We start from the raw sequence: 56640 nt of genomic DNA, 5'->3' as shown, positions 1-56640 counted from the left end.
TCGGCCCGGACCTCCTGGGCGAAGTCCGCGAAGGCGAGCTCGGGACGCGGGTCGGTGAAGAGGGGTAGTTCGTTGACATGCAGGCCGACCTGCCGGGGTGCGCCGGGCACGCGGGTGGAGAGTTCGATCGCGGTGGCGGGGGCGGTGTTGCCGTACCGCAGCAGCAGGGCGTGCCAGGCCGCCGTGAGGAGTTCGAACCGGGTGACGCCGAGCGTCGCGGCGGCGGTGACCAGGCGGGCGTGCCACTCCCCGCCGCGCCGGAAACCGCAGGCGCTGCCGGGGGCCGGGGCGACGGGGTCCACGTGGTGGGCGGTGAGACCGGGGAGGGCGGGTGCGGGGCTGTCGCGCCAGCGGTCGGCCCAGAAGCGTGCCGCGTCCTGGACGGCCGTCTCGGAGACGGGCTGCGGGAGTGCAGGCGCCTCGGCAGCCGAGGGCGGTCGGCTCTCCCCCGTCACCGCCCGGTACGCCCGGGCCACTCCGGTGACCAGGAGGTCCTTGGACTCGCCGTCGAAGACGAGGTGGTGGGCGACCACGAACAGCAGATGACGGTCCGGGGCGGTGGTGAACAGCGTGGCGCGTGCCAGGGCCTCGCCCGGTGCGAAGCGGGCGGCGGTCTCCTCCTCGCGGAGCTTGCCGAGGTCGCCGGGTGCGGCCGTGACCAGGCGCAGGGGCGGTGCCTCGCCCGGGAGCAGGCCCGGCCCGGCGGGATCGGTCCGGGAGGCGAGCACGGGGGTGGCCCGTACGTAGTCGCCCCACGCCGTCGCCAGGGCCGCGGGGTCCAGGGGCCCTTGGATGCGCAGGGCGAGGCTGAGGTGGTACGCCGAGCCGGTGTCGAGGGTCTGCTCGGTGATCCAGAGCCCGTGCTGGGCCGGGTCGAGCGGGGCCGGTGTGTCGAAGGTGGGGGTCATGAGGTCGCCTCGTCGTCCAGAAGCCGGTGGAGTTCACGTTTGAGGACCTTGCCGCCCTCGTTGCGGGGCAGGGTGGCGCGGAAGAGGATGCGGGCCGGGAGTTCGTGCGCGGCGAGCCGGTCGAGCAGGAAGGCCCGCAGCCGGGTGGTGTCCGGCTCGCCCTGCCGGGCCACGACGACGGCGGCGACGACGCTGCCCAGCACGGGGTGCGGGATGCCGAAGGCGGCGGCGTCGGCGATGTCGGGGTGGGCGTGCAGCGCGTTCTCGACCTGGATGGTGGACACCTTGTGGGCGCCGGACTTGATGACGTCGCGCTCCCGGTCGAGCAGGTGGAGGTAGCCGTCCGCGTCGAGCCGCCCGATGTCACCCATGCCCACCCAGCGGCCCCGGAAGACCTCGGCGTCGGCGTCGGGGGCGCCGAGGTAGGCGCGGGGGACGGTGGGTGAGCGCAGCCAGATTTCGCCGGGTTCGCCGGTGGCCGCCGGGTGCCCTTCGGGGTCGGTGATGCGCAGGTGGTCGAGTGAGGCGGGCCTGCCGGGTGAGTCGGGGTGGTCGGGGTCGAAGAGCAGGGTGATCTGGGCGGGCGCGGCCTCGGTCGAGGTGTAGTAGTTGACGATCTGCGCTCCGGGGAACGCCTGCGCCAGCCGTAGTGCGACGGGTTGCGGGAGTGCCGCGGCCGTCGAGCCGACCAGCTTGACCGTGCTGAGGTCGCGGCGGGTGAGGGCGGTGGACGCGAGGAGTTCGATGGCGGTGGCGGGCACCAGGAAGACGCTGCCGACCGCGTGTTCCTCGATGAGCCGGGCGAACCGCAGCGGGGTGAACTGCGGGGCGGCAACACCGGTGGCGGCGGTGTCCAGGCAGTTCACGAGCATCGTCTGTCCGGCGTTGGTGCCGATCGGGAAGCTGTGCAGGAAGGTGCGCGAGTGGCGCAGGGGTCTGCGGCGTTCGTCCAGGGTGCAGCCGTGGGCGAGGTTGGCGTGGGTGGCCCGGACGCCCTTGGGGAGGCCGGTGGTGCCGGAGGTGTAGAGGTACTGGGCGGGTGCGGACGGGTCGGGGAACGGCAGCCCGTCCCCGGCCCCGGTCTCGAAGTCGTCGCCGGTCGCCCGCCATACCCCTGCGGGCAGCCGGGGCGGTGGTCCGCCCTCGCCGTGCAGGACGCCCGCGCACCGGCTGTCCCCGACGATGTGCGCGGCGGCGGCCGGGGCCAGCCGGTCGGACAGGGGTACGGCGATGCCGCCCGCCCACTGCACCCCGCAGTAGGCGACCGCGTAATCGGTCCACTCCGTACTTCCGTAGCGCAGCCCGACCGGGTCGCCGGGGCGCAGGCCACGGGCGAGCAGGCCGTGGGCGAGGGCGGCGGCCCGGTCGCGCCAGGTGCCGAAGTCCAGGGCGCGCGGGCCGTTGCGGAGGGCGACGCGGTCCGGGTGGACGGCGGCGCGGTGGACCAGCAGCTCGATCAGGGAGCGCGGGGGCGCGGCGGGGCTCACCGGTCGTCCCCCGCAGCAGCGAGCGCGGCCGCGCGTTCCCGGAGCCCGATGAGGTCGTCGGGTTCGGCGTCCGGCACGTCGCGGTCGAAGCGGGCGAGGACCGGCAGCCGCAGGGCCAGGGCCACCAGCGCCAGCATCACCAGGCAGCACAGCAGGTACATCAGCCCGATCCCGCGCCCCGGACCCGTGCCCAGCACCCGTCCGACGCTGTCGGCCAGCACACCGTCGTCGGCGAGCAACGGGTCGAACAGCCGGGCGCCCAGGGGTGCGACGAGTCCGTGGCCGATGGGGAGGGTGGACCAGGCGACCATGGTGTTCAGGGCGAAGACGCGGCCGTGGAAGCGCTGCGGGACCTTCACCTGGACGATGGTCGAGTACACCCCGTTGACCAGGGCGATGGCGCAGGACATCCCGAAGGCACCGGCACCGATCACCCAGAGGTCGGCCCGCAGCCCGGTCACCGCCCCGGCCAGCGCGAACACGCCGGCCAGCGCGAGCATGCCGCGCACCCGGTGTCTGCGGGGCCCGCCCCACACCCCCATGATCAGCCCGCCCGCGACGGCCCCGGCCCCGCCCGCCGTGGCCACCGCCGCCGCCCCGTCCAGGGTGTCGAAGGACAGCACCAGGGGCGTCACCAGGAGGAACAGCGGTGACAGGAAGAGGTTGAGCGCGGCGAACCACAGGAGCATCGAGCGGAAGCCCCGGTGCCGCCAGGTGTAGGCGAAACCCTGTTTGATCTCCTCGACGACCGGTTCCCGGCGGGTCCAGGGCAGGGTGCGGGGAAACCTGACGCAGACGAGTACGGCGACCGCGACCACGTAACTCGCGATGTCGAGGATCAGGATGCCGCGCAGACCGATGCCCGCCATCAGCGCCACCGCAATGAGCGGCACCACGAACTGGGCCGCGCCGAAGGCGAGTTGGACGATGCCGTTGGCGTGGCCGAGATAGCGTTTGGGGACCAGTTGCGGGATCGCGGAGCTGTACGCGAGGCGCTGGAAGGTGAGCGCCACCGAGAGGCTGCCGAGCAGCACGTACAGATACCAGGTGTCCAGTGCGCCGCCGAGCAGCAGGCACAGCATGGCCACCTGGCTGAGACCTGCCGTGAGGTCGCCCGCGAGCATCACCTTGCGCCGGTCGAACCGGTCCACGACGGCACCGGCCAGCGGGCCGACGAGGATGCCGGGCAGCATCGCCACCACGGAGTACAGCGCGAACCGGGCCAGGGAGCCCGTCTCCAGCAGAATCCAGATCGGCAGGGCGAACTCCGTGAGCGCGGAACCCACGATCGACCCCAACTGCCCGAGCACAACGGCGAGGAAGCGTGCCGCGCCCGGGGCCGGGGCGCCCGGATCCTTCGCGTCGTCACCGTCCGCCGGGCCCGCCTCGCCGTCACCCGGCGGCCCGGTCTCCGCGTGGAACCACCAGGCCGTGTCCGGGGAGCGCGCGGGCAGGGTCGCGGTGGTCCCCGCGCGGATCGCCTCGTGGACGCTCGTCACCGCCTCGGCGACCTCGGCGGCCCGGTACTTCACGAAGAAGTGGCCGCCCTGGTCGATGACCGCGACCGCCGACCGCTCCGCGAGGAGCAGCCACTCCCGGTAGCGCTCCTGGTAGAAGTCGGCGGCCGGGTCGCGGTCGCCGACGAGCGACACCAGCGGGGCCCGCAGCCTCGGGGCGCCCGCCTCCACGTCCGCGATGGCCCCGGTGAAGTACTCCTCGGCGGCCTGGCTGTCGCGGCGCATGTTGCCCACGATGAACTCGGTCTGCTCCCGGTCGAGCTGGGAGGTGTCGACGCCCATGCCGGTGAGCCAGTTGACGTACACCCGGTTGCCGAGCAGCGACTCCAGCGAGGCCACCTTGGACAGCGCGCCGAGCACCCGTCCGCGCGGCTTGGCAAACGGGAACTGCGCACCCGCGTACACCGCTTCGAGCTCCCGGCCCGACGCTTCGAGCAGCCGTGCGGTCGCCACGGCCAGCGCGGTGCCGACACCGCAGTGCCCGTACACGATGAGCGGGCCCCTGACCCGTTCGCGTATCTCGGCTGCCAGGCTCTCCGCGAGTTCCCCGAACGGCAGATGCTCCTCCGTCACACCGACGTCATGGCCCGGAATGGCAACGGACCACAACTCGTATCCCTCGGGAAGGAGTTCGGCGACGGGCTGGTACACGACCGCGCTGCCACCGCCGTACGGAACACAGACCAGGGTGGCGCGCAGGTGTCCGGCCGGGACCTGCGGGGTGAGGCGGTGCAGCAGCCTGCGGGGGCCCCGGGCGTCCTCGGGGATGTCCGCCAGCGCCGCGAGGTCCCTGACGGTCCGGCAGGTGAACAGGTCCATCACGCTGACCGGCCGGGCGCCCTCCTCCGGGAGCAGTCTGCGGGCGCGGGCGACGACCTGGGTGGCGAGGAGCGAGTGGCCGCCGAGGTCGAAGAAGTCCTCGTCCACGCCGACCGCGTCCAGCCCGAGCACATCGGCCCAGATCGCGGCGAGCACCCGTTCCGCCGGGGTCCCGGGCGCACTGGCCGCGCCGGTCGTCCGGTGGATCTGCGGGGCGGGCAGTCCCCGGCGGTCCAGTTTGCCGTTGGGCGTGAGGGGAAGGGCGGGCAGGGCGGTGAAGGAGGCGGGCACCATGTAGTCCGGCAGCACCTGCTTGAGCGCGGTGCGCAGTTCCTGCGGGTCGGGCGCGGGCTCCTCGTCGGCGGTGACGAAGTAGGCGGCGAGCCGCTTGTCGCCCGGGGTGTCCTCGCGTACGACGACGGCCGCCTCGCTCACCGGGGGCAGGGCGCGCAGGGCCGCCTCGATCTCGCCGGGTTCGATGCGCAGACCGCGCAGCTTGACCTGCTGGTCGATGCGGCCGAGGTGTTCCAGGGCCCCGTCGGGGCGGCGCCTGCCCAGGTCGCCGGTGCGGTAGAGCCGCGAGCCCGGCGGGCCGTACGGGTCGGGGACGAACCGGGAGGCGGTGAGCCCCGGTCGCCGGTGGTAGCCGAGGGCGAGCCCGGTCCCGGCGATGTGGATCTCACCGGGTGCGCCCGGGGGCACCGGCCGCAGCGCCCGGTCCAGGACGTAGAGGCGGATGTTGTCGACCGGGAAGCCGATGGGGACCACGTCCAGCGGCCCCTCGCACTCCCAGGCCGACACGTCGACGGCCGCTTCGGTGGGCCCGTACAGGTTGGCCAGAGCGCAGCCGGGCAGCGCCTCGCGGAAGGCGCGCGCCGTATCGGGCGGCAGCGCCTCGCCGCTGCACACGACGCGGCGCAGGGCCGTACACTCCCCCGCGCCCTCCTCGGCGAGGAAGAGCGGCAGCATCGAGGGGACGAAGTGGGCGACGGTCACGGGTGCGGAGCGGATGAGTTCGCCGAGGTAGGCGGCGTCCTTCTGGCCCCCGGGACGGGCCAGCACGAGACGCGCGCCGGTCATCAGCGGCCAGAAGAACTCCCAGACGGAGACGTCGAATCCGGCCGGCGTCTTCTGGAGCACGGAGTCCTCGGGACCGATGGGGTAGCTCCGCTGCATCCACAGCAGCCGGTTGACGATGGCTCGGTGGGTGTTCGGCACACCCTTGGGGCGGCCGGTGGAGCCGGAGGTGTAGATGAGGTAGGCGGGGTCGTCGGGCGCCGGAGTGTTTCCCAATGCTGTGGGAGCGCTCCCGCGAGACAGGTCGTCGTCGTCTTCGAGGTGGAGGACAGTGGCCTTGCAGCCGTCGGGGACGGGGATGCCCCGCTGGGTCAGGAGCACCCGCGCCCCGCTGTCGTCCAGCATGAACGCGAGCCGTTCGGGCGGGTATTCGGTGTCGAGCGGGGTGTAGCAGGCTCCGGTCCGCAGGACGCCGAGGAGCGCGGCGACCAGTTCGAGGGAGCGTTCCGCGCCGACGGCGACGACGTCCCCGGGACCGGTGCCCGCCGCGACGAGCCGGGCGACGATGCGGTCGGCGGCGGCGTCCAGTCCGGCGTAGGTGAGACTGCCGTCGTCGGCCGTCACGGCCGTGGCGTCGGGAGTACGGGCAATCTGCTCGGCGATGAGGGAGACCAGGGTGGCATCGGCCGGGACCGGCATCTCCGTACGGTTGAAGTCCTCGGTCTCCAGCGCGCGTTCGTCGTCCGACAGCAGGTCGATGCCGGACAGCGGCACGTCCGGCCGGTCGGCCACCGTGTGCAGCAGCCGGTCGAGGTGGGCGGCGAGCCGGGCGATGTCCGCCTCGGCGAAGAGGTCGGTGTTGTAGTTGAAGGCGCCGCGCAGCCCGTCCGGCCATTCCATCAGGAACAGTTCGACGTCGAAGCGGGTGCCCGAGGCGCGCAGTCCGTAGGTCTCCGCGTCGAGCCCCGGACCGGCGGTGGCCTGGCGTCCGGTGGCGTAGTTCTGGACGGCGAGCACCGCCTGGAAGACCGGGGAGCGGGAGACATCGCGTTCCACGTTCAGCTCGGTGACCAGCTGTGCGAACGGCAACTCCTGATGGGCGTACGCCTCCAGGCAGGTCTCGCGGGTGCGTTCCAGTAGCTCGGCGAAGGTGGGGTCACCGTCGAGCCGGGCGCGCAGGGCCAGGACATTGACGAACATGCCGACCAGGCCCTCCAGTTCCGGTTCGGGGCGGCCCGCGACGGGTGACCCCACGGCGAAGTCGCGCTGGCCGCTGAACCGGGCCAGGAGTTCCTGGAAGGCTGCGAGCAGCACCATGTGGAGCGTCGCCCCGTGCGCCTTGCCGAGGGCGGCGAGCCGGTCGAGGAGTTCACGCTCCACCTGGAATCCGTAGCCTGCCCCGTCGAAGGTCTGCCGCGCCGGGCGGGGCCTGGCGGTGGGCAGGACGAGCGGTTCCACTCCGGCGAGCTCGTCCGCCCAGTAGGCGACTTCGGCGGTGAGCGCGTCCCCGGTCAGCCGGTCGCGCTGCCACTGGGCGAAGTCGCCGTACTGGACGGGCAGTCCGGGCAGGGGGTCGCCCTCCCCCGCCACGCGGGCCGCGTAGCAGCGCAGGATCTCGGAGATCAGGATCTCGCTGGACCAGCCGTCGCTGACGCTGTGGTGGACGACCAGCAGCAGGATGTGGTCGCGGTCGGCCACGCGTACGAGCAGGGTACGCAGCAGAGGACCGGCGGCCAGGTCGAAGGGCTCGGCCCCCGCCTCGTCCACCAGCCGTGCGGCGTGCCCCTCGTCCTGAGCATCCACGACGGGCAGCGGTGCGGGCGCGGGGTCCGCGATCTCCAGCACGGGGCGGCCGTCGTCGGTCACCGGGTAGCGGGAGCGCAGCGTCTCGTGCCGGGCGGTGACGGTGTCCAGGGCGTGGGCCAGCGCCTCCCCGTCCAGTTCGCCGCGCAGCCTGCGCGCGACGGGGATGTTGTACGCGGCGGTGCCGGGCGCGAACTGCTCCATGAACCAGAGGCGTTCCTGCGCGAAGGAGAGCGGCGGCACGACGCCCTCGGGTCTCCGGGGGACGACGGGGCGGGAGGCGGCGGCGCGGCCTGCCGTGAGCCTGCGGCTGAGCAGGGCTCGTTTGGCGTCGGAGAGCCCGCCGGGGGATCTGGTGGTGTCGCTCATGACGGCGTACCGGTTCCTTCCAGGGTGCCGCTGTCCGAGGCGAGGAGGGCGGCCGCCTCCTCCTCGGACAGGGCGTCGATCTCGGCCGTCAGGGCGGCCTCCACGGCCTCGGCGAAGGCCGCGACCGTGCGGTGGGTGAAGAGGGTGCGCAGGGGGACGGTGAGCTCGGCGGTGGCCCGGACGCGGGCGATGACCCGGGTGGCGAGCAGGGAGTGCCCGCCCAGGTCGAAGAAGTCGTCCAGGGCGCCGACCCGTTCGACGTCCAGCACCTCGCGCCAGATGTCGGCGACCAGCTCCTCCGCCTCGGTGCGCGGGGCCAGATAGCTCGCGCGGAGCTCCGGGCGCTGTTCGGGGGCTGGCAGGGCCACGCGGTCCAGCTTGCCGTTCGGGGTGAGCGGCAGCCGGTCCAGCACGAGGACGGCGGCGGGCACGAGGTGGGCCGGTAGGAGCGCTCCCACGGCGCTCCGCGCGGCGACGGGATCGAGGCCCGCGGCGGCCGGGACCACGTAGGCGACCAGGGTGTCGCGGTGGGCGACGACCACCGCCTCGGCGATCCCGGGCTGGGCGAGCAGCGCGCTCTCGGTCTCGCCGGGCTCCACGCGGTAGCCGCGCACCTTGAGCTGGCCGTCCAGCCTGCCCAGGAATTCCAGGGCGCCGTCGGCCCGGCGGCGCACCAGGTCGCCGGTCCGGTAGCGGCGGGAGCCCGGCGGGCCGTACGGGTCCGGGACGAAGGCGCGCGCGGTGGCACCCGGCCGTCCGGTGTAGCCGTAGGTCACCCCCGTGCCGCCGAGGAGGAGTTCGCCGGGGGTGCCGGGCGGGACCGGGCCACCTTGCTCGTCGCACACGGTGGCGGTGACGCCTCCGATCGGGGTGCCGATGGGCGGGCGGGCGCGGGTGTCCGCGTCGCCGAGGTCGGCGGTGGTGGCGATGACGGTGGTCTCGGTGGGGCCGTACGAGTTGACGAGGCGGACCCGGTCGCCGAACCGCTCGCGCCAGGCCCGGACGGCGGCGGCCTGGACCTGGTCGGCGCCCAGGATCAGCAGCCGCAGCCCGTCCGGCCAGGCGACGACGTCCGGGTCGCCGACGAGGTGCTGCCAGTACGGGGTGGGCAGGTCCATGACCGTGACGTCGGCGGTGAAGTCCTCGGCCAGCTGGTCGGGCAGCGTGGCGCCGGGGTCGGCCACCACCAGGGCGGCCCCGGCCGCAAGCGCGGGGAACAGCTCCTCGGCGCAGGTGTCGAAGCTGAGTGAGGCGCAGTGCAGGACGCGGTCCTCGGCGGTGATTCCGTACCCCTCGCGCATCCAGCGCACCCGCTCGGCCAGCGCCCGGTGCGGGACGAGGACGCCCTTGGGCCTGCCGGTCGAGCCGGAGGTGTAGACGAGGTACGCGGGGTCGTCGGGGAGGGGCGCGGTGCGGTCGGTGGGCCCCTCCCCCGCCGGTCCGGTGTCCGCCGCGTCCTCCACGTACAGCGTCCGAACGCTCCCGGACAGCTCGGGCGGTGTGGTGTCGCGGGAGGTGAGGACGGTGCGGGCGCCGCTGTCGGCGGCCATGTACGCGATCCGGGCGGGCGGGTAGTCGGGGTCCAGGGGGAGGTAGGCGGCACCGGCGCGCCAGGCGGCGAGCATCGCCACGACGGCGTGCGGTCCGCGCGGTAGCAGCACGCCGACGGTGTCCCCCCGCCGCACCCCCTCGGCGGTCAGCCGTGCGGCGAGGCCGCCCGCGCGCTGCCACAGCTCGGCGTACGAGAGCGAGGAGCCGCGCCCGCGCAGGGCCTCGGCGCCGGGGCGTTCGCGGACGGTGCGGGCGATGGCGTCGTGCACGGTGGGCGGGCCGTCGGGCAGGGCGGGGCCGCGGCCTGCCGCGTGCAGGGCGGCGCGCTCGGGTCCGTCCAGCAGCGGCAGCAGGTGGACCGGGATGTCCGGGCCGTCCACCGCTCCGCGCAGCAGCGTCTCGAACCAGCGCGCGAGGCGGGCGACCCTGTCGCCGTCCAGCAGGTCCGTGCGGTAGCCGAAGACGGCGACCACGTCCTCGCCGTCCCGGCGCACGTCGAGGGTGAGGTCGAACTTGCAGGCCCGCATGGCGGGGTCCAGCTCGGTGCAGCCGAGACCGGCGAAGGACGCGTCGCGCAGCAGACCTGCGTCCTGGGTGTGGACGGTCAGCATCGTCTGGAACAGCGGGGTGCGCCCCGGGTCCCGGTCCAGGCGCAGGGTTTCGGCCAGTTCCTCGAAGGGGATGCGGTCGTGGGCGAAGGCGCCGAGCACCGTGGCGCGGGCGCGGCGGAGCAGGTCGGCGAAGGTGGGCGTCCCGGACAGGTCGGAGCGCAGGACCAGGGTCCGCGAGAAGTAGCCGATGGCCTGTTCGGCGTCGGGTCCCGAGCGGCCCGCGGTGGGAACGCCGACGCAGAAGTCGCGTTGCCCGGTGCAGCGGTGCAGGGTCGCCTGGTAGGCGGCGAGCAGCACCATGAACGGGGTGCAGCGCCGAGCCCGGGCCAGGGCGTCGATCACAGGCCCCGCGCCGGTGAGGATCCGGGTGTGGAAGGCGCCCTCGGGCGAGGGGTGTTCGGGGCGGGGGCGGTCGAGGGGCAGTTCCAGGGCGGGTGCGCCGTCGAGGCGTTCCCGCCAGTAGGCGAGGGCTTCGCGCGCCTGCCCCTCGTCCGCGTCCCGCTCCTGCCCGTGCGGGTGCGCGGGCGGGGCGGGCAGGTCGGCGGTCCCGCCCCGGAGGTGCGCGGTGTAGTGCGCCGCCAGCTCCTCGCGCAGGATGTTGAGGGACCAGCCGTCGGCGACGATGTGGTGCAGGACCACGCACAGGACGTGCTCGGTGTCTCCCGTACGGAAGAGGGCGACGCGCAGCAACGGGCCCCGGGCGAGGTCGAAGGCGCGGTTCGTGCGCTCGGCGATGAGCGGTTCGAGCCGGTCGCCCCGGCCGCGCAGGTCGTGGCATTCCACGTCGACCCGGCCCGGGGCGGCCACCAGTGCGGCCGGTTCGCCGTCCTCGGCGGGGAAGCTGCTGCGCAGCGCCTCGTGCCGGGCCGCCACCGCGTCGAAGGCCGCGCGCAGGGCGGGCTCGGACAGCTCGCCGGAGAGGCGCAGGACGAGCGGAACGTTGTACGAGGCGTCGTCGGGGTCCATCTGGTGCAGGAACCACAGACGTTTCTGGCCATGCGTCAGGTATGACTGGACGGCCTGGGTACTCATCCGACTCCCTCGGCGCGCACGCCGAGCGGCGTGGTGTGCGCTTGCTTCAGGTCAATGGGGACGTGTGGAGCGTGTGGGGGGACGGAGAAGCGCGGCGGTACGGGAATACCGCGGCGGCCGAACGGTCTCGCCACCGGCGAGATCCGGTCATTCGCGGCTTCAGGTGTTGCGATGTTATGAACAGCACACGCATGCGTCAATGCAAGACCTGTACACACAAACGGAGTTGGGAAATCCGACCTGCTTATGCGGCCCGCTTGATGAGATCACCCCGTACCCGGGCCGGGCATTCATCCCTTCGGCTGGATCTTGGGCACAAATTGCACCTTTCGCGTCCTTCCGGGTGGTGAATGGGGGCGTGCGACAGCAAACCCCCGGCCCGAGGAGCGTGGACCATCATGAACAACGCGGACAGTGCGTCGCAGAGCGTACAAACGATGTATGCCGAGCGGTTCGCCACCGATCTCACCGACAACCGTGCGGAGCAGAAGGAGCTCACCGCGCAGATCGAGCGGCTGCGGGCCCGCCTGGAACGGCTCAGGGCGGACGAGACCTGGCTGGCCGGGATGCAGGCCGCGCTGCCGGGAGAGACGGCACCCCCTCGGCCGCGCCGCGCGCCGCGCACCGGGGAGAAGCCGGCGGAGGGTGAGGCCCCGGCCGGCACCCCCGTCCCGGGCCCCCGGCCCGCCGGGCGCGCGAAGGCGAGGCCGTCCCGGGCGAGGACGAGCGGCAAGAAGGCGGCGGCCGCGGCGACCGCTCCGCTGCACCAGCTCATCCGCGCCCTGATGCCCCTGGGTGAACCGCGGCTGGTGCGCGAGGTGCACGCGGATCTGACCGAGGCGCACCCGGAGCGCGGCACCTCGGTGCAGGTGGTGCGCAACACCCTGGAGACCCTGGTGAAGCGGGGCGTCGTCGGCAAGGGCATCCAGAAAGGCACGGCCATGTACACCGCGACCGAACCGGCCCCGGCCGAGGGCGAGACGGCCCGGGCGGCCGGCTGAGCGGCACAGGGCCGTCTCACGCGTCCGGCCCCCGGGGAGCGTGCTCCCCGGGGGCCGGACGGTGGTACTACGGCGTCAGGCGGCCGTGATGTTCTCCGCCTGCGGGCCCTTCTGGCCCTGCGTGATGTCGAAGGTCACCGCCTGGCCCTCCTGGAGCTCACGGAAGCCGGAGGCGTTGATGTTCGAGTAGTGAGCGAAGACGTCCGGCCCGCCGCCGTCCTGCTGGATGAAGCCGAAACCCTTTTCGGCGTTGAACCACTTGACGGTTCCGCTGGCCATGCCGGTGCCTCTCAGTCGATATCGGGAGCCGCACCACGCGGTCCCAGTGGTGTCCCGGTCCGCCCCTGCACAACAAGGCGCCCGCGCCGGAGCACGGGCGGTTTCGGCGAACCACGACTTCCGGCGATGACGCTACATGGCGAAACCCCTCTCCACCAGAGAGCAACGACTTCGCGTCGCGCCGGATGCCCGGGAAAGGTGCTGATGGGGCCGTACTCACGGGGAACCAGGGGGTGGTGGCGTCCCGGACATCCGCGACCGCGTCACCGGACCGGAGCACCGGAGGCGGTCCGCCCGGCTCCGGATGGAGCAGTGCCCGCCGGGATGAGAATGGTGCGGCCGGCAGGGGGGCTGCCGACCGCACCGAGTACCGCCCCGCCTCGGCCCGGGAGACCGAGGTGGGTGACGGAAAGAGCCAGATCAGCGGACCGTGGTGCGCAGTCCGCCCCACCGGGGGACGAAATACGGTCTGCTGGTCAAGCCCTTCCCGCCACCGTTCTGAACGGGTGCGGAATTCCAGCTGCGAACATTGCCAGGAGAGGACAGCAGGAAGACCGCACGTCAGGCGCGGGTCCACCGCCCCGAAGAGCCGCGGTCCGCTGCCTCACGGGCTCCAGCATGGAAGGTAAACAGACTGTTTTCTACGTCCAGTTTTTAGCGCTAAGCCACGTCGCGCCAATTAGGCTCTCGCCCGCGCAACCGGGCCCATACGCGGGGGATTTGATCGCATGACCAACACGGACAAGACGGCACTTCGGACACTGCTCAGAGTCCGGCGTGCACTGATCGACCCCACCGGACACGGTTTCCACCGTTCGTCCCGCCAGGGGCGCCGCGCACCCGGACTGTCCCAGCATCAGGTGGACCAGTTGCTGCACCGCACCCCCGGCACCTACCGCCGGCTGGAGTCCGGCGCCTGGCCGAGGCCGGACACCGGATTCCTCCGTGATGTGGCGATGCTCTTCGCCCTCAACGAGCAGGAGTGGGTGTCGCTGTGCCGGTACGCCGGAATAGGCGACCCGCCCGGCCCGCTCACCGCCCGCTCGGGCAAGGAGGTGCCGGGTGTGTGGCAGGAGGCCATCGACGGGATGACCCATCCCGCGTACATCACCGACGCGTCCTGGGAGCTCATCGCGCACAACGACGAGTTCGCGCGGCTCTTCCCCGGCGGGAACGTGCCCGAGAACACCATGCGGTGGATGCTCCTCGAACCGCAGGGCCGCGACATGCTCATCGACTGGGACACCGCCTGGGCGCCGCTGGTCGTACCGCAGCTGCGGGCGGCGCTCGCCAGCCGGCCCGACGACGAGGTGCTCCGCCGGCTGGAGAAGGACGTGCTGGCCGACCCGGGGTGTGCGCCGATCTGGGAGTCGGGCGGCGCGCACATCCACCCCGACGGCGACGAACGGCCCATCCGGCACGCCGTCGACGGCCCGGGGTGGGTGACGATGTGTGCCGCGCAGCCCATGGCCGCCCCGGGCGCGCGCATGATCGTTCTCGTCTTCCACGCGGGCGCGCGGCGTGCGCACAGCCGCGTCCCGGTCCTGCGCGCCCGGTAAAGGCTTCCCTCCCGGGTTCCGCGGTGTTGTGATCAGGGCGGCACGGCCGTTTGTGGCTTAGGTTGTGCCCACCCCCACATCGCCGCCGCACCGTGCCCGCCGGAGGATGTCGTGCCCGCCTACATAGCCCGCCCCACCACCGTGTTCCCCGCCCACAAAGTGACCACCGGTGAGATCGCGGACGACATCCGCGCCCATCACCCGGACCACCCGCGACTCGCCGCGATCCTCCGCATCGTGGCCAACACCGGGGTGCGCAGCAGGTACTTCACCCGGCCGCTGACGGCTCCGACGGTGTCGGGGGATGCCGGTGTCACGGCCCGGAGCGAGGCGGCGTTCGCGGACGCGCTGGACATGGCGGAGCAGGCGGCACGGGGTGTGCTCGGGGCGTACGGGCTGGGGCCGGGCGATGTGGACGCGATCATCACGACGCACTCGACCGGCTGGTCCGTCCCCAACATGGACATCCATCTCATCGACCGGCTGGGGCTCCGGCCGGACGTCCGCCGGATCGCCCTGACGACACTGGCGTGCGCGGGCGGCACCCAGGCGCTGATCCGGGCCGTCGAGCTGCTGGCCGCGAGACCGGGGGCGACCGTCCTGGTGGTCGCCGCCGAGGTCATCTCCGCCGTGTACAACCATCAGGACGACGCCGTCGAGCACATGATCTACAAGGTGCTGTTCGGGGACAGCGCGGCGGCGACCCTCGTCACCGACGCCCCGCTCGGCCCCGGCTTCCGTGTGGGTTCCCCGGCCGACACCTACGAGCACGTCCTGCCGGACAGCCTCACCCGGTACGCCGGGCGCGTCGATCCGGCCGGGTTCCACTTCGACAGTACGAAGGAGGCGCTGAGCGCGGCGGACGATGTGCTGCCGAGTCTGCTGGACTGGCTCGGCCGGCCCTCCGTCGGCTTCGGGGTCATCCACCCCGGCAGCGCGCGCATCATCAGCGACACCGCGAGGGCCCTCGGCCTCGACGCCCACGACACCCGGCACTCCACGGCCACCCTGGCCGACGAGGGCAACCTCGGCGGTGTCTCCGTGCTCCGCATCCTTGAACGCACCCACGCCGAACCGCCGCCGCCCGGGGCCGACGGGATCACCGTCGCGTACGGGCCGGGCTTCGCCACGGCCGCGCTGCGCGGGACCTGGGCAGCCTGAGCGGCCGGGTGTCTCGGGTGAAGCGTGGTCAGGACCTCCCGGCCGGGCCGTGCGCGTGGAGGAGCGCGAGCGCCGCGAGGGTGATGCCACAGGTGACCCGCCCCTCGGCCAGCCACCCCGGCAGCTCCTCGGGAGTGACCCACACGGGTTCGGTGAGCGATTCCATCGCCTCGGGCTCCGCCTGCACCGCGGTCGCCACGTCCACCTCGGCGACGTACACCTGGATGGGATCGGCGAGGATGCCGGTATCGGCGTGGATGACCCCGAGGGACCGCAGCGACGCGCAGACGAGCCCCGTCTCCTCGCGCAGTTCGCGGGCGGCTGCCGCCGCGAGCCCTTCCCCGTCGTCGCCCGAACCCCGGGGGAACTCCAGGGAGGCGGCCCGGATCGGGTAGCGGTAGTTCGACACGAAGGCGTACCCGGCCGGTCCGACGGGTACGACGACGGCGCCTTCTTTACGCGCCTGCCAGCGCAGGTACTGCCCGGCGGCCCCGGACGGGGCGACGACGTCGTCGTTGTACAACGTGCCGAAGCGGTTGCGGAAGACGGGCACTTCGCGAACCCGCCGGATGGGCGCCGGCACGACACCGGTCTGCACGGAACCGGGTCCGGTCACTGTGGTCACTGGGGCCTCCTCGGATATCTCCCGCCCCAGGAAGGTGTGCGGGGAGCCCGGGGTGTGACAGGGCCGGGGCCGTATGGCCGGTAGGCTGCCCGGCGGGGTGGGCCGTAGCGCAGAGGTCGTCGCGCCTTCACATCATGTAGGAGCACGCCGGTTCGAATCCGGTCGGCCCGCCCTGTCCCCCGGTCGCGGTTGACGCGCGCCCCGGCGGCCGGTTTCCTGGCGCGATGAACGATCTTCGTATTGAAGAGGTGGACGGCGACGCCTCGCTCCTGGACTGGCGGTTCGTCCACAACGCCATCATCCCCACGGCCCCCCTGTCGTTCGCGGAAGTGACGGAGCGCGCGGGGTGCAACCGGTTGTGCGTCGCGTATGCGGGGGACGTGCTGGTGGGATGTTCCACGGTGCGCCCGCCCGGCGCGGACAACCCGGTGGGGACCGTGATCGCCCGCATCCTGCCCGAACACCGGGGCCGGGGGTTCGGCGGGCAGCTGTACGCGCACGGGCTGGAGCTGGCCCGGGGGCTGGGCGCCGAGGTCATCGAGACGTGTGTCCTGGAGTCGAACCCCGAGGGCCTGCGGTTCGCATTGCGGAACGGTTTCGTGGAGACCGAGCGGTACCTCCTGCCGGGCGACACCGTGCCGTTCATCGACCTCCGGCTCGCCTGACGGCCGTCACGCACACGCACCGGGGCCCGCCGTTCCGCTCGGCGGGCCCCGGGTCGCGCGGAATGCGGTCAGGCGGTGTGGAGCGTCAGCCCGTACCGGTTCAGAATCTCGTTGATCGGCTGGTGCCAGGTCTCGCCGCCGGAGCTGCAGTTGCCCCAGCCACCCGAGGTGACACCCTGGGCCTGGTCACCGCTGATGAACGAACCACCGGAGTCACCGCCCTCCGCGCAGACGCTGGTCTTGGTCATCTGGTAGACCGCGCCCTGGGCGTAGTTGACCGTGTCGTTGGTGGCGAGGACATTGCCGCAGTGCCAGTGCGAGGTGGAGCCGGAGCGGCAGATCGAGGCGCCGATCGGGGCCACGTTGGAGCCCCGGACGAGCTGGTCGGAGACGGTGCCCCAGCCGAGGACGACGGGGACCGTCCACCAGCCGTTGCCCACGCTGACCCACGCGTAGTCGTCGCCGGGGAACGACGAGCCCTGGAAGTTGCCGATGAAGGAGCCGTCCCAGCCGCTGACCCCGGCACCCGCCTGGCCGCAGTGACCGGCCGTGACGAAGCCTCCGTAGACGGAGAAGCCGATGGAGCAGCGGACGTTGCCCGTGTAGTACGGGTCGCCGCCGACGGTTCCGGCCGAGAAGGTGCGGGGCGCCTCGGTGGTCTCCTCGACGGTGACAGGACCGGTCGCCCGGGCCTTCCGGACGAATGCCTGGACATCGTTGTCAGAACGCTGCGACGCGACCACGTCCACGACGACCGAGTTGGTGCGGGGGTCGACGTGCCAGCTGCTGACGCCCTGCGGCGCGTCCAGCTTGTCGAGCTTCGCCTTGACCGAGTCGAGGCGCTTCTCGGTGTGGGTCACCATGCGCACCGCGGCGCCCGTGGCCCGTACGGCGTCGGCCTGCCCGGCGTCGGTGACGGCGACGGTCAGGCCACCGGTCGCCGGGTCGAACCAGGAGCCGCCGTACGCCGCCCCGGCGGCGTGCCGGGCCTTCGGCTGGAGCGCGGTGGCGGTCTTCTCCTGGGAGATCCGCGCCTTGGCCTGAGTTGCCGTCAGGCCGAGGTCCCGCTGCATGGCGGTGAGCAGGCCGTCGGACGCGGGTGCGGGGGCGGCGGTGGGAGCGTCGGCGGCGGAGGCCGAGGGGAAGCCCGCGCCCGCCCAGGCTCCGAGGAGAAGTACGGCGGAGAGTGCGGTTCTCAAAGCTGTGGAGCGTCTCAAGGTCTTGGCCCTTCTGTTGTTCCGGCTGGGTGGGGGAGGAACAGCAGGCGTCCGAGGCGCCTCGTTGAGAGCGCTCTCAGAGTGTGCCGTTCCGGACTGTAGCCGAGAAGCTGTTAGCAGGTCCATGCCAATGACATGGGTGACCGTACGAGCTGCCGGCTGAGTAGCCGTACTCATCCCCCGCGCACGGCCTCGTCCTACCGTCACATCAGATGAAGGAGCAGGTCCGGCCGTTGGGCGGGCCGGAACGCGAGCAGGGGGCGGGCGGAGATGGGCGGATCGCCGAGACGGCGCAGAACGGCGGCCGGGGTGGCCGGGGCACTGGTGCTCGGCCTCGCGGCCGCGCTCACGGGGTGCGGGCTGGTGACCACCACGAAGGAGGACCGCGCGTACGCCGAGAAGCTGGCGGAGAAGTACTACCCGGGCGTTCTCCGCGTCATCGAGGCGCACACCCTGATCCCGCACTCCAGCGGTTCGGAGATCACCTTCGCGATGAACGACGACCCCGACGCCGTGGTCCGGATGCGGGTGGACGCCGACGCCGGCACCTGCAACACCCATGACTGCCGGGGCGTGATGGACGACGCGGTGGAGCGCGGGCGACGCGAGGCGGCGGCGCTGCGCGTGCTCGTCGGCGCGTTCCGGCGCTGCGGCCACGAGGTGCTCGCCGTCGACCCGCAGACCGGGTCGCCCTGGATCGCCGCCTCCCCCACCAACGCGACGGTCTCCGGCCTGCTCAAGGACATCGGAGCGTGCGCGCGGGAGTGGAAGGACGGGACCGAGGTGAAGGGCGCGTCGGTCAACCTGGTCTCCCCGGCCGTCGCCAAGAAGCGGCCCACGGGCAAGAAGTCGCAGCCGACGGCCATGCGCCTGAGCGCGACCTCACTGCTCGCGGCCCTCGGCTCGCACGCCTACTACAGCGCCGGCTACTCCGCGAAGGACGGGCGGATCGACCCGGCGTCGGGCAGCGCCCGCATCGTCCGCCCGTTCGCCGAGCGCCAGAAGTTCGCCGCCGCCGTCCAGAGCGCCGTCAAGGACCGGCTCCGGGCGGCCCACCCCCGCGTGCAGGTGAGCGACTACGAGTGGATCTGGCGCCTGGAGCCCGGGGCCGTCGACCGGCTCACCGGGTACGTCCTGTACTGCGAGGAGCCCGACGGCGACAAGACGTGCCTGGGCGACCGGGCCGTCCTGGCGACCACCGACCTGGACGGGCGGCTGCTGGGCGAGCTGCGGGAGATCGGCAAGGTCCGCGAGGGCCGGGGACCGCTGCAACTGCCCCCGATGTGAACCGGTGAATCAGGAGCGGGCGGGGCGGTAGGTGTACGGGTCCCACAGCGCACGGAGCGCGTCGCTGTCCCGCCAGTGCCCGGAGGCCGCCGCAAGGTCCGGTGTCCCCCACACCCTGACGTGGCCGGGGCCCGGCTCCCAGCCCGGGTCGCCGATGGCCGCGAACCCGGCCCAGGCGGAGGTCATCCGGTCCGTGAGGGCCCGGTCCCCGGGCGTCGGCGCGGCGCCGCCGATGAGGAACCGGATGCGCTCGTCGTCCGCATTGCCGAAGGCGAAGGGCACGTCGGCGCAGTGCCAGGCCCGCGCTCCCCCGCCCTTGCGGTCGAACCGGGACAGGAAGGTGCGGCCGCCCGCCGCCGTGTGAGCCTCGGCGAGCCTGCTGCTGTACACGCCGAACATCAAGTCCCCGTAGACGGCGAGGTGGAGCTCGTACGGTCCGGCGCCGGGCCTGAGCGCGCGGTACCCGTCGATGAGCCCGGACGGCAGGCCGAAGTCGGCGCCGAAGCTCTTCAGCCGCTCGTCCGTGGGGACCGCGCAGGCGCTGCCTACGGCGTCCATCAGCCAGTACTCCTCGGTCGTGTGGCAGACGAGCAGGTCGACGTCCCGGGACGCCCCTGCGGCGACGAGGGCGAGCGGGTCGTCGCGCAGCACCTCCCCGTCGGCGACCGGTCCGTAGATGACCGGGTCCCAGTGCAGCGCCCCGGAGCCGGGGTCCGCGCGGTAGGCCCCGACGACCTGGTCCGAAGCCTTCAGCAGGTCCTGCGGGGAGGCTTCGGTGAAGGGTTTCCCCGTGGCGGCGGCGACGCGGGCGGTGACCTGCTCGGCCAGCTCCGGGGCGAAGACGGGGCCGACCGCGCTGTGGGCGATCACCCGGCGGAAGAGCCCGTGCGCGCGGTCCATCACCATCAGGCAGACCGCGGAGGTGGCTCCGGCCGACTGCCCGGCCAGCGTGACGTTGTCCGGGTCTCCCCCGAACGCGGCGATGTTGTCGCGGACCCATCCGAGGGCGGCGATCTGGTCGAGCAGTCCCCGGTTGGGCGGGCAGGCGTCGTCCGGGACGTGGCCGAAGCCCTCGAAGCCGACGCGGTAGTTGAGGGTGACGACGACGAGGCCGGTACGGGCCAGGGCCGTACCGTCGAAGTCCGGCTGGGCGCTCGAGCCGAAGGTGTAGGCGCCGCCGTGGATCCAGACCAGCACGGGCAGCGGGCCCGACGCCGTCGTGGGGGTCCAGATGTTGAGGCTCAGGACGTCCTCGTCGCCGGGCGACCAGGAGGGAGCGCCCGGCAGTTCGGCGGACTGGGGCGGGATGGGGCCGAACACCGTGCAGTCGCGGACCCCTGGCCACGGGGCGCGCGGACGCGGGGCACGGAGGCGGTGCTCGCCGAACGGCGGCTCGGCGTAGGGGATTCCGAGGACGGCGACGACGTCGTTGCGCGGTGCGCGTCCGCGTACCCGACCGCTCGCCGGCTCGTACACACCGCTGTTCGTCAACGCGTCCCCGCTGCCCTTCGATCACCGCGCCCCTGCTGAGAGCGGTGATCAGGATGGCTCACTTCCGGCACCGGCGCGACGGGAATTCGGCGGAAGTGATCAAGGGGTCGGTCAGCCGGCCTGTCCGATGGCGCTGCGGAGCATGGCCACGGTGGTCGCCGCCGCGGCCCGTTCCGCCTCGTCCTGAGTGGCGCGCACCCGCTCCTCCAGCAGCACCACCGCCGCCTGGAGGACGCCGACGCGCACCGGAACGGATCGCATGGCCGTCAGGACGGCCGCCGCCTGTTCGGCCGGAGTGGCGGGCGCGGCCTGCGGGATGAGGGTGGTGATGCCGCGCCCGAGCGCACGGTCACGAGGCGGCTGGGCCGCGGGTGTGGTCACCGGGGAATTCTGCCGCACCTGATGCCCCGAATGGTTCAGCGACCTGGCCGTGCCGGTGCGTTCTCCCGAGCCCCGTCGTGGACGCGGAGCAACAGGGCGGTCAGCTGGGTACGTTCGCGGGACGTCAGGGGCGCCAGGACATCGTCCTGTACGGCCAGCGCCTCGGACTTGAGGCTTTCCAGCAGGTCGCGGCCGGCCGGTGTGACGGTGACCATGACGCGTCGCCGGTCGGCGGTGTCGCGGGCCCGGTCCACCAGGCCGGACGCGCCGAGCCCGTCCACGATCTTTACGACGTCGCTGCGGTCGATCGAGAGCCGTGCGGCGAGTTCGCGCTGCACATGGGGGCCGAAGTCGGCCAGTGCGGCGAGGACCGCCATGTGCCAGAGCCTCAGCCCGCGTTCGGCCAGCCGGTCGGCGAGCCGGCCGCGCGCCGCCTTGCCGGTCTTGGACATGAGATAGGTCGTCATACCCAGGAGACTGGGAGGGGTTTCGTTCATCAGGTATATCGTAGGGCCCCACCCATGATGGGTGTGCACCTACTGAAGGAGCCTCCGTGGACGCGCTGCATCCCCGCCTGCTGGTAGACCGGTTCGCCGACTGCTTCCGCTTCTACGACGCCGTGCTGCCGGAGTTGATCGGTGCCGTACGCGCCAGTGGCAGCGCGTCGGGGCCGTATGCGCACTGGGACGTCGAGGGTCAGGGCGTGCTGGTGTTGTTCGACCGGAGCGCGATGGCGGCGGTCGCCGGCACGAAGCACCTGCCCGCGAACCCTCCCCCGGCGCAGGACCGGTCGATGTTCGTCCTGCGCGTGGCGGACGTCGACGCGGGGCTGGCCCTCTGCCTGGGCCACGGCGCCGAGTTGACCGCGCCCGCGTGCGACCGCCCGGAGTGGGGGCCGGGGCTGCGCACCGCCCATGTGCGCGACCCCCAGGGGCATCTCGTGGAGCTCCAGTCCTACTGACCGGTGCCCTCCGGCGTCACTTCTTGGCCCAGGCGCGCATGGCGGAGCGGGAGGAGAAGTCCGCGACGTCCTTGTCGAGCGGCCGGTCGGTGTACTGGTGGATGCGCCAGGACGCCTTGATACGCGGGTGGCCCGCCTTGACGTAGTCGGCGATCCAGAGCCCGTCCCCGGCGTACGACGTGGTGTCGTGGTTCAGCCAGAAGTAGCGGTTGCAGTAGAGCAGGACGCGGTGGTGCGGCCGCAGGCGTTTGACCTCGCGGATGAAGCGGTCCTTCTCGGCGTTGCTCGGCCGGGTGCCCTCGCCATTCTGCTCCCAGTCGACGGCGAGCAGGTCGCCGGCCTTCTCCGGCGCCTTGCTCAGGAAGTACTCGGCCTGCGCCGCGATGTTTCCGGGCCACAGGAAGTGGTAGAAGCCGACGACGCATTCGGCGTCGCGGGCCCGTTTCGTCTGGTCGGACAGGCGTGGATTGACGTACGAACGGCCCTCAGTGGCCTTGATGAAGACGAAGTCCAGTCCGTCCGTGTCGAACGAGGACTGATAGGCGCTGACATCGACACCGTGCAGCATGGGCGCCGCCTTTACAATCGGGGTGCTCTCTTCCGCTTACTTTCCCTGATCGTCCGCTCCCCACCCTCACTTGAAGCACGAATGCGCGTGTGTGCCGGGGCGCACGCTCCGGCACACACGCGCGGGCGGGCGCGCGCCCGCTGTGCGTCAGGCGTCGAATCCGGTGGAGCGGCTGACCTTCTCCCAGGCGAGCGTCTCGGTGCGGGAGGCGTCGAGCGCGCCGAGCACGGCATCCGTCGCGTCGTTGCCCAGCGGCAGCCGCAGCGGGGTGTCCTCGGCGTCCAGCGCCGTCAGGATGGCCGCGGCGGCCTTGGCGGGGTCGCCCTCCTGCTTGCCGTCCGAGTCGGGCAGGCTGCTGCGGACCGGGCCGACGGAGTCCGCGTAGGCGTCCAGGGGCGCGGACTGGCGCAGGGCGCCGCCACCGGCGAACCCGGTGCGGAAGGAGCCGGGTTCCACGATCAGGACCTTGACGCCGTGCGGGGCCACCTCGGCGGCCAGCGCTTCGGACAGGCCCTCCAGGGCGAACTTCGTCACGGAGTAGCCGCCGACGCCCGGGAAGGTGAACCGGCCGCCCATGCTGCTCATCTGGACGACGGCGCCCGATCCGTTGCGGCGCATGTGCGGCAGCACCGCGCGGACCAGGGCCGCGGGGCCGAAGAAGTGGAGGTCCATGAGGTCTCGCAGCTCGCGGTCGCTGGTCTCCTCGACCGCGCCGACGAGCCCCATGCCCGCGTTGTTCACGAGCACGTCGATCCGCCCGTACCAGAGGACGGTGTCCGCGACGACGTCGGCGATGCGGGCGGTGTCGGTGACGTCGAGCCGGACGGCGACCGCGCGGTCGGGGTGGGCGGCGACGAGGTCGTCCAGCGCCTCGGGTCGGCGCGCCGTGGCGACGACCGTGTCCCCGGCGGCGAGGGCGGCCTCGGCGATGGACCGGCCGAAGCCCGAGGAGGCGCCGGTGATCAGCCAGACGCGGCCCTGGGCGTTGTCGCGGGCGGGGGTGGCGGGTGCGGCGTTCATGTCCAACTCCGTTTTTTCGTCGGCGCGTTGCGGTGATCCATTTATGTCACCCACGCCCGGGAACGGTCCAAGACATGGATTCTCCGGAGCGATAAAGACGGCTTATGATCGCGCCATGGAACTGCGCCAGCTGCACTACCTCACGGTGATAGCCGAGGAGGAGAACCTGGGCCGGGCCGCCCGCAGGCTCTTCGTCAGCCAGCCGGCGCTCTCGTACGCGCTCAAGAGTCTGGAGGCGGAGCTCGGCGTCAAGCTCTTCGACCGTCACGCGGGCGGGGTCTCGGCCACGTCGGCGGGGCGCGATGTGATCGCCGAGGCGCTGCTGACCGTACGCCAGGCCGAGCGGGTGACCGCGGCGGCCGAGCGACACACGCGGGGCGAGACCGGGGTGCTGCGGGTGGGGTTCGAGGCGAGCGGGGCGGGTGAACTGACCACGCGGGCGCGGGCGGAGTTCGCCCGCCTCCATCCCGGGGTGCGGGTGGCGCCCAAGCGCTACGACTGGGGGCAGGAGGCCGACGCGCTGCGGGACGGCCTCGCGGACGTGGCGTTCGTCTGGCTGCCCAACGACCTGACCGGGCTGACGTACGAGCCGGTGCACACCGAGCCCCGCGTCGTCGGCCTGCCCACCGGCCACCCGCTGGCGTCCCGCTCCGGCGTCTCCGTCCTGGAGGTCAAGGACGAGCCGCTGCTGTGGACGCGGCGGGCGCCCCGGCAGTGGGTGGACTGGTGGGCCGTCAACCCGCGTCCCGACGGGTCGGCCCCGGTCTGGGGGCCGACCAACGACAACGTCGAGGAGATGCTGGAGCAGGTGGCGCAGGGGTCCGCGATCTGCTTCGCCCCCGAGAGCATGGCCCGCTACTACGCGCGCCCCGATCTGTCCTGGGTGCCGCTCACCGATGTCGAGCCGCTGCGCGTGGTCCTGGCCTGGGCGGACGGCGCGGACACGGCGCTGGTACGGGGCTTCGCCCGTGTGGTGCGCGAGCTGGCCGCGGAGGCGTAACCGCTCACCCCGCTTCGGAGGCAGCCTCCGGAGCGGCCGGCAGGCTGTCCATGAAGGAGCTGACGGAGAACACCGCGTTCCCCGCTCCGGGCGGGCCGTAACCGGGAGGCGAGCTGAGCCCGAACTCCTCCATCGTCGCGCGGTACGACTCCAGGAGCCGGATGTGGTACTCCAGCGGCGCCCCGTCCGGGTTGGTCTTGCCGAGCGGGGTCGTCGGCTCCGGGCACCAGGTGGTGAAGCGCGGGGTGATGCCGTGCGACATGAAGAAGCGCAGGCCCTCGGTGGTCGAGTCGATGGCCTCCTTCACCGTGGCGAAACCGAACGGCTCGGCCATCTCCACTCCGGCCACGAAGTTCGGAATGACGTTGCGCGCGCCGAACACGTCCGCGGAGTCCAGGATGCGGCGGTGCCACTCGTCACGGCCGACGTAGCGCTCCTTGCCCGGGCAGTACAGCTCGAACAGGCGGCGGTCCCACACCTCGTAGTTGGGGTGGTAGATCTGCACCCCGTAGTCGTGGAACCGCTGGACGTCCGCCTTGGGCAGCGCCTGGGCGACGACCTTCCCGATCCAGCGGCCCGGGAAACGCTCCTCGATGGCCTTGGCGTACTGGCCGTAGAAGTCCGCCTCGTCCCGGCCGCCGATGTGCGAGGTGATGGCACCGCCGGTGAGGGTGTACGCGGTGGAGGTCTTCGCCGTGTCGTACCGGTCGATGATCTCCAGCGCCTCCAGCACCTCCTCGACGGGCTTCACGCCGGTGTACGGGCGGCCCGCCGCCTTGTGCTGGCGCCAGTTGTGGTTGATGTCGCAGTACTGGCACTCCTCCTTCGCGCCGAAGTACTGGCAGACGCGGAAGACGGTGAGGTAGACGAGGTAGCCCCATTGGATGGTCGGGGCGACCTCCATCACGGACTTCCCGTTGGCCAGCGTGTGCCGGTAGTAGTCGGGCATCGGGGGCAGGCCGACGTCGGAGATGCGCCGGCCGTCGAGGTAGAGCCCGAGCATCCCGTCCGCGTCCGCCGCGACGCGGTACGGGGACGCGGGGTTGACGCGCACGGAGACGACGGTGCGCCGCAGCTCGTACGGGCCGCCGGTGAGGACGATCTCCTCCGGCGGGCGGCGCAGGGCGGCCGCGCCCAGCTCGGGCAGGGTGCCGTGGTCGAAGGAGAAGATGAAGTACGACTTCGGCTTGACGTCACCACCCTCGTTGTCGCTGAGCGCGGACTCGTCGAAGGCGACGCCGCCGCGCAGCAGGTCCTCCTTGATGACGGCCTCACGCGGCACGTGCGGGAACTGCTCCATCAGCCGTTCGACGAGCCGGGTGCGGTCTGCGCTGCCGGGCTCGGTACGGCTGGGATCGGTGCGGCTGGGCATGTGCGGGCTCCTCGGTCGGTCGTCGGCGTGTTCCGGATGCGACGTCTGTGCAACGAACCACGGCCGCGGGGCGTTCTCTTCCCGGCTGCCGGATGCGTCACTCCCCGACTCCCGATCCTATGTGACCGGTCAGTAAGGTGTGGGGGCGGGAGCCCGTCGGCCGTGCGGCCGGTCCGACGCCCGGTGGTGACCGCAGCCGGCCGCGGAACGGAAGTGCCCCATGCCCCGCACCATGTCCGTGTCGGACAGCGTCGTCGTGCACACCGGACCGCTGGAGGTCTACGCCCGGCTGAGCGACCCCACGGCGATGGGCCGCTGGAGCCCGGAGAACCTGGGCGCGCGGGTGCGCGGTGAGCGCCGGGAGGCGTACGTCGGCATGGTCTTCGACGGCCGCAACAAGCGGGGGCCGGTGAGCTGGACGACGCGGTGCACGGTGACAGCGGCCGATCCGGGGCGGCGGTTCGCGTTCCGGGTACACGCGATCGGCGCCCGGCGGCCGTTGCTGCGGGGGCCGATCGCCACCTGGGAGTACCGCTTCGAGGCGGTGGAGGGCGGGACCCGGGTGACCGAGACCTGGACGGACGACCGCCGCGCCTGGCCGGACGTCGTGGCCAACGCCTTCGACCGGGTGGCGACCCGGGGGCACACCTTCGCCGTGTTCCAGCGCCGCAACATCCACACCACGCTCGACCGCCTCAAGGCGGCGCTGGAGTCCCCGGACGCCTGAGGGTCATGCCGTCCAGTGCGCGGGACGGGTCAGCGACGACGGAAGCCGGGTGGTGGCGCTCCCCCGGGCGGCGTTCACCTGCGCCTGCGTCAGGAACAGCGCCCCGGTCAGATCGGCGCCCGACAGGTCCGCGTCCCGGAAGTCCGCGCCGATGAGGTCCGCGAGGCGCAGGTCGGCGCCGCCGAGGTCCGCCGCGATGAGGTAGGCGCCGCGCAGATCGGCGCCCCGCAGGTCCGCCTTCCTGAGCCGGGCACCAATGAGGTCGCCGCCCCGGTGGCTGCGCCTCTGGCGGCCGGTCGTGGGGCGGGGGGCCGTGGCGCGCACGAGTTCGCTCACGCGTCCGAGGAGCACGGCGACCTCGCCCCGGTGGGCGGCCACGTCGAGCTCCGCCAGGGCGCTGGCGTCGAGGCGGGTCAGGGCTTCGGTCGCTTCGAGGGTGCGCCGGATCTCGCCGCGCAGGGGGCGGGCGGGGGCGAGGCCGGCCGCCTCCGTCAGGTACCAGAGCAGTTCGTGGAGTTGCCGGACGACCGGGAAGACCTCGAACATCTGCTGCGCGGTCTCCGGTGCGCCGCGCCAGTCCCGGCCGCCGAAGATTTCCACCGACACCTTCTGACCGGCCCCGAAGCAGTCGTAGACGGTGCAGCCGGGGAACCCCTCGGTGCGCAGCCGCGCGTGGATGCCGCAGCGGAAGTCGTCCCGGAGGTTGCGGCAGGGTGTGCCCGCCGCCTTGTTGACGGCGAAGTCGGCGGAACGCGTGAGCGTCAGCGCGACGCAGCACAGGGCGAAGCAGCTGCCGCAGTCGGCGCGCAGGGCGTCTCGGCCGTCTCCGTCCTGGCGGTCGGTGCCGGAGGGTCGGTCGGTGTCGGGCACGGTGGGTGGATCCTTCGGGGCGCGGTCTTCGTGAGCAGCACCGGAGCCTATCGGCTTCGCGTCCGGTCGGCCGTTGTCGGTGGTGCGGCGCACACTGGCAGCAGTGCGTTACGGGGACGGGACGGAGGGGGTCGCGGATGGGCGGCGAGGAGGAGAGCGGGTTCGAACCGGCGACCGGGGACGGCCCGCCGGCTCCCGGTGATGCGGCGGCGCGCGCCGCTTCGGTGCGGTCGGCGTGGGCCGGGCTGGTGCAGATCAGACGGCTGGCGAACAGCGGCCGGGCCGATCCGGAGTCGGTGCCCGCGCCATGGGAACTGCACCGTCCGGTACGGGCCGTGGCCCTGGCCCTGGAAGCCGCGGGGCTGCCCGCCTCGGCCGTCGGGCCGTCAGGGGCGCGTACGGGGAAGGGCTACCGCGTGACGGCGGGGGCGTCGCCGGGCACGGTGCGGGTGGAGTGGCTGGGGCCGGCCGGGAGCGGGGCGGCGTACGAGGAGGACGGCGAGCTGAACCGGTGCGCCGGTGCGCTGCGGGAGTCGGGCTGGACCGCGCTGCTGTACCGGGGGCCGCGGGCTCGCCGGTTCCTGGAGGTCGAACCGCCGGCGGGTCGGCCGGACGGCCGATAGTCGCCGTGCCGTGCCGCTCGCCCGCCGCCGTTGTCAGACCCATGGGGGATGCTGGTGGGGTCCGACACCTCTGACCTGGAGATGCTGAGATGCGCAAGGACGAACTCGCGGCGGCGCAGGCGTATGTCCGTTTACTGGAGGCCACCCGGGCGGCCCTCTCCGACCCGGACGACGCCCCGGTGTACCTGCCGTTGCTCACGTCACCGATGGAGGAGGCGGACGGGGCGCTCCGGCGAGCGGGGTTCGCGGGCAACGAGACGCGGTTCTTCGAACTGGTCGGGTCGCTCCGGCCGAGCCTGACGGGCAGCGACCGCTGAGGAGGGCTCCGGAGCGGTCCCGCCGATGGGGCCTCAGCCGGCCTCGGGGAGTGGTGCGAGGCCGAGTTCACGGTCGCCGAGGGGCGCGAAGTGGCGGGCCACGTCCTCGTCGGTGACCTGGGCGAGTTCGGCAGGGTGCCAGCGGGGGTTGCGGTCCTTGTCCACGATCTGGGCGCGGACGCCCTCCACCAGGTCGGGTCCCGCGAAGGCTGCGGTCGAGACGCGGAATTCCTGGTCGAGGACCGCTTCGAGGCCGTCGAGAAGGCGCGCCCGGCGCACGGCTTCGAGCGTCACCTTGAGCGAGGTGGGCGCCTTGGCCAGGATGGTCGCCGCGGCCTGCTTGGCGGCCGGGTCCCCGTGGCCGGAGAGGCGGTCCACGATCTCCTCGACGGTCTCCGCCGCGTAGCAGGAGTCGATCCAGGCGCGGTGCGCGGCGAGCTCGCCGCCGGAGGCGGGGCGGGCGTGGTCCGCGACGGTCGCGGTGACGGCCTCGGGAGTCGTGCACTCGGCCAGGGCGGCGACGAGCGCGGCGAGCCCTTCGGCGGGGACGAAGTGGTCGGCGAGTCCGCAGAGCAGCGCGTCGGCCGCGCCGACCGACTCGCCGGTGAGCGCGAGATGCGTACCGAGCTCGCCGGGTGCGGCGCCCAGCAGGTACGTTCCGCCGACGTCCGGGACGAACCCGATGCCGGTCTCCGGCATGGCGATGCGGGAGCGCTCCGTGACGATCCGGACGGAGCCGTGGGCGGAGACTCCGACGCCGCCGCCCATCACGATGCCGTCCATCAGGGCGACGTACGGCTTGGGGAAGCGGGCGATCCGTGCGTTGAGCCGGTACTCGTCCCGCCAGAAGTCCAGCGAGGTGGTACCCCCGGCGAGGGCGTCGTCGCGGACGGCACGGATGTCGCCGCCCGCGCACAGGCCGCGCTCCCCCGCGCCGGTGAGCAGCACGGCGACGACGGCCTCGTCGCTCGCGGCCGCGTCGAGCGCGTCGGCCATGAGCCGCACCATGGCGTGGTTGAGCGCGTTCAGGGCGCGGGGCCGGTTGAGCGTGAGGTGGCGGACGCGTCCTTCGGTGTGCAGCAGGACGGGGTCCTCGTGGTTCATGCGTGCGCTCCGCTCAGCCCGGGTGCCGTGCCGTCCACCGGTCGGGGGACGGACCTCCGCTGCCATTGTGCGCGGGCCCCCCGGGGGCGGGCGGTGCGGGGTGGTTTCCGCTGTGGCAGGCGTGCCGGACCGGCCGGACAATTGAGGCACGCCGTACGGCGGACCCGCCGGACGATCCTCGGAGCTGGAATGACCGATCAGAACCGGCCACCGGTCGTCCCCGGACCGCCCGGCCGGCCGGAGGGCACGACGCCGGTCGGCGAGACCGGTACGGCGGAACGGCTGGCCATGAACCGGACGGGCAGCTTCGACTGGGATCTCGAAGCCTGGACCATGGACATGGACGAGGCGGGGCTGCTGGTCTTCGGTCTGGACCCTGCGGCGTTCGACGCGCGCCCGGAGTCCCTGGCGGAGGTGCTGGACCCGGAGGAGCGGACCCGTCTGGGCGTGGCGACGGACGAGGCGCTGAACGGCGCGGGCAGCTCGTACAGCGTCCACTTCCGGATTCCGCTCGCCGACGGCCGGGATCAGTGGACGCATGTCCAGGGGCGCATCCTGCGCGGCGAGGGCGGGAAGGCGCGCCGGGTGATCGGTCTGGTGCGGGACGCGACGGCCGAGGTCACCCATTCGGACTTCGTGCTGGAGCTGGAAAAACGCCGACGCCGCCAGACCGACATAGTTGAACGTACGACGAGTGCCTTGTCGCGTGCGGTGACGGTGGACGATGTGACCGCCGCCCTGACGGGCCCCGGCGGGCTGGCGAGGCTGGGCGCGGACGGGCTGGCCCTCGGGCTGCTGGACAACGCGGCGCTGAACGTCATCGCGCTGAGCGGTGAGTCCCTGGAGGTCCTGGACGACCTGGGTTCGGGCCGGCTCGACCCGACGCTCCCCCTGGCCGACACGGTGCTCAGCGGGCGCCCCCGCTTCGTCGGCTCGCTGGCGGCGCTGACGCGGCGCTACCCGGTGCTGGAGCCGTACGTGGGACGGCTGAGGTTTCAGGCGGCGGCCTATCTGCCGCTCGTCGCCCAGGCACGGACGCTCGGCGGCCTGGCCCTCTTCTACCGGCAGCGCACCGCGTTCACGGCCGACGAGCGCAACCTGTGCCTCGGACTCGCCGCGATCGTCGCCCAGTCCCTTCAGCGCGCCAAGCTGTTCGACGAGGAGCGTGAGTTCGCGACCGGACTGCAGTCCGCGATGCTGCCGCGCCGCATCCATGACATCGAGGGCGGCGAGATCGCGGTCCGCTACCACGCTGCGTGGAGCGGCCGCCAGGTCGGCGGTGACTGGTACGACGTGATCGCCCTGCCCAAGGGGCGGTTCGGGATCGTGGTGGGTGACGTCCAGGGGCACGACACGCACGCTGCGGCGATCATGGGACAGCTCCGGATCGCGTTGCGCGCGTACGCCGCCGAGGGGCATCCTCCCTCGACGGTGCTGGCCCGCGCCTCGCGGTTCCTCGCGGAGTTGGACACGGACCGGTTCGCGACGTGCGCCTATGCCCAGGTCGATCTGGAGACCGGGACCGTGCGGGTCGTGCGGGCCGGCCATTTCGGACCGCTGATCCGGCACATGGACGGCCGGGTCGGCAGCCCCCGGGTGCGTGGCGGCATGCCGTTGGGCATCTCGACCGACTTCGGGGACGAGGAGTATCCGGAGACCCGGCTCGACCTGGTGCCGGGCGAGACGCTGGTGCTGTACACCGACGGGCTGGTGGAGGAGCCGGGCGCCGACATCGACGCGGGGGTGCGCACTCTGATCACCGAGGTCAGCGCGGGACCGGCGGGCGCGGAGGCACTGGCCGACCATCTGTCGGACCGGCTGTGGGAGCGGTGGGGCTCCGGTGACGACGTCGCCCTGCTGGTGCTGCGCCGCAGCCCGGACCCGGGTTCGCCCCGGGCGCCGAGGCTCCACCAGTACATCCACCAGGCCGACCCGGAGGGGCTGTCCGAGGCGCGGACCATCGTGCGCCAGGCCCTGACCGACTGGGACATGGCCGAACTGGCGGACGACGCCGAGCTGGTGACCGGTGAGCTGCTGGTGAACGTACTGCTCCACACGGAGGGCGGGGCCGTCCTGACCCTGGAGGTGCTGCCCGAACCGGTCCGCCGGGTGCGGCTGTCGGTGCAGGACCGGTCCAGCGCCTGGCCCCGCCGCCGGTCACCGGGCGAGACCGCGACGTCGGGCCGGGGACTGCTGCTGCTCGACGCCGTCTCCACGCGCTGGGGCATCGAACCCCGGGGCGAGGGCAAGGCGGTCTGGTGCGAGATCGGACCGAGCGCGCCGCCCACCACACCCCCGGTGCACCGGCACGCCGCCGAACCGCCCGGGGACGGCCCGGGAGGCGGGGGCGCACAACGGTGAGGGGCGCACCGCCACGTCGCGCGTGACGGTACGCCCCTCGGCCCGGTCACCCCTTCGCTGTGCGCGTCGGGGCGGCGGGGATTACGTCAGTGCTGTGCGGTGCGGCGCTTGCGCACCGACCACATGATGCCGCCACCGGCCAGCAGCACGGCCACCGCCGCGCCACCGATGACCGGCGTGGCGGACGAGGAACCGGTCTCGGCCAGGTCCGGCGAGCTCGGGCTCGGCGTCGCCGCGGCGGGCGCGGACGACGAGGCGGACTCGGTCGGCTTGACGCTCGGGCTGGGAGACGCAGTGGTGGGCGTCTCGGACGGCTTCGTCTCGGTCGGGCTCGGCGTCGGCTCCGACGGCGGGGTGCCCTCGCACACCGGCGCCTGCTTGGTCTCGTCCCTCGAGAACTGGTTGCCGTCCCCGGCCTTGACGACGAGGCGCACCGTCAGCGGCTGGTCGTGCTCGGGCAGCTCGAGCTTCTTCTCGAAGTCCTTGCCGAACGTCTCCGTCGGCAGCAGGTCGTTGCCGTCGACGCTGACGGTCACCTCGTTGGTGACATTGGCGTTGTACTGAGTGAGGTGCAGGCTCACTGCGTCACAGGTCACGTCCCAGGTGGGGGTGTGAGCTGCGGCCGGACCGGCGGTGAGGACCGCGCCGGAGAGACCGACCACCGCGGCGGCGACGAGAGTTCCCGCTGCGCGCCACGATCTCCTGGGTATGGTCATGGAAATTTCCTCCGCAGATGTTTCGCGCCCGTATGGGCGGTGCAGCGCACAGTACTGCCCCCTTCCCCACCGTGTGCACCCGCCCCACGGCCGTTTCTGCGTCACAACCGCCCCCACACCGTCGCTGGTTGGGACATGCCGGACACGGGCCGGACCCCCCCGGCTGTCCCGGTTCCCCGTCCCGGGTTCAGAGCCGGCGGTGCATGATGTGGAGCCCCACGAAGCCCTCGACCGGGTGGTGGAACCCTTCGGGCAGGGTGCCCAGGATGTCGAAGCCGAGTGAGCGGTACAGCTTCACCGCGGCGGTGTTGGTCTCGACCACCGCGTTGAACTGCATGGCCCGGTACCCGGCCGTGCGCGCCCAGTCGACGCTGTACTCGCACAGGGCGCGTCCGACACCGCGTCCGGAGTGCCGGGGGTCGACCATGTAGCTGGCGCTGCCGATGTGGGAGCCGTTGCCCATGTGGTTCTTGTTCATCTTCGCCGTGCCGAGGACGGTGCCGTCGTCGGCGACCGCGACCACGGTCCGGTTGGGTGGCTTGAGCAGCCACCAGTCGGCGGCGTCTTCCTCCTGGAGGTCGAGGGGGTAGGTGAAGGTCTCGCCGGCTGCGACGATTTCGTGGAAGAACGGCCAGATGGCGGGCCAGTCCTCGGGGGTGGCTTCCCTGATCAGCATTCGGCACAGAATGCCTGGTCAGCGCCGCGATCACCAGGGGTTATCCGGAGCACCCCGCCGCGTCGCGTCCCGGGCGGCCACCCGAGCCGGGCCCGCCGTCCCGCCCCGCGTACGCACCGGCCCGGCCCCCGGCCCGCCGACGCCCACCGGGCCGCACCGTACGCGGCAGCCCGCCGTGCCGGGGGCGACGGAGCCCCAACCCCCGGGCCGCGCACCCCCGCAGCCGGGCCAGCAACCCGGGCGGGCCTCCGGGGAAGGCGCCCCCGGGGCGGGCATGCCCGACAGGGCGGACCCCCGAGCCTGGAGCCTCCGGTCCCGGCTCGCCGGGCTCCAGTCCGGACCCGGCAGGCACCGGCCCGGGCACGGCAGGCTCAGGCCCGGGCATGGCAGGCTCGCCAGGCGCCCCCACCCCGTCGGGCGCAGGGGGCGGCGGCACCGAGGCAGCCGGACCAGCAAGCACCGCATCCGCCGGCCCCTCCCCCGGTCGTGGCGCCGGACGCGCCTCCCGGGCGGAGTCCAACTCCGCGATCAGGCTGATCCGGCGCCACAGGATCTCGTCCGGATCGTCGGCGGGCATCAGCCGCTCCATCGCCTCGCGACCGGCGGTCGATCCTCGTCGCCCGAAGACCGCCTCCGGCCTGACCCGGGCGAAGTGGGCCCGCTCGTAGGGGTCGTCCACCACCTCGGCCAGCTGGACCGGATCCAGGCCCTGAGCGACGATCGCCGCGCGCACCCATGGGTCGTCGGTGAGGGCGAGCAGGCGCTCGATCCGCCGGGAGCGCCAGTTGCGCGGCCGCAAGTCGGCCCCGGCGTCCAGCCGGCCGCGCATCCAGGCCGGACTGTTGCCCACCAGGAGCTCAGGCGACCGGGAAGCCAACGCTTCGAGCTCCTGGGCGAGATAGACCCACACCACCGCCCGGTACCGGTTGAGGTAGAAGGCGACAGGTGTGAGGCATCCCGCCCGGGCGAGCCGGGCGAACCGGACCGGGCTGATCCCGAGCACTTGGGCCCCCTCGGCGGTCCCCACCGTGCGCACCCGTTCGCGCAGCGCTTCGGGGAACCCTTCCTGGGCCCGCAGGCGGTCGATCTCCTCGCGGTCGGCCCTGGGCCGGCCGTCCGGTCCGGTCCTCACCCGAACCGCTCCCAGGTATACGGCGAGGTCGAACTCGTTCCGCTTGAGGCCGAGTTCCGTAGCGGCGCGGGCCGCACCGAATGCGCACCCGGCTTCGTCACGCACGGTGCTGGGCGCCGGTACCCCTCCGGAGTCCCCATCGACCCCGAAGTCCGTGTTCTTCAGCTGTTTCGTCGTCGTCATGACGTCACTCCCCCGCGAGTCGCGATTACTCTCTGCAACCAGGGTAGTCCGGGAAAGACAACCGCCGCCGGGCCTGTGGATAACTCCACGGACCCGGCGGCGGCCGAAGTGCGTCGGGCTTGTCAGAGCCGGTTGACTCCGCCGGTCCCGTCCTGCCGTGAGTCCACGCCGAGGTGCTGGCCCACCCGGTTGACGAGCAGCGTCATCTCGTACGCCACCTGACCGACGTCCGACTCGGCCTCACTCAGCACGCACAGACAACTGCCTTCCCCCGCCGCCGTGACGAACAGCAGTGCCTCGTCGAACTCCACCATGGTCTGCCGGGCCTTTCCGGCACGGAAGTGCCGGCCCGAACCGCGGGCCAGGCTGTGCAGCCCCGACGAGACGGCCGCCAGGTGTTCGGCGTCCTCACGGGCGAGCCCGGAGCTCGCACCGGTGACCAGACCGTCGTTCGACAACACCAGGGCGTGGCGTATGTGCGCCACCCGCTTGGTGAGGTCGTCCAGGAGCCAGTCGAGTCCCCTGTCCATCGCCATTCTGTTTCCTCCCCGTTCACGCGTTCCCCGTGCCTCGCTCGTGGGCCAGCCTTGCGCACGGGTCACGTACGGGCAAGCACCCCGCTCCCGCCACAGGTCGGGAAGCGGCCACCTCCACTCAGCCGTAGGAGAGGTTCTCGCACAGGTCGTCGTCCGCCGACCGGGCCTCGTCGGCGATCGCCGCCGGTACCTCCGGCGTGGCGGACGCGCCGTCGGGTGCGGCCGAGGGGTTGTCCGCGTAGTCCTTTCCGACGGTGACCTGGATGCCGCTCCCCGCGTCGGCGGACTCGGTGACCCGTGCGCCGGGGAAGAGCCCGGCCGTGCGGCGGGCCTCGTCCCGCAGGTCGGAGCCGTACGCGACGACGGTCGCGGTGCGCGTCTGGTCCTGCGCGGTGGCCGTGCTCGTGACGGTGAAGTCGTGTGCGCGCAGGAGCCCGGCCGCCTTGGCGGCGAGCCCGGGCACCGTGGTGCCGTTGTACACGGCGACCTGGATGCCCTTGCCGGAGACGGGGGACCGTGAAGCCTTGGGGGACGCGGTGCTGCTCGCCTTGGCGTCGAGGGGGCGGTCGGCCTTCAGCGCGGCCCACAGCGCGTCGGCGTCCGGCTCCACGACGGCGACGCGCTCGCCCTCGTAGCGCCACGGAACGGTCACGAACTTGGTGTTGTGCAGGTCGATGTTCTTCATCGAGAGGGCGAAGGAGAGCAGCTTGTCGGCCGAGCCGAGTCCGGGGTCGACGGTCATCGCGTCGGTGGCGGCGTCGGCGAGCGGCAGGAGGGTCGTGGGGTTCATGCCGCGCGACTTGACCTTCTTGACCAGGGAGGCGACGAATGCCTGCTGCCGCTTGATCCGCCCTATGTCGGAGCCGTCACCGATGCCGTGGCGCAGCCGTACGTAGTCCAGGGCGCGTTGGCCCGAGACTTTCTGCGGACCCTTCTCGAAGACCAGGGTGCCCCGGGTCGTGCGCTTGGGGTTCAGGTCGCGCTGATAGATGTCGTTCGGCAGGCACACCGGCACGCCGCCGACGGCCGAGGTCAGCGCGGAGAACCCCGCGAAGTCGATGACGACGGTGTGGTCGACGCGCAGTCCGGTCAGCTGCTCGACGGTGTTCTGGGTACAGGCCGGGTTGCCCTCGACGGTCTCCCCCACCGAGAACGCCCCGTTGAACTGACTGTGCTGACGAGGGGCGGTCCAACTGCCGTCGGGCTTCCGGCAGGCCGGGATGTCGACCATGGCGTCACGGGGTACGGATACGGCCACGGCATGTTTACGATCGGCGTAGACATGCAGCAGGAGCACGGTGTCCGAGCGGCCGACCTCGCCGGTGGCTCCGCCCAGCCCCTTGTTCTTGCCCGAGCGGGTGTCCGACCCGATGACGAGGACGTTCTGTCCCCCGGAGGAACCGGGCGGCCGGTCGCCGGAGATGCCGTCGGCGCTGAACGTGTCGATGTTGCCGGTGAGTTTCAGATATCCCCAGCCGATCCCGGCGACCAGCAGGACGAGGAAGGACAGCGCGGACACGGCCGTCCGGCGCAGTCGGCTCCCCCTCCTCCCCGTCCCTGTCGCTCTGTTCCTGCTTGCCATGGGCCACCCCGTTCGTACGGCTGCCGCGCGGGGCCACCTCCCGGCGGCTCCCGTACGGTCGTGCAGTTGTGCGGTTTTCTGGTCGTGACGTGCGATGACTTCGTGCGCCCCGGACCTGACCATCGTCAGTCCGAACCCCTCTCCCCACAGGGTCACAGGAAACATTGACCGGAAGACGCCGGAGGCCAGTGGGTCGAAGGGCGTCTTCCCCGCCCGCCCCGCGATGAATCGGGCAGGACGCCACCCACGCCCTGGGCAAATCCTCGCGTTTCCTGAAGAGTGAGGGACAGCCGCCGTCCGTTCCGGGCGACGGCCGGACCGCGGCCCGCTGGAACGTGCGGGACGCGGTCGGTGAACCACTGGATCATTGGAGGAAGTTCATGGGTGTGACCCTGGCCAAGGGCGGCAACGTCTCCTTGTCGAAGGAGGCGCCCGGCCTGACCGCGGTGACGGTCGGCCTGGGCTGGGACGTACGCACGACGACGGGGGCCGACTACGACCTCGACGCCAGTGCGCTGCTGTGCGCGGATCACGGAAAGGTGGTCTCCGACCTGCACTTCGTCTTCTACAACAACCTCAACAGCCCGGACGGTTCCGTCCAGCACACCGGGGACAACCTGACAGGTGAGGGCGAGGGCGACGACGAGTCCATCAACGTGAACCTCTCGGCGGTCCCCGCCGACATCGCGAAGATAGTCTTCCCGGTCTCCATCCATGACGCGCAGAGCCGGGGGCAGAGTTTCGGCCAGGTGCGCAACGCGTTCATCCGCGTCGTGAACCAGGCCAACGGTGTGGAGCTCGCCCGGTACGACCTCAGCGAGGACGCTTCGACGGAGACCGCGATGGTGTTCGGTGAGCTGTACCGGCACGGCGGCGAATGGAAGTTCCGTGCGGTCGGCCAGGGGTACGCCTCCGGCCTGGCGGGTATCGCGAAGGACTTCGGCGTGAACGTCTGAGGGCGACCGCCCCACCGGCCCGGCTCCGCGTCAGCGGTGGCCGGGCCGGCTCCGCGTCAGCGGTGGCCGGGCCGGCTCCGCGTCAGCGGTGGCCGGGCCGGCTCCGCGTCAGCGGTGGCCGGGCCGGCTCCGTCCGGGCGGCCGTCAGCCGGAGTGCGACGGCTCCCCTTCGCGCGCGGTACGGCTGATGGCGCTCGGCCACCACGCCCTGGGCCCGATGTCCACGACCAGCGCGGGGGCCAGCAGCGACCGCACCACCAGCGTGTCCAGCAGGACGCCGAAGGCCACGATGAACGCGATCTGCGCGAGGAAGGCGAGCGGGATCACGATCAGCGCGGCGAAGGTGGCCGCCAGCACCACGCCCGCCGAGGTGATGACGCCGCCGGTGCTCACCAGGCCCCTCAGCATGCCCTGACGCGCTCCGTGTTCCAGCGCCTCCTCGCGGACCCGTGACATCAGGAAGATGTTGTAGTCGACGCCGAGGGCCACCAGGAACACGAATCCGTACAGGGGCACCGAGGCGTCCGTGCCGCTGAAGCCGAAGGCGTGCTTGAAGACCAGGGCCGAGACGCCGAGGGTCGCCAGGAAGTTGAGTCCGACGGTGGCCACCAGCAGCACCGGCACCAGGACCGCCCGCAGCAGACCCATCAGGATCAGCAGGATGATGACGAGCACCACCGGAACGATGATGTTCCGGTCGCGCTCGGCCGTGCGCTGGGTGTCGTACTGCTGTGCGGTGTAGCCGCCGACGAGCGCGTCCGCGCCGGGTACGGCATGGACGGCGGTACGCAGACGCTTGACGGTCTCCGTCGCCGCGTCGCTGTCCGCCGCGTCCTTCAGGGTGACGTCGACGCGGACCCGGCCGTCGACCACGAGCGGCTTGCCGCCGCCCGGCCGGCCCGAGGCCGTGACGGGCGCGGCGGAGGCCACCCCGGGTGTGGCCTCGGCGGCCTCGGTCACCTCGTCGGCGCTGTCCGCTTCGGCGATGACGACGGCCGGGTTTCCGGAGCCGCCCGGGAAGTGCTTGCTCAGCGTGGCCTGGGCGGAGACGGAGGGGGCGTCGTTCACGAAGATCTCGTCCAGCGGAACGCCGTGGGACTTCAGGGTGGGGGCGAACGCGGCGCAGGCGAGCAGCAGGACCGCGCAGGACAGCCACACCTTGCGCGGGGACCCGTCGACGCGCGCGGCGACCCGCCGCCAGATCCCGTGCCCGCCGGTCGCCTCGTCCACGGGGCGCGGCTTGGCCGGCCAGTAGGCCGCCCGCCCGCACAGCACCAGCACGGCGGGCAGGAAGGTCATCGTGCTGAGCACCGCGCAGACGATGCCGATCGCGCCGACGGGCCCCAGCGCCCGGTTGTTCGTCAGGTCGCTGAGCAGCAGCGCGAGCAGCCCGAGCGCCACCGTGGCGGCGCTCGCGACGATGGCGCCGAAGGAGCGGCGGAGGGCCGCGCGGGCGGCTGTCGTCCGCTCTCCGTGGACCGCCAGCTCCTCCCGGAAGCGCGCGGTCAGCAGGAGCGCGTAGTCGGTGGCCGCGCCGATCACCAGGATCGACAGGATGCCCTGGACCTGGCCGTCCACGAGGACGACGTCGTGGTCCGCGAGGACGTAGACGATGGCGCAGGCCAGCGCGAGGGCGAAGACGGCGCTGATGATGATCAGGAAGGGCAGCAGCACACTGCGGTAGACCAGCAGCAGGATCACGAGGACGGCGGCGAGCGCCACCCCCAGCAGGAGTCCGTCGATCCCGGCGAACGCGTCCTTGAGGTCGGCCTGGGTGGCCGCGGGTCCGGCGATCTCGGCTCTCGTGCCCGCCACCGAACCGGCGGCGTCGCGCACCCGGTCCAGGGTGTCCGGGAGCGCGTCGCCGAGGTCGGAGCGCAGCTGCACGACGCCCGACAGCGCCTCGCCGTCCTCGGACGGCAGCGCGGGTGACGGTGTGCCGACCACACCGGGCTTCTCGGCCAGGGAGGCCAGCGCACGGGTCGCGGACGCGCGGGCACCGTCCGGGAGTCCCCCGTCGTCGCCGGTCCAGACGACGATCGCGGGCACGGTCCCGGACCGCTGGAACGCCTTCTGCTCGTCCGCGACCTGGGTCGACTCGGCGCTGCGCGGCAGGAACGCCGCCCGGTCGTTGGTGGCCACCTCGCCGAGCTTTCCGGCGTACGGGCCGAGCGTCCCGCCGATTCCGAGCCAGACGACAAGCAGCGCTACGGGGACGAGCCAGCGGACGACGCGGTGCCTCGGTGGGGGCTTCATTGCTTCCTCAGGGATCGACACATGACACACATGGCCCGAAGTCTCTCGGTCATTCATTATCTCAATGATCAAGAGATATTACTGTAGAGCCATGCGCACCACAGACGAGAGCCCGGACAGGGGCACGGACGACGGGCCCACGAGCCTCCAGTCGTTCGCTGTGCTGCTGCGCCGCATGAACGGCGAGTTCAACCGCATCGCACATGAATTCGCCCATGCCCAGGGGCTGCACCCGACGGATATGCAGGCCCTCGTCGCCATCCTCGACGCGGACCGGGGCGAGGACGGCCGCGCCATGACACCGGGGCGGCTGCGTGAGCAGCTGGACCTCACCTCGGGGGCGGTGACCGCGTGTCTGGACCGGCTGGAACGCGCGGGACACATCCGGCGGGTCCGGGACAGCAGCGACCGGCGTGTGGTGCATCTTCACTACGCGGCCGCCGCGAAACATGTGGCCCGTGACTTCTTCAAGCCGCTGGCGGCGGGCACGGAAGCGGCGCGCAGGCGGTTCGCCGACGACGAGCTCCGTGTCGTGATCCGTTTTCTGCACGCGATGAACGAGGAGCTGGCGCAGCTGCGCCGCACCGATCCAGGGGCTTAGGTGTATTGCCCTGTGAGGTTGGGGACGCGGCTGGCGGGTGGCTTGCCTGCGAGCGCGGTGTGTCCGCGGTGGTGATTGTAGGTGTGCAGCCAGCCGGGGAACGCGTCGCGTCGTTCCTGCTCTGATTGGTAGGGGCGGGCGTAGGCCCACTCGTCGAGCAGGGTGCGGTTGAGGCGTTCGACCTTGCCGTTGGTCTGCGGCCGGTAGGGGCGGGTTCGCTTGTGGGTGATCCCGGCCGCTGCCAGGGTGTCGCGCCAGGTGTGGGACTTGTAGCAGGAGCCGTTGTCGGTCAGGACGCGTTCGACGGTGATGCCTGCGCTGGTGAAGTAGGCGTGGGCCCGCTGCCAGAAGGCGGTGGCGGTCTCCTTCTTCTCGTTGGTGTGGATCTCGCTGTAGGCGAGGCGGGAGTGGTCGTCGACGGCGGTGTGGATGTAGCTGTAGCCGGCGCTCTTGCGGGTCTTGCGGCCGGCCTGGCGGCCCAGCACCTTGTGGCCGCCGCCGTCGGGGATGTTGCCGAGCTTCTTGATGTCCACGTGCACCAGTTCGCCGGGCTTCTCGCGTTCGTAGCGGCGTATGTTCCGGCCGGTCGCACGGTCCAGATGGGTTAGACGGGCGAGCCCGAACCGGGTGAGGACCCGGTGCACGGTCGAGGGCACCAGTCGCAGGTGGTGGGCGATGCGGGCCGGGCCCCAGCGCCGTAGGACACGAACTTTGATGATGCGCCGCTCGGTGCGGGTCGGGGTCCGCCCGGGACTGTGACGAGGACGCGAGGAGCGGTCGGTCATGCCCGCTTCACCGAGGTGCCGGTAGCGGCCGGCCCAGCGCTGGGCTGTGGTTGGTGAGACCTGGAAGCGTTCGGCGGCTCGGCGCAGCGGCCAGCCCTCCTCGACCACACAGCGGGCCAGGCGCAGGCGTCCAGTCTCGGTCAGGGGTGCATTACGGTGGGGCACGAGGGCCTTTCGGTCAGGTGTTGACATCGCAATCCACACCGAACCGGAAGGCCCTCACCTGCTTCAAGATCCCTCAGCCGAGACCTGGCTCACCCGTCCACAACCTCCCAGGACAGAACACTTAGGGCGCGAGGTCACGGACCGGGCAGCCGCGCACTCCGGGGGTGGGGAACGTTCCCAGGGCCGCCACCTCGTACCCGTCCGGGTAGCCCTTGATCTCGGGGTTCTGCCGTGCGTAGTGCGGTGTGGTGCGCGGGGGCAGGAGGCGTACGGCGCGGGCGCGCAGCCGCAGCGCGCCCCGGGTGAGGCCGCGGGCCAGGGGCGCCGGGCGCTCGTAGCGGAAGGCGCGCAGCAGCGAGTCGTCCAGGAGGGCGAGGCTCGCGCCGCGTACGAGCGGTGCGAGGGGGCGGGGGTACCAGGAGGCCATCAGGTCCAGTGTGGCGTCGGAGACCGAGCGCGCGCCCTCGTCCCAGCCGAAGTGCGCGTCCTCGTAGGTGTCGAGGGTGCGCTCGAAGTCCTCGTACGTCTGCGGCAGGTCCTTGATCCCCATACGAGTGCCGAGCATCCGGTAGTACGCGGCGAACGCGCGCAGCTCGTGGTCGCAGAGCCGACGCCAGCCGTACGCGTCGAGCCACCGCTTCGGGGTGACGACGAAGGTGCACAGGACGTAGCGCATGTCGTCGTTGCTGATGTCGTACGCGGCGTGCATCCGGTTGATCCGGCGGAGGGCGGTGCGCCCCGGATCGCTGTCGAAGCCGTGCTCCACGACGGTGTCCAGGAGGAGCGCGGTGTCGTCGTACCGCTTCTGCGTACGGTCCGTCAGTTCCGCTGTCTCGGCGAGGAGACGGCCGATGCTGGGGACGGCATAGGTGCGGTAGAGGGCGAGTTCGAGGGCGCGGGTGACGTCCCAGGGGAACTCGTGGGTGACGGTGATCCGGTAGATCTCCAGGAAGTCCCGCTCGGGATCGAGGCGTTGGATCTCCTTCAGGCGGTCGTAACGCTTCACCGCACCGTCCCCCTTGTCCAGGTCGAGTGTCCCAGCCTACGTCCGGGGGCAAGACGGTGAGTACGCGCGACGCACGCGCGTTGACGTGTTGACGTATGGATGAAAGGCGGGGTTTCCCATGGCCGCGATATTCGGTGTCCTGCGCAGAGCCGTGACCACGGGCCGCAAGGCCGACCGCCCGGCGGCGGTCCCCGCGGCGGCCGGGCGCAGGCAGCACAACCTGTTCGAGGCGGCGGCCGTCTACGTCGCGGCGTCGGCCGAGGACGACGAGGAGCGGATGGACGAAGCGAGCGGCTGGGTCTCGCCGGAGCAGCTCTCCTTCGGCGTCAGCGAGCTGGCCTGCCGGGCGGTGATCGCGCTGGCCCGTGAACGGAACGAATCACCGCAGGTGGTGGCGCGGGAACTGCTCGGCCTGTCCGACGCCTGATCCGGGTGGGCGCGGGGAACGCGCTCGTGGGACATCCGTCCTTGTCAGGGCCTCGACGGCGGGGTTACCCACTGGTTAGGGTGCGCCGACGGAATCCATGACGGACGAGGAGAACGCAGTGACCGGGACGGACGAGGCGGTCGCCGACGACGACGCGCTGTATGTGCTGACCGCGATCCTGCTGACGCCCGCGCAGTTCCCCAGCGTGCTCGGCGACGACTATCCGGCGGCGTGCGCGGCGCTGGGCCTCGAACCGTACGCCGAGGGGTACGGGCTGGTCCTGGGCCAGGACTCCGACGGCGCCCGGTGGACCGTCGTCGTGGACGACGTGTCCCTGGTCGCGGTGGCGATCGCCTCGTGGGACTGCGGCATGGAGTACGACCTGTCGCCGGACGACGGCTCGGTGGTCTGCGCGCTGCCCGGCTGGCCGCTCGCCGTGGCCGTCGCCGCGCCCGGGGTTCCCGCCCCGCACGACCCGGAGCCCGACCCGGAGGCGAACGGGGAGGCGCCTGCCCCCCTGTCGCCGCCCGACACCGAGGTGTGGGGGCCCGCCCAGCGCCGCCTGGGCGCGGACGCCATCGCCTCGCAGTGGGCCGCCTGGCGCGCGCAGATGGACGACGCGACGGACTCCGCCCCGGAGAGCGGGACGGCCGGGGCGGCTGCGGAGGGGGACGACGCGGAGGCCGTGAGCGAAGGCGCGGAAGCTGCCGCTCCCGGCACCGAGGCGACCGGTGCCGACCCCGCCCCTGACGACGACGCACCGCCGTCACCCGTCGCCGGCCCGCACCCCGGCATCCGGCGGGCCCTGGCCGAGGCACGGGGCTATCTGGACGATCCGCCGCCCCCGGGCCGCATCCGGTCCTCGTTCGCGTCCGGGGACGCCCGGATGATCCGGGCCGACGGCCCCGGCTGGTCGATGGTGGCCAGGACCGACGACATCGCCTTCATGCTCCTGGACGAGGTCCCGGGCGAGATCCTGCCCGTGAGGCGCGGGCCCCAACTGCCCGGTCTCCTCACGGCCCTGGACGCGATAGCCGTACGTCCGTCCTGACCACCGGCGAGGACACCCGCCGACGGGACCGGACAGGAGTCAGACGCGTTCGAGCGGCCGGTGCGGCTCGGCGGGGAGCTCGATCCTGACCGGGTCTCCCGGCCTGACCACACCACCGGCCGTGACGACGCTCATGATGCCGGCCTTGCGGACGATGTTGCCCGCCTCGTCGCGGCCGACGACCTGCTTGAGGAGGCCGCCCTGGAAGTCTTCGATCTGCATGCACGGATTGCGCAGCCCGGTCACCTCGACAACGGCTTCCTCACCGAGATGCAGCAGGGTGCCGACGGGCAGGGACAGCAGATCGATCCCCCGGGTCGTTATGTTCTCCCCGATGTCGCCGGGCGCCACCTCGAAGCCCAGCGCACGGACCTCCTCGAACAGCTCCTCATGGATGAGGTGGACCTGGCGCAGGTTCGGCTGGGTGGGGTCCTGGGCGACCCTGGAGCGGTGCTTGACCGTGACCCCCGCATGCACATCGCCCTCCACGCCGAGGCCGGCGAGCAGGGTGACGCTGTCGCGGTTCGGCTTGGTGAAGCTGTAGGTCTCGTTCCTGCTGACGGCGGTCACGGTGCCACTCACAGCGGATACCCCTCTCAGCGCCCGGCCCTCAGCGGCCGATCTCCTTGCGTGTGATCCTACGGAGCCTTCGGCGCTGGGCGGGGTCCAGGGCGAGATACGCGAGCGCGGGAACCCCGACGAGCACGAGCAGGGACAGCCAGAACCCGATGAAGGGCATCAGGACGACCGCGACGACGACTCCCCCGATGGCAACCTTGGCGCTGTTCGACATCGTCCGTACCTCCTCCGCGGCCCGTGGCCGCCTCTGATGGTGAGAACGTCCGCGCGCCCTCATCGGTTCCTGATTCCCGCTCCCTCGTACGCGGAGCGGCCGGTCACCGCAGCGGCGCACCGACCTCGTGCATATGGGTGAGCGCCTGCCGGTAGGACTCGATCAGTCCGGTCTCCGCGTACGGCAGGCCGACGGCCTCGCAGTGGGCCTTGACCATGGGCTGGGCCAGGCGGAGGTGCGGCCGGGGCATGCTCGGGAAGAGGTGGTGCTCGATCTGGTAGTTGAGGCCGCCGAGGAACCAGTCGGTGAGGGCCGATCCGCGTACGTTGCGCGAGGTGAGGACCTGGCGCCGCAGGTGGTCCCAGCGGTCCCCGTCGGGGTCGGGCATCTCCATGCCCTTGTGGTTCGGGGCGAAGGCCATGCCGAGGTGGAGTCCGAAAAGCGCGTGGTGCACGAGCGCGAAGACGACCGCCTTCCCCGGGGACATGACGGTGAGGAGCAGGGTGGCGTAGAGGCCGAGGTGCGCGATCAGCAGGAATCCGGACAGGGCGCGCTCGCGCGGGGACTGTTGCTTCAGGTACTGGAAGCCGGAGACCTTGAGGGCGATGCCTTCCAGGAGCAGCATCGGGAAGAAGAGGCGGGCCTGGTTACGCGTGAGCCAGCGGGCGAAGCCCTCGCGCTGGGCGGCCTGCTTCTGGGTCCACACCAGGGCGCCCACACCGACGTCGGGGTCCTTGTCGATGTGGTTGGGGTTGGCGTGGTGGCGTACGTGCTTGTCGTTCCACCACGCCTCATTCATGCCGAGCAGCAGGTTGCCGTGGAAGAGGCCGAGCGCACGGCTCACCTTCCGGTTTCCGGTTATCTGGGCGTGCCCCGCGTCGTGCCCCACGAATGAGGTACGGGCCCAGAGGAGCGCCAGGGGCAGGGCGAGCGGCAGCACCCACCAGGTGTTGCCCAGGAGGACGATGCCGGTGACCACGGCGGCCAGGGCGAGGAGGTTGACGGTGATGCCTGCGGCGTACCAGCCGGTGCGCCGTTCGAGGAGTCCTTGCGCCTTGACGTCGCGCAGCAGGGGCGCGAAGTCGCTTCCTGGGCTTCGGGCGCCGTCACGCGTGGGTTCCGCTGCGGCAAGGGTGGCCTGGGGCATGGTGTCTCCGGTCTCGAATCCGCTCCGACCTCAGGAAACGTACGGTTCGCGGGGTGCTCGGAGCCATGGCGCCACCACCCGGGGCATGGTGGTGCCAGCACCCTCTCTGAGTGGGGGGCCGACTGCACCGCGCAACTACGCCCCTAACCGCCGCGTGGCACACCTCACACGCATCGACGGTCCCAGGATGCGGATGTTGGGGTACCCTCGGCGACCTCGGTCGGCTAGTCAAATTTGAGGACTCTGACATCGCTGTGCACCGCCCCTCCTCCGCTTCCCTCTCCGAAATCTCCGCGCTCGCCGGCTGTTCGGTGGTCTTCCTGCCCTCGGATCCCTCCCGCACCGGCCGCCTCGCCTTCTGGCACCCCGACGGCAGCAGCCCGCCCGACGGCCCCGGCGAGACCGGCACGCTGACGGTCGCGGGCCCCGACGCCCTGCCGTACGAGGTGCCGGCGCGCCTCCTGTCCGTAGCCGACGGGCTCCCCGTCCTCACGCGCGCGCGGTCGGCGGCGCACGCCTCGGCGGCCGTGGCGTTCTGGGGCGCGGCGGGGCTGCTCGCCCTGCAGTTCGCCGCCCGGGGCCTGCTCCTTCCGGGGCTGAGCGCGACGGACCACGACAGCTGGCGGTCCGGGCCGCTGACCGCCGACGACCTGATGCGCGTCCGCACCCTGGCCGCCTCCATGCCGCCCACCGCCCACGCCGTGCCCGTCGACGCGGCTGCCCGGCCGCTCCTGCTGCCCGAACCGGAGCGCCATGTACGGGCGTTCCTCGACGCGGTCGCCGACTCCCTGCCCCGGACCCCCGCCGCACCGCTCGCCGCGGGCGGGCCGGCGTTCACCGCGTGGGAGCCACAGCGCCTGCCCGGGCACCGCGCCTGGGCCGCCGATGTGGCGGCCGGGCACGACGCGGGCGTCCGGCTGTCGCTGCGCGTGGAGGTGGCGGGGCTCGAAGGGGGCGACGGACCGGGAACCGGGCCTTCGTTCCGCGTGGTGCCGCAGATCCACAGCGTCAGCGATCCGGCCGTGGTCGCCGATGCCGCCGAGGTGTGGGCGGGCGGTGGCCCGGCAGCGGAGGCGTTCGGGCCGCGCGCCCGGATGGACACCCTGCTGATGCTGCGCCGGGCCGCCCGCGCCTGGCCGACGCTCACCCCGCTGCTCTCAGCGGCCGTGCCGGACGCGGTGGAACCGGCCGACGAGGAGATCACCGAACTCCTCGGACCCGCCGCGCGGGCGCTCGCCGCGACGGGCGTCCAGGTCCACTGGCCCAAGGAGTTGAGCGCCCGCAGGCTCACGGCGCGCGCGGTGATCGGACCGGACGGCGACGAGCCGGAGGGCGGCGCGCCCCGGGATCTCGCGCGGACCGCGTCGGACGCCGCGCCGCTGTTGTCGCCCGACGCCCTGCTGACCTTCAACTGGTGGTTCGCCCTGGGCGACCAGCAGCTGAGCCGAGAGGAGCTGGACCGGCTGGCCGAGGCGGGCCGACCGCTGGTGCGGCTGCGCGACCAGTGGGTGCTCATCGATCCCGACGAGGCGCGGCGGGCCCGGGAGACGCAGGACCGCAAGGTCACCCCGATCGACGCGCTGGGCGCGGCGCTGACCGGTTCCGCCGAGGTGGACGGCCGGCGGGTCGAGGTCCGGGCCACCGGCTGGCTGGAGCGGCTGCGCGAGCGCGTCGCCGACCCGGCCCGGCAGGACGGGGACGGGGAGCCGGCGGTCGGTCAGCCGGCGGCGCTCACCGCCACGCTGCGGGACTATCAGCTCCGGGGTCTGAACTGGCTGCACACCATGACCTCGCTCGGGCTGGGCGGCTGCCTCGCCGACGACATGGGGCTCGGCAAGACCATCACCCTGATCGCGCTGCACCTGCACCGCCAGACCCTGGAAGGGGGCGCCGGGCCGACGCTCGTGGTCTGCCCGACCTCGCTGATGGGCAACTGGCAGCGCGAGATCGAGAAGTTCGCCCCCGGCACCCCGGTCCGCCGCTTCCACGGCGCGTCCCGCACCCTGGACGACCTGCCGGAGAACGGGTTCGTGCTCACCACGTACGGGACGATGCGGCTGGACGCGCCGAGGCTCGCCTCGGCGCGGTGGGGCATGGTCGTCGCGGACGAGGCGCAGCATGTGAAGAACCCGTACTCGGCGACGGCCCGCGCGCTGCGCACCATCGGCGCCGGGGCGCGGGTGGCGCTGACCGGCACCCCGGTGGAGAACAACCTCTCCGAGCTGTGGGCGATCCTCGACTGGACGACACCGGGGCTGCTGGGGCGGCTCGGCACGTTCCGCACCCGGTACGCGCGGGCGGTGGAGGGCGGGGACCCGGCGGCGGCCGAGCGGCTGGGCGCGCTGGTGCGGCCGTTCCTGCTGCGCCGGCGCAAGTCGGATCCCGGCATCGCTCCGGAGCTGCCGCCGAAGACGGAGACGGACCGCGCGGTGTCACTGACGCCCGAACAGGCGGGGCTGTACGAGGCGGTGGTGCGGGAGACGCTGGCGGCGATCGCGGAGGCCGACGGCATGTCAAGGCGCGGTCTCGTGGTGAAGCTGCTGACCTCGCTCAAGCAGATCTGCAACCACCCGGCGCAGTACCTCAAGGAGGACGAGCCGCGCATCGCCGGCCGCTCGGGGAAGCTGGAACTGCTGGACGAACTCCTGGACACCATCGTGGCGGAGGGCGCCGGGGTGCTGGTGTTCACGCAGTACGTCGGAATGGCCCGGCTCCTCGAACGGCACCTGGCGGCACGCGGCATCGGCACGCAGTTCCTGCACGGCGGCACTCCGGTCGCCGCGCGGGAGGAGATGGTGAACCGGTTCCAGGCGGGCGAGGCACCGGTGTTCCTGTTGTCATTGAAGGCCGCGGGCACGGGTCTCAACCTGACGAGGGCCGGTCACGTGGTGCACTTCGACCGCTGGTGGAACCCGGCGGTCGAGGCGCAGGCCACCGACCGCGCGTACCGGATCGGGCAGACCCAGCCGGTGCAGGTCCACCGGCTGATCGCCGAGGGGACGATCGAGGACCGGATCGCGGACATGCTCGCCCGCAAGCAGGGGCTGGCCGACGCGGTGCTGGGGTCCGGGGAGAGCGCCCTGACGGAGCTCAGCGACGCGGAACTGGCCGATCTGGTGGAGCTTCGAGGGGGGACGCGATGAGCGACGGATACGAGGCCGAGGAGTTCACCGACGGTGGCGACGGGCGGGAGGACGGGGTGGCCGCGCAGGAGCGCACCTTCGCCGCCCTGCCCCCGGCGCCCGGCCGCGGTTTCGCCGCCTCCTGGTGGGGAAAGGCGTGGCTCAAGGCGCTGGAGGACACCGCTCTGGACCTGCGGCAGCTGAAGGCGGGGCGCCGTGTGGCACGGGAGGGCGGGGTCGGCGCCGTGTCCGTACGGCCGGGCCGGATCACGGCGGTGGTGCGTGAGCGGGACGGCAGTACGTATCGCAGCGATGTGCTGCTCCAGGAGCTGGACGAGCAGGAGTGGGACCGTTTCCTCGGCATGGCGACCGAGCGGACGGGGCACATCGCGGCGCTGCTCGACCGCGAGATGCCTCCGCACCTGGTCGAGGACGCCTCGGCGGCCGGGATGGATCTGCTCCCGGGGATCGGCGACCTGGAACCGCGGTGCACATGCGAGGCGTGGGACCACTGCCCGCACACCGCCGCGCTCTGCTACCAGGTGGCGCGGCTCCTGGACCAGGACCCGTTCGTGCTGCTGCTGATGCGGGGGCGCGGCGAACGGATGCTGCTGGACGGGCTCCAGGAGCGGATCGCGGCGACGGCCGGTGCCCCGGACGCCACGGCCGAGGCCGAGGAGCCGGTGCCGGACCCGGGCGTGTCCGGCGTACCGGCGGAGCAGGCGTACGCCGCCGGCTCCATCCTGCCCGCACTTCCGGCACCTCCCGAGCTTCCCGGGGAGCCCGGCGCCGCCCCCTCGCTCGACACGGAGACCGACCCGGAGGCGGGGGTGGACCCGACGGCGCTGGAGATGCTGGCGCGGGACGCGGCGGCCCGGGCGTACCGGATGTTCGCCGACGCCCTGACGCCCGGTCATGAAGGGCGCCCGGTGCCCGAGGCGCTGACGGTGCGCCAGGACGCGGTCAGGCTGGCGGCCGACGCGCGCCCGGAGCCGTGGATCGTCCACCGGCTTGCGAGCGGCGCGGGAAGGACGCGCGCCGGGCTCCCCGCCGCGGCCGCGGCCTGGCGGTACGGTGGGGCGACCGCGCTCGCCGTGCTCGACGAGGACCGGCCCCTGGACGGCGAGGCGCTGGCCCGGGCCAGGACCCGGCTGGCCGAGGCGTGGGAGGAGGACGAGGCGCCCCGGCTGCGGGCCGAGCGCAACCGCTGGACGTCGGCGGACGGCGGCCTCCAACTCCGCTACGGACCGGACGGGCGCTGGTATCCGTACCGGAAGGAGAACGGTCAGTGGTTCCCGGCGGGGCCGTCCGATGACGACCCGGCGGCCGCCTGGGCGGAGGCGCAAGGCGTCTGACGACGGGTCGGCTCCGCCTGAACACCCCTTGTATGAACAGGATTTGGGGTTCCTGCCGTCTTCCGCGACCTGCGCGGCGCCCGTACCGTGGGGCCGCACTCGACGCCGCGCCTTCCGTATCCCTGCCCGTCTCACCCCCACAGGAGTTCGCATGGAACGCAGAAGAATCCTTCAGGGCGCCGCGGTGGCGGCGGTGGGAGCGCTGCTTCCCCCCTCCGTCCGCGCCGCGGCCGCGACGACGGGTGCCACGGACTACCCGGCGGGGCACTGGGTTCCCGCTTCGACGTCCAACTACACGGTCTCTTCGCGCCCTTCGGCGTACCCCGTCCAGTACGTCATCATCCATGTCACCCAGGAGACGTTCTCCAAGACGGTGTCCATCTTCCAGAACCCGGCGAAGCAGGTGTCCGCGCACTATGTGGTGCGCTCGGGCGACGGGTACGTCAACCAGATGGTGCGGGAGAAGGACGTCGCCTGGCACGCGGGGAACTGGGACTACAACACCCGCAGCATCGGGATCGAGCACGAGGGTTGGGTGGACCAGCCCGCGTACTTCACCGACTCCATGTACGAGCAGTCGGCGCTGCTCACGGCCAATATTTGCGACCGTTATAAGATTCCCAAGGACCGGGCCCACATCCTCGGACACGTCGAGGTCCCGGGCACCGACCACACCGACCCCGGCCCGAACTGGGACTGGGTCCGCTACATCCGCCTGGTCAACCTTCTCGGCGCGGGCTGACCGGGCAGCGCACGAAGAGGATTCCCTGCACGTCGCCGTCGGGCGCGCTGTAGACGTGGGGCACGTCGGCCCGCCACCGGGCGGAGGCCCCGGGCCCCACGGCGCTGAGATCGTCCGGCCGCCCGACGACGGCCGTGCCGGCGAGCACCATCAGGCTCTCGGACGTACCCGGCACATGGGCCTCCGACTCCTGGACCGCCCCGGCGCGAATGGTCACCCGGAACACGTCGGTGACCGCTTCCCCGTCCTCGTACCGCTCGATCAGCACGGCGGTGACGGCGCTGCCCGACACGCCCGCCGGCTGCCCGGAGGGGGCGCCGTCCGGCAAGGGGTCGCTCAGTACCGCGCTGAGGGGGCGGCCGAGGGCGGTGGTGAGGGCGTACAGGGTCTCCAGCGTGGGGTTGCGCCGGCCGCTCTCCAGCTCCGAGAGCGTGCCCTTGCCGACCCCGGAGCGGCGGGAGAGCTCCGAGAGCGACACGTCCATCCCGTGCCGCAGGGCCCGCAGCCTGCGCCCGACGTCCTCGTTCAGCCCCATCGCCGTCCGCTCGCTCGCCCATCCGGTTGACGGGCACCGGCCCGCGTCCCTAGTGTTCCACAAACAGAACGTTCCGTATACGGAACGCCCGGCAGCTTCCCGGAAGTGGCACACTCATGTCCGCGTTGACCCGCATACGTTCGGCCGCACCTCCCTCCGCCGTGGCGGCCGGGGTGATCGCCGTCATGGTCGGGGTCACCAGCTCCGCCGCACTGGTCTTCACCGCCGCGAAGGCGGCGGGGGCGGACGCGCGGGAGATCTCCTCCTGGATGCTGGCGCTCGGCGTCGGACTGGCCTGCACCTGCGCCGGTCTGTCGCTGCGTCACCGGGCACCGGTCGTGACCGCCTGGTCGACGCCCGGCGCGGCCCTGCTGACGACGGGTCTGAGCGGGGTGTCGATGGCGCAGGCCGTCGGCGCGTTCATCTTCTCGGCGCTGCTCATCGTGGTGAGCGGTGTCACCGGGTGGTTCGCCCGGGCCATGAACCGCATCCCCGTCCCGCTGGCCGCCGCACTGCTCGCCGGGGTGCTGCTGAGGTTCGGCACGGGCCTGTTCAGCACCATGCACCACAGCTTCGCGGTCGCGTTCCCGATGTTCGTGGTCTACCTGCTGGGCCGCCGTCTGCTGCCGCGTTACGCGGTGCTGCTGGCGTTGGCCTCGGGCGTGGTGGCCACCCTGTTCACCGGGGGCTGGCGGACCGGCGAGGTCCGGCTCTCCCTGGCCACACCGGTCTTCACCGCGCCCGAGTTCGACTGGAAGGTGCTGATCAGCGTCGGCGCACCGCTGTTCGTCGTGACCATGGCCTCGCAGAACCTGCCCGGGGTCGCCGTACTGCGGGGTTCCGGTTACGACGTGCCGGTGTCTCCCCTGATGACGTGGACCGGCGCGGCCAACGCCGTGCTGGCACCCTTCGGGGCCTTCGGGCTCAACCTCGCCGCCATCACAGCCGCGATCTGCACGGGGGACGAGGCGCACCCGGACCGCGACAAGCGCTATCTGGCGGCGGTGTGGGCGGGGTTCTTCTACCTGTGCGTGGGGCTCCTCGGCGCGACCGTCGCCTCGCTGCTGACGGCCATGCCGCACGAACTCGTCATGGCCGTCGCGGGAATCGGGCTGCTCGCGACCATCGAGTCCTCACTGGCCTCCGCTCTCGCCGACAAGGCGTCGCGCGAGGCGGCCGCCGTCACCTTCCTGGCCACCGCTTCGGGCGTGACGCTGCTGGGCATCGGTTCGGCGTTCTGGGGGCTGCTGGCCGGCCTCGTCACCAGCGCGATCGCCACGGTGGGCCGCCCCCGCCGCGAGGAACCGGCACCGGAGCCGCGGCCTGCCGAGGTCCCCGTGCGCTGACCGCCTCCGTACCGCCGAAGGCACCCTGTCCCATACGTGGAACACAGTTGCCCCGGGCATCGGTCGCGGGTTGGGATGGTGTCATGCAGAAAGCGGTATCCCCACCCTCCGCCGAATCCCTGGCACCCTTCGACCACCTGGACCACCGCTACCGCGGCGAACACCCGGTCCGCACCCTCGCACTCCTCCTCCGCCCGGACCGGGGGCGGCTCGCCCTCGCCGTCGTCCTCTTCACCGTGAAGCACAGCCCCATATGGCTGCTCCCCCTGATCACCGCCACCGTGCTGGACGTGGTGGTCCAGCACGGTGCGGAGTCCGAGCTCTGGCAGGCCACCGGCCTCCTGCTGTTCATCCTCGTCCTCAACTACCCGCTCCATCAGTGGTACGTACGGTGCCTCGGCGGCAGCATCCGCCGCATGGGCATCACCCTGCGCTCCGCGCTCTGCCGCCGCATGCAGCAGCTGTCCGTCGGCTACCACGCCCGGGTCAGCTCCAGCGTGCTCCAGGCCAAAGTGGTCCGCGATGTCGAAGCCGTCGAGCAGATGGTGCAGCAGAGCGCCGACATGGGGCTCGGGGCCGTCGTGACGCTGGTCGGCGGGCTCGTCGTCATCGGCCTCCGGGTCCCCTCCTTCCTGCCCGTCTTCCTGGTCGTCGTCCCCGCCGCCGGGTTCCTCGTGATGAAGCTCCGGGGCAGGCTGCGCAGCCACAACGAGTCCTTCCGGCGGGAGGTCGAGCAGCTGTCGTCCCGGGTCGGCGAGATGACCACCCTCATCCCCATCACGCGCGCCCACGGTCTGGAGCGGACCGCGCTGGGGCGCGTGGACGGCTCCCTGCGGCAGGTGTTCGCCGCCGGTCTGCGCCTGGACATGCTCAACGGCCGCTTCGGCTCGCTGGCCTGGGTCCTGCTCAACACGCTGGGCGTGCTCTGCCTGACCGGGTCCGCGCTGGTGGCGTACCACGGCTGGCTGGCCGTCACCGCCGGTGACGTCGTCATGCTGAGCGCCTTCTTCACGGTCCTGACCGGTTCGGTGACCACGCTGCTCGGGCTCGCCCCGATCCTCACCAAGGGCCTCGAATCGGTGCGTTCGGCGGGTGAGGTGCTCCAGGCACCGGACCTGGAGCACAACGCGGGCAAGGCGCAGGTGGAGCAGGTCACCGGACGCATCGACTTCGAAAACGTCTCCTTCGCGTACGAGGACGAGCGGCCGGCCGTCGACGGGTTCACGCTCTCCGCGCGGCCCGGCGAGACGATCGCCCTGGTCGGCGCGTCGGGGGCGGGCAAGTCGACGGTGCTCAACCTGCTCATCGGGTTCATCCGGCCCACCGCGGGACGCATCCTGCTGGACGGCACCGACATGGCCGGGCTCGACCTGCGCAGCTACCGGCGGTTCCTCTCGGTGGTGCCGCAGGAGTCGATCCTCTTCGAGGGCAGCATCCGCGACAACGTCACGTACGGCCTCGGGCACACCGACGACGCGACGCTGCTCAGCGCCCTGGAGGACGCCAACGCCATGGAGTTCGTCCGCCGGCTGCCCCAGGGCCTGGACACGGTGGTCGGTGAGCGCGGTGCCCGGCTCTCGGGCGGCCAGAAGCAGCGGCTGGCGATCGCCCGGGCGCTGATCCGCGATCCGAGGGTGCTGGTGCTCGACGAGGCCACCTCGGCCCTGGACAACCGCTCCGAGGCACTGGTGCAGGAGGCGCTGTCCCGGCTGGTGCACGGCCGGACCGTCTTCGTCGTCGCGCACCGCCTCTCCACGATCCAGGGTGCCGACCGCATCGTGGTGATGGAGGGCGGCCGGATCGTGGAGGTGGGCACGCACGAGGAACTGCTGGGCCGCCACGGGGTGTACGCGGGCCTTCAGCCGGCGTTCCCGTAGCGGCGGAAGGGGCCCGGGCGCTCCCGGGCCCCTCGTTCACCAGTCGTGGACGGTGCCGTCCAGGAGCCGGTTCACGGGCAGATAGGTCTGCTCATACGGATGGGCCGCCGCGAGCTTCTCGTCCAGCTCCACACCGATTCCGGGCGCCTCGCCGGGGTGCAGGAAGCCGTCGGTGAAGGTGTACGCGTGCCGGAACACCTCCTCGGTGAGGGCGTTGTGGCCGGAGTACTCCTGGATGCCGAAGTTGTGCACGGCGTAGCCGAGGTGGATGGCGGCGGCCATCCCGACCGGGGAGATGTCCTCGGGGCCGTGGATCGCGCTCTTGATCTGGTACTGGGCGGCGAAGTCGAAGAGCTTGCGCAGCGGGGTGACCCCGCCGAAGTGGGTGACCGCGCTGCGCACGTAGTCGATCAGCTGCTCGGTGATCAGCGTCTGGTAGTCGTACACCGTGTTGAAGACCTCGCCGGTCGCGAGAGGCGTGGTGGTGTGTTGGCGCACCAGCCGCAGCGCCTCCTGGTTCTCGGTGGGGGTGCAGTCCTCCAGCCAGAACGGGCGGTACGGCTCCAGGTCCTTGCCGAGCCGGGCCGCCTGAATGGGTGTGAGGCGGTGGTGGGCGTCGTGCAGCAGCGGTATCCCGGCGCCGAACTCCGCGCGTACCGCCTCGAACACGGCGGGGGTGTGGCGCAGGTAGGCGTCCGTGTCCCAGTCCTCGACCAGAGGCCGGGTCTGCTGGTGGAGGACGCGCTCGCCCTGCTCGTCGGTGGTGTGCACCCCGTAGACGGCCTTGAGGCCGGGGATGCCCGTCTGGATGCGGACGGCGGGGTAGCCCTCGTCCAGCCGCTGCCGCACGGAGTCGAGAAGTTCGGGGATGTCGCGGCCGTTGGCGTGGCCGTAGGTGGCGAGGCGGTCGCGGGATGCGCCGCCGAGCAGCTGGTAGAGCGGCAGTCCGGCGGCCTTCGCCTTGATGTCCCACAGGGCGACGTCGACGGCGGCGATGGCGGCCATGGTGACCGGGCCGCGCCGCCAGTAGGCGCCCCGGTAGAGGTACTGCCAGGTGTCCTCGATCCGGTGCGGGTCCAGGCCGGTGAGCAGAGGCACCACATGGTCGGTGAGGTAGCTGACCACGGCGAGCTCGCGGCCGTTCAGCGTGGCGTCGCCGAGACCGGTGACACCGTCGTCCGTCGTCAGTTTCAGCGTCACGAAGTTGCGGCCGGGGCTGGTGACGACGACCTGCGCGTCGGCGATCCTCATGGTGGCTCTCTTTCGGGCTGCGGCGGGCTGCCGCCCGTCGCTCCGACCGGGGGCCGCCCGCTGCATAGAGTGGCGTGCGTGATGGTGCGTGAGGATACGGGACGGACGGGCGGGCGCCGCGGGGGCTACCTGGCGGCGGCGGTGGTCTTCGCCATCGGCATGGCCGGCACCACGCTGCCGACCCCGCTGTACGGGCTCTACCAGAAGGAGATCGGGTTCTCCGAGCTGATGGTGACCGTGGTCTTCGCCGTGTACGCGGTCGCGGTCATCTCGGTGCTCCTGGTCGCGGGCAACTACTCGGACAAGGTGGGCCGCAAGCCGGTGCTGCTGGCCGCCATGGCCCTGTCCGCCGCGAGTGCGGGGTGCTTCCTGCTGGAGAGCGGGCTGCCCCTGCTCTTCGTCGGTCGGGTGCTGTCCGGCGGCGCGGCGGGGCTGCTGAGCGGCGCGGCGACGGCGGCCGTCATCGAGCTCGCGGCGCCGGGGCAGAAGGCGCGCGCCGGGTTCGCCGCGACGGCCGCGAACATGGGCGGCCTGGGCTGCGGCCCGCTGCTCTCCGGGGTACTGGCGGAGTACACGCCCTGGCCGCTGTCCCTGCCGTTCTGGGTGCACCTGGGTCTGGTGGCCGTGGCGTGCCTCATCACGTGGCGGCTGGCGGAGACGGTGGCCGAGCCGCGGCGGTGGCCCCGGCTCCAGCCGC

The 56640-nt window shown here is 72.3% G+C and carries 49 protein-coding genes and 1 tRNA gene (2 of these 50 cut by a window edge); 22 read left to right on the top strand and 28 right to left on the bottom strand.

The annotated features are described in order from the left end of the window. The 4 genes in view from OHS17_RS31760 to OHS17_RS31745 are tightly spaced (each overlapping or abutting the next) and all read right to left on the bottom strand, a layout consistent with a single transcriptional unit that may run on beyond the window. On the bottom strand, positions 1-908 hold the start of the coding sequence (locus OHS17_RS31760) for a non-ribosomal peptide synthetase (protein WP_330314971.1). 2128 nt of this gene lie to the left of the window's left edge; 908 of the gene's 3036 nt are visible here — the first part of the coding sequence; it begins with the start codon at positions 906-908; the stop codon falls past the left edge of the window. Continuing rightward, positions 905-2395: a class I adenylate-forming enzyme family protein gene (locus OHS17_RS31755; protein ID WP_330314970.1), complete on the bottom strand. Its 1491-nt coding sequence runs from the start codon at positions 2393-2395 to the stop codon at positions 905-907. The genes OHS17_RS31760 and OHS17_RS31755 overlap by 4 nt, the downstream gene beginning before the upstream one ends. Then, positions 2392-7920: a non-ribosomal peptide synthetase/MFS transporter gene (locus tag OHS17_RS31750; protein WP_330314969.1), complete on the bottom strand. Its 5529-nt coding sequence runs from the start codon at positions 7918-7920 to the stop codon at positions 2392-2394. The genes OHS17_RS31755 and OHS17_RS31750 overlap by 4 nt, the downstream gene beginning before the upstream one ends. Then, the gene (locus tag OHS17_RS31745) at positions 7917-11114 is read right to left on the bottom strand and encodes an amino acid adenylation domain-containing protein (protein ID WP_330314968.1); all 3198 of its coding nucleotides are present in this window, start codon (positions 11112-11114) and stop codon (positions 7917-7919) included. The genes OHS17_RS31750 and OHS17_RS31745 overlap by 4 nt, the downstream gene beginning before the upstream one ends. Positions 11115-11512: 398 nt before the next feature. Between OHS17_RS31745 and OHS17_RS31740 the strand changes: the two genes are divergently transcribed. After that, entirely contained in the window at positions 11513-12115 is a 603-nt protein-coding gene (locus OHS17_RS31740; RefSeq protein ID WP_330314967.1) for a hypothetical protein, read from the top strand. A 75-nt stretch (positions 12116-12190) separates the two neighbouring features. Here OHS17_RS31740 and OHS17_RS31735 read toward each other — a convergent pair whose 3' ends face one another. Further along, positions 12191-12394 carry a cold-shock protein gene (locus tag OHS17_RS31735; RefSeq protein ID WP_018104984.1) on the bottom strand — a complete coding sequence of 68 codons (204 nt, stop codon included), beginning with the start codon at positions 12392-12394 and terminating at the stop codon, positions 12191-12193. Positions 12395-13122: 728 nt separating this feature from the next. Here OHS17_RS31735 and OHS17_RS31730 point away from each other — a divergent pair. Further along, positions 13123-13953 (top strand): MmyB family transcriptional regulator, encoded by an 831-nt coding sequence (locus tag OHS17_RS31730; protein ID WP_026171767.1) that lies wholly within the window; start codon positions 13123-13125, stop codon positions 13951-13953. A gap of 111 nt (positions 13954-14064) precedes the next feature. Then, positions 14065-15114: a PhlD gene (locus tag OHS17_RS31725; protein ID WP_330314966.1), complete on the top strand. Its 1050-nt coding sequence runs from the start codon at positions 14065-14067 to the stop codon at positions 15112-15114. 28 nt (positions 15115-15142) lie between these two features. Here OHS17_RS31725 and OHS17_RS31720 read toward each other — a convergent pair whose 3' ends face one another. After that, complete coding sequence (locus OHS17_RS31720; protein ID WP_330314965.1) at positions 15143-15739, bottom strand: NUDIX domain-containing protein; 597 nt, start codon at positions 15737-15739, stop codon at positions 15143-15145. A gap of 98 nt (positions 15740-15837) precedes the next feature. On the opposite strand from OHS17_RS31720, the gene OHS17_RS31715 reads away from it, so the two are divergent. Further along, positions 15838-15910: transfer RNA gene (locus OHS17_RS31715), tRNA-Asp, on the top strand. 53 nt (positions 15911-15963) lie between these two features. Beyond that, positions 15964-16404 carry a GNAT family N-acetyltransferase gene (locus OHS17_RS31710; protein ID WP_330314964.1) on the top strand — a complete coding sequence of 147 codons (441 nt, stop codon included), beginning with the start codon at positions 15964-15966 and terminating at the stop codon, positions 16402-16404. A 68-nt stretch (positions 16405-16472) separates the two neighbouring features. Here the strand turns inward: OHS17_RS31710 and OHS17_RS31705 are convergent, their stop codons facing one another. After that, positions 16473-17621, bottom strand: a complete 1149-nt coding sequence (locus OHS17_RS31705) for a S1 family peptidase (protein ID WP_330314963.1) — start codon at positions 17619-17621, stop codon at positions 16473-16475. 270 nt (positions 17622-17891) lie between these two features. Here OHS17_RS31705 and OHS17_RS31700 point away from each other — a divergent pair, with 270 nt between their 5' ends. After that, positions 17892-18908 (top strand): SCO7460 family lipoprotein, encoded by a 1017-nt coding sequence (locus OHS17_RS31700; RefSeq protein WP_330314962.1) that lies wholly within the window; start codon positions 17892-17894, stop codon positions 18906-18908. Between the two features lie 9 nt (positions 18909-18917). Here the strand turns inward: OHS17_RS31700 and OHS17_RS31695 are convergent, their stop codons facing one another. The 3 genes from OHS17_RS31695 to OHS17_RS31685 all read right to left on the bottom strand — a co-directional run bounded on the left by OHS17_RS31695 (position 18918) and on the right by OHS17_RS31685 (position 21277). Beyond that, positions 18918-20399: a carboxylesterase/lipase family protein gene (locus tag OHS17_RS31695; protein ID WP_330314961.1), complete on the bottom strand. Its 1482-nt coding sequence runs from the start codon at positions 20397-20399 to the stop codon at positions 18918-18920. A 111-nt stretch (positions 20400-20510) separates the two neighbouring features. After that, positions 20511-20780: a hypothetical protein gene (locus OHS17_RS31690; RefSeq protein WP_161211006.1), complete on the bottom strand. Its 270-nt coding sequence runs from the start codon at positions 20778-20780 to the stop codon at positions 20511-20513. 35 nt (positions 20781-20815) lie between these two features. Further along, positions 20816-21277: a MarR family winged helix-turn-helix transcriptional regulator gene (locus OHS17_RS31685; protein ID WP_330314960.1), complete on the bottom strand. Its 462-nt coding sequence runs from the start codon at positions 21275-21277 to the stop codon at positions 20816-20818. A gap of 56 nt (positions 21278-21333) precedes the next feature. Here OHS17_RS31685 and OHS17_RS31680 point away from each other — a divergent pair, with 56 nt between their 5' ends. Beyond that, positions 21334-21741: a VOC family protein gene (locus OHS17_RS31680; protein WP_330314959.1), complete on the top strand. Its 408-nt coding sequence runs from the start codon at positions 21334-21336 to the stop codon at positions 21739-21741. A gap of 16 nt (positions 21742-21757) precedes the next feature. On the opposite strand, the gene OHS17_RS31675 is transcribed toward OHS17_RS31680, so the two are convergent. After that, positions 21758-22309 carry a glycoside hydrolase family 25 protein gene (locus OHS17_RS31675; RefSeq protein ID WP_018104995.1) on the bottom strand — a complete coding sequence of 184 codons (552 nt, stop codon included), beginning with the start codon at positions 22307-22309 and terminating at the stop codon, positions 21758-21760. A gap of 147 nt (positions 22310-22456) precedes the next feature. Further along, positions 22457-23329, bottom strand: coding sequence for an oxidoreductase (locus OHS17_RS31670; RefSeq protein ID WP_330314958.1), 873 nt, complete (start codon positions 23327-23329; stop codon positions 22457-22459). 115 nt (positions 23330-23444) lie between these two features. Between OHS17_RS31670 and OHS17_RS31665 the strand changes: the two genes are divergently transcribed. Beyond that, positions 23445-24329 carry a LysR family transcriptional regulator gene (locus OHS17_RS31665; RefSeq protein ID WP_330314957.1) on the top strand — a complete coding sequence of 295 codons (885 nt, stop codon included), beginning with the start codon at positions 23445-23447 and terminating at the stop codon, positions 24327-24329. A 4-nt stretch (positions 24330-24333) separates the two neighbouring features. Here the strand turns inward: OHS17_RS31665 and OHS17_RS31660 are convergent, their stop codons facing one another. Continuing rightward, positions 24334-25701, bottom strand: coding sequence for a radical SAM protein (locus OHS17_RS31660; RefSeq protein ID WP_018104998.1), 1368 nt, complete (start codon positions 25699-25701; stop codon positions 24334-24336). Positions 25702-25921: 220 nt separating this feature from the next. Between OHS17_RS31660 and OHS17_RS31655 the strand changes: the two genes are divergently transcribed. Next, complete coding sequence (locus OHS17_RS31655) at positions 25922-26428, top strand: SRPBCC family protein (protein ID WP_330314956.1); 507 nt, start codon at positions 25922-25924, stop codon at positions 26426-26428. A 3-nt stretch (positions 26429-26431) separates the two neighbouring features. Here the strand turns inward: OHS17_RS31655 and OHS17_RS31650 are convergent, their stop codons facing one another. Beyond that, positions 26432-27298 (bottom strand): pentapeptide repeat-containing protein, encoded by an 867-nt coding sequence (locus tag OHS17_RS31650; RefSeq protein ID WP_330314955.1) that lies wholly within the window; start codon positions 27296-27298, stop codon positions 26432-26434. Positions 27299-27435: 137 nt separating this feature from the next. Between OHS17_RS31650 and OHS17_RS31645 the strand changes: the two genes are divergently transcribed. Both OHS17_RS31645 and OHS17_RS31640 read left to right on the top strand, forming a co-directional pair. Further along, entirely contained in the window at positions 27436-27921 is a 486-nt protein-coding gene (locus OHS17_RS31645; protein ID WP_330314954.1) for a hypothetical protein, read from the top strand. A gap of 89 nt (positions 27922-28010) precedes the next feature. After that, complete coding sequence (locus OHS17_RS31640; protein ID WP_330314953.1) at positions 28011-28238, top strand: hypothetical protein; 228 nt, start codon at positions 28011-28013, stop codon at positions 28236-28238. 33 nt (positions 28239-28271) lie between these two features. Here OHS17_RS31640 and OHS17_RS31635 read toward each other — a convergent pair whose 3' ends face one another. Then, entirely contained in the window at positions 28272-29342 is a 1071-nt protein-coding gene (locus OHS17_RS31635) for an enoyl-CoA hydratase/isomerase family protein (RefSeq protein ID WP_330314952.1), read from the bottom strand. Positions 29343-29531: 189 nt separating this feature from the next. Here OHS17_RS31635 and OHS17_RS31630 point away from each other — a divergent pair, with 189 nt between their 5' ends. Continuing rightward, positions 29532-31703, top strand: coding sequence for a SpoIIE family protein phosphatase (locus OHS17_RS31630; protein WP_330314951.1), 2172 nt, complete (start codon positions 29532-29534; stop codon positions 31701-31703). An 86-nt stretch (positions 31704-31789) separates the two neighbouring features. On the opposite strand, the gene OHS17_RS31625 is transcribed toward OHS17_RS31630, so the two are convergent. The 5 genes from OHS17_RS31625 to OHS17_RS31605 form a co-directional block, all read right to left on the bottom strand. Further along, positions 31790-32419: an LAETG motif-containing sortase-dependent surface protein gene (locus OHS17_RS31625; RefSeq protein WP_330314950.1), complete on the bottom strand. Its 630-nt coding sequence runs from the start codon at positions 32417-32419 to the stop codon at positions 31790-31792. A 187-nt stretch (positions 32420-32606) separates the two neighbouring features. Next, positions 32607-33095: a GNAT family N-acetyltransferase gene (locus OHS17_RS31620; RefSeq protein WP_330314949.1), complete on the bottom strand. Its 489-nt coding sequence runs from the start codon at positions 33093-33095 to the stop codon at positions 32607-32609. A gap of 40 nt (positions 33096-33135) precedes the next feature. Further along, entirely contained in the window at positions 33136-34410 is a 1275-nt protein-coding gene (locus tag OHS17_RS31615; RefSeq protein ID WP_383168545.1) for a DUF6397 family protein, read from the bottom strand. 122 nt (positions 34411-34532) lie between these two features. Next, on the bottom strand, positions 34533-34946 hold the full coding sequence (locus OHS17_RS31610; protein ID WP_018105008.1) for a roadblock/LC7 domain-containing protein: 414 nt from the start codon (positions 34944-34946) through the stop codon (positions 34533-34535). Positions 34947-35064: 118 nt separating this feature from the next. Then, positions 35065-36528, bottom strand: a complete 1464-nt coding sequence (locus OHS17_RS31605) for an LCP family protein (protein ID WP_443066156.1) — start codon at positions 36526-36528, stop codon at positions 35065-35067. A 380-nt stretch (positions 36529-36908) separates the two neighbouring features. Between OHS17_RS31605 and OHS17_RS31600 the strand changes: the two genes are divergently transcribed. Next, entirely contained in the window at positions 36909-37484 is a 576-nt protein-coding gene (locus OHS17_RS31600) for a TerD family protein (RefSeq protein ID WP_161210401.1), read from the top strand. Between the two features lie 144 nt (positions 37485-37628). On the opposite strand, the gene OHS17_RS31595 is transcribed toward OHS17_RS31600, so the two are convergent. Further along, a complete protein-coding gene (locus tag OHS17_RS31595) occupies positions 37629-39740 on the bottom strand; it encodes an MMPL family transporter (protein ID WP_330314947.1) in 2112 nt (703 codons plus the stop codon). Positions 39741-39831: 91 nt separating this feature from the next. Here OHS17_RS31595 and OHS17_RS31590 point away from each other — a divergent pair, with 91 nt between their 5' ends. Next, positions 39832-40341 carry a MarR family winged helix-turn-helix transcriptional regulator gene (locus OHS17_RS31590; protein ID WP_330314946.1) on the top strand — a complete coding sequence of 170 codons (510 nt, stop codon included), beginning with the start codon at positions 39832-39834 and terminating at the stop codon, positions 40339-40341. Here OHS17_RS31590 and OHS17_RS31585 read toward each other — a convergent pair. Both OHS17_RS31585 and OHS17_RS31580 read right to left on the bottom strand, forming a co-directional pair. Continuing rightward, a complete protein-coding gene (locus tag OHS17_RS31585) occupies positions 40338-41291 on the bottom strand; it encodes an IS481 family transposase (protein WP_330310650.1) in 954 nt (317 codons plus the stop codon). The two genes, OHS17_RS31590 and OHS17_RS31585, sit on opposite strands and share 4 nt — an antisense overlap. A 121-nt stretch (positions 41292-41412) precedes the next feature. Next, on the bottom strand, positions 41413-42297 hold the full coding sequence (locus OHS17_RS31580; RefSeq protein WP_330314945.1) for an oxygenase MpaB family protein: 885 nt from the start codon (positions 42295-42297) through the stop codon (positions 41413-41415). Positions 42298-42415: 118 nt separating this feature from the next. Between OHS17_RS31580 and OHS17_RS31575 the strand changes: the two genes are divergently transcribed. Further along, positions 42416-42724: a hypothetical protein gene (locus OHS17_RS31575; RefSeq protein ID WP_330314944.1), complete on the top strand. Its 309-nt coding sequence runs from the start codon at positions 42416-42418 to the stop codon at positions 42722-42724. Positions 42725-42821: 97 nt separating this feature from the next. After that, positions 42822-43775, top strand: a complete 954-nt coding sequence (locus OHS17_RS31570) for a hypothetical protein (protein WP_330314943.1) — start codon at positions 42822-42824, stop codon at positions 43773-43775. A gap of 39 nt (positions 43776-43814) precedes the next feature. Here OHS17_RS31570 and OHS17_RS31565 read toward each other — a convergent pair whose 3' ends face one another. From OHS17_RS31565 to OHS17_RS31555, 3 genes are all read right to left on the bottom strand, one after another. Next, a complete protein-coding gene (locus OHS17_RS31565) occupies positions 43815-44357 on the bottom strand; it encodes an MOSC domain-containing protein (RefSeq protein ID WP_330314942.1) in 543 nt (180 codons plus the stop codon). 28 nt (positions 44358-44385) lie between these two features. Further along, complete coding sequence (locus OHS17_RS31560; RefSeq protein WP_161212649.1) at positions 44386-44568, bottom strand: hypothetical protein; 183 nt, start codon at positions 44566-44568, stop codon at positions 44386-44388. 103 nt (positions 44569-44671) lie between these two features. After that, the gene (locus OHS17_RS31555) at positions 44672-45715 is read right to left on the bottom strand and encodes a fatty acid desaturase family protein (protein ID WP_330314941.1); all 1044 of its coding nucleotides are present in this window, start codon (positions 45713-45715) and stop codon (positions 44672-44674) included. 254 nt (positions 45716-45969) lie between these two features. On the opposite strand from OHS17_RS31555, the gene OHS17_RS31550 reads away from it, so the two are divergent. From OHS17_RS31550 to OHS17_RS31540, 3 genes are all read left to right on the top strand, one after another. Further along, on the top strand, positions 45970-48858 hold the full coding sequence (locus tag OHS17_RS31550; RefSeq protein ID WP_330314940.1) for a DEAD/DEAH box helicase: 2889 nt from the start codon (positions 45970-45972) through the stop codon (positions 48856-48858). Further along, positions 48855-50192: an SWIM zinc finger family protein gene (locus tag OHS17_RS31545; protein ID WP_330314939.1), complete on the top strand. Its 1338-nt coding sequence runs from the start codon at positions 48855-48857 to the stop codon at positions 50190-50192. The genes OHS17_RS31550 and OHS17_RS31545 overlap by 4 nt, the downstream gene beginning before the upstream one ends. 151 nt (positions 50193-50343) lie before the next feature. Further along, on the top strand, positions 50344-50934 hold the full coding sequence (locus OHS17_RS31540; RefSeq protein WP_330314938.1) for an N-acetylmuramoyl-L-alanine amidase: 591 nt from the start codon (positions 50344-50346) through the stop codon (positions 50932-50934). Here the strand turns inward: OHS17_RS31540 and OHS17_RS31535 are convergent. Then, entirely contained in the window at positions 50912-51469 is a 558-nt protein-coding gene (locus OHS17_RS31535; protein ID WP_330314937.1) for a helix-turn-helix domain-containing protein, read from the bottom strand. The genes OHS17_RS31540 and OHS17_RS31535 overlap by 23 nt on opposite strands. 116 nt (positions 51470-51585) lie before the next feature. Between OHS17_RS31535 and OHS17_RS31530 the strand changes: the two genes are divergently transcribed. Both OHS17_RS31530 and OHS17_RS31525 read left to right on the top strand, forming a co-directional pair. Continuing rightward, on the top strand, positions 51586-52815 hold the full coding sequence (locus OHS17_RS31530) for a benzoate/H(+) symporter BenE family transporter (RefSeq protein WP_330314936.1): 1230 nt from the start codon (positions 51586-51588) through the stop codon (positions 52813-52815). A gap of 83 nt (positions 52816-52898) precedes the next feature. Further along, positions 52899-54692: an ABC transporter ATP-binding protein gene (locus OHS17_RS31525; protein ID WP_330314935.1), complete on the top strand. Its 1794-nt coding sequence runs from the start codon at positions 52899-52901 to the stop codon at positions 54690-54692. Between the two features lie 36 nt (positions 54693-54728). Here OHS17_RS31525 and manD read toward each other — a convergent pair whose 3' ends face one another. Further along, entirely contained in the window at positions 54729-55943 is a 1215-nt protein-coding gene (gene manD, locus OHS17_RS31520; protein WP_330314934.1) for a D-mannonate dehydratase ManD, read from the bottom strand. Between the two features lie 81 nt (positions 55944-56024). Here manD and OHS17_RS31515 point away from each other — a divergent pair, with 81 nt between their 5' ends. Then, positions 56025-56640 carry the 5' portion of an MFS transporter gene (locus tag OHS17_RS31515; protein WP_330315408.1) on the top strand. 587 nt of this gene lie beyond the right edge of the window, so only the first 616 of its 1203 coding nucleotides appear in the window; it begins with the start codon at positions 56025-56027; the stop codon falls past the right edge of the window.

Origin of the sequence: Streptomyces sp. NBC_00523, from assembly GCF_036346615.1 — a bacterium.
Classification (GTDB): domain Bacteria; phylum Actinomycetota; class Actinomycetes; order Streptomycetales; family Streptomycetaceae; genus Streptomyces.
Note: the sequence above shows the minus strand (reverse complement) of the source record. Positions and strands in the feature narration are given on the sequence as shown.

Coding starts and splice junctions, on each gene's coding strand:
- OHS17_RS31750 (WP_330314969.1), bottom strand. CDS start 7,920: ATGAGCGACACCACCAGATCCCCCGGCGGGCTCTCCGACGCCAAACGA.
- OHS17_RS31745 (WP_330314968.1), bottom strand. CDS start 11,114: ATGAGTACCCAGGCCGTCCAGTCATACCTGACGCATGGCCAGAAACGT.
- OHS17_RS31740 (WP_330314967.1), top strand. CDS start 11,513: ATGAACAACGCGGACAGTGCGTCGCAGAGCGTACAAACGATGTATGCC.
- OHS17_RS31735 (WP_018104984.1), bottom strand. CDS start 12,394: ATGGCCAGCGGAACCGTCAAGTGGTTCAACGCCGAAAAGGGTTTCGGC.
- OHS17_RS31730 (WP_026171767.1), top strand. CDS start 13,123: ATGACCAACACGGACAAGACGGCACTTCGGACACTGCTCAGAGTCCGG.
- OHS17_RS31710 (WP_330314964.1), top strand. CDS start 15,964: ATGAACGATCTTCGTATTGAAGAGGTGGACGGCGACGCCTCGCTCCTG.
- OHS17_RS31700 (WP_330314962.1), top strand. CDS start 17,892: ATGGGCGGATCGCCGAGACGGCGCAGAACGGCGGCCGGGGTGGCCGGG.
- OHS17_RS31685 (WP_330314960.1), bottom strand. CDS start 21,277: ATGAACGAAACCCCTCCCAGTCTCCTGGGTATGACGACCTATCTCATG.
- OHS17_RS31675 (WP_018104995.1), bottom strand. CDS start 22,309: ATGCTGCACGGTGTCGATGTCAGCGCCTATCAGTCCTCGTTCGACACG.
- OHS17_RS31670 (WP_330314958.1), bottom strand. CDS start 23,329: ATGAACGCCGCACCCGCCACCCCCGCCCGCGACAACGCCCAGGGCCGC.
- OHS17_RS31665 (WP_330314957.1), top strand. CDS start 23,445: ATGGAACTGCGCCAGCTGCACTACCTCACGGTGATAGCCGAGGAGGAG.
- OHS17_RS31660 (WP_018104998.1), bottom strand. CDS start 25,701: ATGCCCAGCCGCACCGATCCCAGCCGTACCGAGCCCGGCAGCGCAGAC.
- OHS17_RS31655 (WP_330314956.1), top strand. CDS start 25,922: ATGCCCCGCACCATGTCCGTGTCGGACAGCGTCGTCGTGCACACCGGA.
- OHS17_RS31645 (WP_330314954.1), top strand. CDS start 27,436: ATGGGCGGCGAGGAGGAGAGCGGGTTCGAACCGGCGACCGGGGACGGC.
- OHS17_RS31640 (WP_330314953.1), top strand. CDS start 28,011: ATGCGCAAGGACGAACTCGCGGCGGCGCAGGCGTATGTCCGTTTACTG.
- OHS17_RS31635 (WP_330314952.1), bottom strand. CDS start 29,342: ATGAACCACGAGGACCCCGTCCTGCTGCACACCGAAGGACGCGTCCGC.
- OHS17_RS31630 (WP_330314951.1), top strand. CDS start 29,532: ATGACCGATCAGAACCGGCCACCGGTCGTCCCCGGACCGCCCGGCCGG.
- OHS17_RS31625 (WP_330314950.1), bottom strand. CDS start 32,419: ATGACCATACCCAGGAGATCGTGGCGCGCAGCGGGAACTCTCGTCGCC.
- OHS17_RS31620 (WP_330314949.1), bottom strand. CDS start 33,095: ATGCTGATCAGGGAAGCCACCCCCGAGGACTGGCCCGCCATCTGGCCG.
- OHS17_RS31615 (WP_383168545.1), bottom strand. CDS start 34,410: ATGACGACGACGAAACAGCTGAAGAACACGGACTTCGGGGTCGATGGG.
- OHS17_RS31610 (WP_018105008.1), bottom strand. CDS start 34,946: ATGGCGATGGACAGGGGACTCGACTGGCTCCTGGACGACCTCACCAAG.
- OHS17_RS31605 (WP_443066156.1), bottom strand. CDS start 36,528: ATGGCAAGCAGGAACAGAGCGACAGGGACGGGGAGGAGGGGGAGCCGA.
- OHS17_RS31600 (WP_161210401.1), top strand. CDS start 36,909: ATGGGTGTGACCCTGGCCAAGGGCGGCAACGTCTCCTTGTCGAAGGAG.
- OHS17_RS31595 (WP_330314947.1), bottom strand. CDS start 39,740: ATGAAGCCCCCACCGAGGCACCGCGTCGTCCGCTGGCTCGTCCCCGTA.
- OHS17_RS31590 (WP_330314946.1), top strand. CDS start 39,832: ATGCGCACCACAGACGAGAGCCCGGACAGGGGCACGGACGACGGGCCC.
- OHS17_RS31575 (WP_330314944.1), top strand. CDS start 42,416: ATGGCCGCGATATTCGGTGTCCTGCGCAGAGCCGTGACCACGGGCCGC.
- OHS17_RS31570 (WP_330314943.1), top strand. CDS start 42,822: ATGACGGACGAGGAGAACGCAGTGACCGGGACGGACGAGGCGGTCGCC.
- OHS17_RS31560 (WP_161212649.1), bottom strand. CDS start 44,568: ATGTCGAACAGCGCCAAGGTTGCCATCGGGGGAGTCGTCGTCGCGGTC.
- OHS17_RS31555 (WP_330314941.1), bottom strand. CDS start 45,715: ATGCCCCAGGCCACCCTTGCCGCAGCGGAACCCACGCGTGACGGCGCC.
- OHS17_RS31545 (WP_330314939.1), top strand. CDS start 48,855: ATGAGCGACGGATACGAGGCCGAGGAGTTCACCGACGGTGGCGACGGG.
- OHS17_RS31540 (WP_330314938.1), top strand. CDS start 50,344: ATGGAACGCAGAAGAATCCTTCAGGGCGCCGCGGTGGCGGCGGTGGGA.
- OHS17_RS31535 (WP_330314937.1), bottom strand. CDS start 51,469: ATGGGGCTGAACGAGGACGTCGGGCGCAGGCTGCGGGCCCTGCGGCAC.
- OHS17_RS31530 (WP_330314936.1), top strand. CDS start 51,586: ATGTCCGCGTTGACCCGCATACGTTCGGCCGCACCTCCCTCCGCCGTG.
- OHS17_RS31525 (WP_330314935.1), top strand. CDS start 52,899: ATGCAGAAAGCGGTATCCCCACCCTCCGCCGAATCCCTGGCACCCTTC.
- manD (WP_330314934.1), bottom strand. CDS start 55,943: ATGAGGATCGCCGACGCGCAGGTCGTCGTCACCAGCCCCGGCCGCAAC.